We start from the raw sequence: 57671 nt of genomic DNA on the forward strand, positions 1-57671 counted from the left end.
TCATGACCATAGACCGGGCCGGTGAGCTCGGAGAGCGAGTGCCGGATCGGGATCAGCGGCTTTTGCGGTGAGCGCTTCAGCGCGCTCCGGTACGCGGGAGACAGGCGCGCGGGATGAACCGCGTTCGAAGCGAGCGGATAGATCAACGTCATATGCCTTCTCCCGAAACGCTTATTACTCTCGCGCGCGCCTGCGACATCCGAAGAACCTCAGGCCGGCGCCTTGAAATCGTAGGAGATGCGCCCCGCCGGCAGATAGAACAGCGCGATCACCGCGCCGCCGCGCACCTCGGGATAGTGCCGGCTGCCGGGATCCGGCGCGGTCCAGCCCGGACCCTGCCAGCCCTGCAGTCCCTTCAGCTCGGCGCCCTTGTCGAGCGGCACGACGAGGTTGAGCTCGCCATAGGGATGGCCGTGATACTGCCCGCGCAGCACGTCGTGATCGTCCTCGTCCTTGAAGCGGCGCGGATCAGTGCTGTTCATGTATACGGCGGTGATGCTGAACTGGAACGTTTCGGCGACCGGCTCCAGGATACGGCTGCGCCGATAGTTCGGGCCCTCGACTTCCTGGTTCGCCGCCCAGCCCTCCTCGACCCCGGCTTTGATGAGGCGGGCGAGATCCTGATAGAGCGCGCTGTCTTCGCCGTAGGTCTGGTTGAGCCAACGCTCCATCGCCGCGCCCGGCGTCATGTCCTTGACCTCGCGCAGAAACGGAATGCTGCGTTCGATCAGTTGTTCCCGGCTTCCCATGGCTTTCTCCTTGTCCTTGTGCACCCGGCGGCGCGCCTAGTCTTCGAAACCCTTGAAGGAGGCGAACGCCTCCAGATCCGCGCGCGGCATCAGCCGCGCTTTCGGCTGCTCCCTCGGATGGCCCAGCGAAATCCCGCAGGCCACCATCTGCTCCGCGGGGATCGACAGCAGCGGACGCAGTATCCGGTGATACTTGGCGAAGGTTTCCTGCGGACAGGATTGCAGCCCGCGTCCCACCGCCGCCAGCATCACGTTCTGGATGAACATGCCGAGATCGAGCCAGCTGCCCACCGCGAGGCGACGATCGATGGTGACGATCAAACCGACCGATGCGCCGAAGAACGTGAAATTCTTCGCGGTCTGCCTGCTCCGCGCCGCGGTGTCACTTTGCGCGATGCCGAGCGAGTTGTAGTACAGTCGTCCGAACTCCTGGCGGCGGCCGAGATACGGTTCGGGGAATTCGCTGGCGTAGTACTGATATTCGGAGACGTGCTCGTTCGGCTCGCTCTCGAACGCCCGCAGAATAGCCGCCGACACTTCTGTCTTGGCTGCACCGGCGAGCACGTAGACGTGCCAGGGCTGGATGTTGGCGCCGCTCGGCGCGAACCGCGCCACGCGCAGGATTTGCTCGACGGTCGTACGCGAAACCGGCGTACCGGTGAATTCGCGGCAGGAGAGGCGGCGGGCCATCACCTCGTCGATCGGATTGCGCGTCACGTCGTGCGCTGCGCCGCGGTCGCTCATGACTTCTTCAAGAACGGACATCCGCCATCCTCCATCGGCTTGAAGGCTTCGTCGCCAGGGATCGTCGCGAGCAGCTCGTAATAGTCGAACTGGTATTTGGACTCGGCCGGCGACTTGACGCGGAACAGATACATGTCGCGCACCAGCCGGCCGTCCTGACGGATCTTGCCGTCGCGGGTCATGAAATCGTTCACCGGCAATTCGCGCATCTTGGCGGCGACGGTGGGCCCATCGAGCGTGCCCGCGGCTTCGACCGCCTTGAGATAGTGCATCACCGCGCCATAGGTGCCGGCATGGATCATGGTGGGCACCTTCTTGGTCTTCTCGATGAAACGCTTCGACCAGGCGCGCGTCTCATCGTTGAGGTCCCAGTAGAAGGCGGAGCTCAGCATCAGGCCCTGCGCACTCTGCAGACCGAGGCTGTGGATGTCGGCAATGAAGACGATCAGGCCGGCAAGCTTCTGCCCGCGCGTCACGCCGAACTCGCCTGCCTGCTTGACCGCGTTGATGAAGTCGCCGCCGGCATCGGCGAGCGCGATCACGTCCGCCTTGGAGGCTTGCGCCTGCAGCAGGAAGGACGAGAAATCGGGTGTGTTGATCGGGTGCTTCACCGCACCGACCACCTTGCCGCCGGTGGCGTCGATCACCTTGCGGCTGTCGGCCTCGAGCTGCAGCCCGAGCGAATAATCCGCCGACAGGAAGAACCACGACTTGGCGCCGAGCCGCGAGATCGCCTTGGTGGTCCCCTGCGCCAGCGCGTAGGTGTCGTAGGTCCAGTGGATGCCGGTCGGCGAGCACTCGTCTCCGGTCAGCCGCGAGGTCGCCGCGCCGGTGGCGAGGAAGAGCTTCTTCTTGTCCCGCGCGATGCCCTGTACGGCCAGCGCGACGGCCGAGTTCGGCACGTCGAGGATCGCCTCGACGTTCTCGTTCTCCAGCCAGCGCCGCGCGATCACCGAGCCGATGTCGGCCTTGTTCTGATGATCGCCCGCTACGATCTCGATGTTGCGCCCGAGCACCTTGCCCTTGAAATCGTCCACTGCCATCTGCGCGGCGACGACCGAGCCCTGGCCGCCATTGTCGGCATAGAGCGACGACATGTCGGTCAGCACCCCGAGCCGGACCGGCCCGTTCTGCGCCATCGCCGACGTTGCGGCCATCGCGACCGTCATCGCCAGTCCGAGCGATCTTCCCACGCCACTCTGTACCGACTTCACCCAGGCTTTCATGGTCTGTCTCCTCCCGACCAGGCTGCGGCAATCATGGCCGGAAAGTCGGGATACGGAAGTGAAACTATTGCAGAGTGATCCTGAAGCGGCTTCAGATTGCCGCCGGCGGGATACGGCGGCGCCGTCCGGACCATCCGGTCGGTTGCGTCCGCCAGCCGCCTGGCTTTAACTGCTCGTGATCGCAAGCCTCGGTCGAGGCGTGCGATCCGCCACTGACGGGACTTGCATCGTGTCGGTTTCCTTCAAGACATTGGATCTGAACCTGCTCAAGGTGTTCGACGCCGTGATGGAGGAGCGCAGTGTGCTGCGCGCCAGCCAAAAGGTGGCGCTGAGCCAGTCCGCCGTCAGCCATTCGCTGGCGCGGCTGCGCGAGATGCTTGATGACGAGTTGTTCGTGCGCACCGCGACCGGCATGCAGCCCACGGCGCGCGCCCTGACGATGGCGCCGCAGGTTCGCCAGGCGCTGCGCGCGCTGGAAGCCGCAGTCGAGCTGCCGACCTTCGCGCCTGCTGTCTCCACCAAGCCGTTCACACTCGCCGCAAACGACTTCACAACCATGGTGCTGGCGCCGCCGCTGCTGAAGATCCTGGGCCGCGAGGCGCCGTCGATCGATCTCACCATCAAGCCTGTGACGCGGATCGATCTCGCCGAGCAGATCGATCTCGGCCGTATCGACGTCGCCATCGGCGTGTTCTCGACCCCGCCGAGCCGCTTCCGCACCGCGCTGCTGTTCGAATATGACGACGTGCTGATCGTCGGCGGCAAACGCAAGCTCGGCCGGCTCGACAAGGCGAAGCTCGCGACCCTGCCGCTGGTCGTGGTGTCCTTCGGCGGCGAGCAGGAAGGAGCGATCGGCGGCTTCATCTCCGAGCGCGGGCTGGCCCGGCGTTCGGAGATGTACGACCGCCCCGCGCTCGAACGGGCGCTGTCCGAGAGCGACCATCCGCCGCGGATCGCGGTATCGCTGCCGCATTTCCTCGCGCTGCCCGCATTGCTGCTCGAGTCCGAGCTGGCGGCAATCGTCCCTCGGCCGCTGGCGCGCGCCTTCGAGCAGGCGCATGCGATCACGACCTATGAGCTGCCCTACACCACGACGCCCGTGGAGGTGCGGATGCTCTGGCACGAGCGGATCGAGGACGAGCCGTCGCATGAATGGCTGCACGAGGTGCTGCGCCGCGCCACCGAACAACTGAGGCGCGGGCGTTAGAGCATGGTCCGGAAAAGTGCGAAGCGGTTTTCCGAGGAAACCATGCTCCAGGAAAGGCCTGAAGCCCGGTGATGATTCGCGTCACCGCGCAGCCATCGTGCCGGACATCGGCACCCAGCGTTCGCCATCGAACCGTTGCGGCCGCAGCGAGGTGATCAGGCGATAATCATCCGGGCTGGTGTTGACGGTGATGCCCGGGATCAGGCCCGGAAGCGCGAGGTTCTTCAGCGCGGTGGCATGCTTCATGATGTTTTGCCGCGACAGATCATCACCGCAGGCCTCGAGCACCTTGGTCATCAGCACCGCGATGTTCCAGCCGGTGAAGTTGAGCTGGTCCTCGATGTCGCCGTCGGGATAGTACTTCTTCATGAACGCCAGCCATTCCAGATAGGCGGGATCGCTGGCCCATTCCGGATCGCCCACCGACTTGGTCGGCGTCGCCGAGATCGCGCCCCTGGCATTCTCGAGCCCGGCCGGCTTGAGGATCGTCGGCACGAAGTTGCTGCCGATCGGCAGGAACTGTTGCGCTTTCCAGCCGAGCTCACCCACCTTGCGGATCGCCTGCGAGGTGAACTTGCCGGTCGATGCATTGAGAAAGACGTTGGCGTTGGTGCTGGCCAGCGAGACGACCTGCGAATCCACCGTCGGCGAGGTCACCTCGTAAGGCGCGGCCGAGACGATCTCCGCCTTGGGATCGCGCCGCGCCAGCTCGGCCTTGAAGCTGCGGAGATATTCGCGGCCGTAATCATCGTTCTGGTACAGCACCGCGACGCGCGATCCCGGGGTATTCTCGGCAACCAGCCGGGCGTAGATTTCAGCCTCGGTGCTGAACAGCGTCATGCCCGCGATGGTGTATGGGCTGGTCTTCGGATCGGCGAAGCGGTCGCTGGCCGCGAAGACGAACAGCTGCGGGATCTTCTTGGCGTTGAGATATTTCTGGACCGCGGCGTTCTGCGCGGTTCCCATGCTGCCGAAGATCGCGACCGCCTCGTCACTCTCGATCAGCTTGCGCGTCTGCTCCACGGCCTTCGGCGGGCTGTAGCCGTCGTCGAGCGAGATCAGCTTGACCTTGCGGCCGTTGATGCCGCCGCGATCGTTGATCATCTGGAAATAGCGGGTCTGCACCTTGCCGACCGCGCTCAGCGCCGACGCCGGCCCGCTATACGGCATGGTCTGTCCGAGAACCAGTTCAGCGTCGGCCGCCCGGGCCGAACCGCAGGCCGCCAGTGCAGCCGCCAACACCAATGTCGCGCGAAGTCCGCGCATGCGCTCCTCCTCCATCTTTCTTACGTGGAATATTCTTCCTAGGAAGATATTTGTCAACCGTGCGCGTGGCGGCAATTGGCCGCTGTGCCGGGCGATGCACAGGCCTGGAGCGATACCAGGAACTTGCGGGGCGACACCTGAATCCGGCGGTGCTAGATTGCTGCGACGCATGATGCCGGCGCAATTGGCGGCGGCCAAGGGGACTGGACGGGAATGAAGAAGAGCAGCGTGTCTCGCCGCGCCGAGCCTGCGACCAGGCAGCCGCCACCGCCCGACAGCACCCTTTACGACGACATCGAGGCCGCCTGGCTCGCGCAGCGTCCCGACCTCGACCTTGCAGCCGCCTGCACATTGCTGCGGCTGGAGCGGGTCAACCAGCTTCACGAAATGCGCCTGCAGGAGATCTCGAAAGCGGTCGGCCTGCAGACCGGCGAGTTGTATGTGCTGCTGGCGCTGCGGCGCTCGGGCAAACCCTACGAGCTGCGTCCGACCGACCTGTTCCGCGCGCTGCTCGTCACCTCGGGCGCGATGACCAAGCGCGTGGCGCGGCTGCAGGAAGGCGGCTTCGTGCTGCGCGTCTCGGCCAGCGATGACGGCCGCTCCGAGCTGGTCCGCCTCACCGCCAAGGGTCTCGCGGCCGCCGACCGCGGCATAGCCGAGGTGGCAAAGGTCGTCGAGCGCACGATCGAAGCAAGCGGGCTGACCAAGGCGGAGATCGCCATGCTCGACCGCGGCCTGCGCAAGCTGCTGGCGGTGCGACCCGTGAAGGCAGCGAAGAAGTCCGGCCGCCTTGCAGCGGCGGATTAGCTGCGGCGCCTGCAAATCTACGCGACCGCCTTGTCACCCGCCTTCAGCAGCGCTCTGAGATCGCATGAGCTGTCCTCGACCTCTCCCGGTGCCGGCGAAATGCCCGCTGCGATCAGGCGCCGCGCCACCAGCTGGTCTCCCGGATTGTTGATGCTGTCGACGCCGACCAGCCTGCCCCGCCAGTAGCTGAACGCGGAGAACTTGCCGGCCTCGATCGAGCCACGGACCACGATCCGGTCGCTGCGCGCGGCGGGTCCGACGATCTGAAGCTTCAGATCATGCTGATCCGACCAGAATCGCGGCACACTGTCGTAAGGCTGATGGCGGCCGGCGATCGCAAGCCCGACGGCCTGTCCCTGGTCCTGGGCATGCTGAACCGACTCCAGCCTGATCCAGCCGCCGGCGAACCGGCTGAAGTGTGTGGTGCAGTCGCCGGCGGAGTAGACGCCCTCGCGTGCGGTTCGGCCGTGCTGATCCACCACGATGCCATTGGCGCATCCGAGACCGGCAGCGGCGGCAAGCTCATGGTTCGGGATGCCGCCGATGCCGACGACGACAAGGTCCGCGCCGAGACGGACGCCGCCGTCGAGTTCGACCGCCACCACGCGACTGCCATCACCGACGATGGCCGAAACAGATGCACCGAGCCGCACCGCGACGCCCGCTTGGGTGTGGATGTCGAGCAGGAAGCGTGACACCACCGGAGACACTGCCCGCTCCAGCAGCCGGGAGGCGGCCTCGATCACCGTCACACGTTTGCCGAGTTTGGCTGCCGAGGAAGCAACTTCGAGCCCTATGAAACCGCCGCCGATGATCACGATCTCGCCGGCCTCGCCGAGCCGCGCCTTGAGATCGGCCGCTTCGTCGAGCGATCGCAGATAGCAGACGCCGCCGAGTTCTGCGCCGCGAACCGCGATCGTCCGCGCGCGCGAGCCGGTGGCGATGACGAGGCGATCGAAGCCGAGTAGGGCGCCGTCTGCCAGCGCGAGCCGGCCGGCATGGCGATCAATCGCGACGACGCGGTGGCCCGCAAGCAGCTCGATCTGCTTGCTTGCGAACAAGGACTCGTCGTGCATGACGAGGCCTTGTGCGCCCATTTCGCCGAGCAGGAAGTCCTTTGAGAGCGGCGGCCTTTGGTATGGCAGCGACGTCTCGTCGGTGACCACGGTCACCGGTTCGGCATAGCCGGCGTCACGCGCGGTGAGTGCCGCCTGAATGCCGGCATAGGATGCGCCGATGACGACAAGGCCGCTCACGGCTTGACATCCACGCCGCCGTCACCGGCAGTTTGCAGGGCGGCGTCGCCGTCGAGCTCGACATGGACATCACCATCGCGGATCTCGACCTTGAACGCCTTGATGTCCCTGTAGGCGCTTGATTGGCATTTGCCGCTGCGAACATCGAACATCGCCCCGTGCAGCGGACATTCGATCACATGGCCTTCGAGAAACCCGGTCGACAGCAGCGCGAATGCATGCGAGCAGACGTCATCGGTTGCGAAGACGTCGTCGCCCACCTTGTAGAGCGCGACGCGCCGGTCGCCCACCTTGAAGCCCAACGGCTCTTCGTCCGACAGTTTCGCGACGGCGCACAGGCGGTGCCAGGTCATGGGACGTCTCCTCGATCAGAGCTGGGACATCGGCGCGGACAGGACGTCCGCGCCGTTCGCGTTCGATCCGGTCAGCGCGGAATCTGCCGCCAATCCTCGGCCGCGGAGCCGAGCCGGCCGCCGACGGCGCGGATGTCCTTGTAGGACATCGTCTCGCTCTGGCCGCTCTTCGGCGGCTTGCCGGCCATGAAGCCGCGCACCTCGTCGAGCAGCTGGCGGCGCACCCGGACGATCGCCTGGTCGGCCGAGCAGAGATATTCCTGCGAGCGATCGACGATCGGGCCCATCGAGACCATCACCACGAAATCCTCGATGACGATCTCGTGGAAACCGGTGCTGTTGCCGGCGTCCATGATCTGACGGTTCTGCCCCCAATTGTTGGTCTCATCGCCCGGCAGGCCGCCCGCCATCGGCCATTGATTGGCGCGCTGTACCTTGCGCCAGGAATCCACCGGCTTCTCGGGATTGTAGAAGATGTACCACTGGATCAGGTTCTCGTCGTCGATCGGCACCGCGATGATCGCAGTGCGATCCTGCTGCGGACCGGAGAAGATCGGCGCGATCAAGCCGTAATACGGCATCACGAACTCGGTGACGCGGGCGAGGCACGATCCGTCCGGCGCGGTGCGCAACGCGGCGGCACGGAAGCCGTAAGGCTTCTTCTCGAATTCATAGCCGACTTCGGTGTTGACCCGCGTCGCGCCGAAATCGGTCGACGAGGTCGCGGTCCAGCTCTGGTGCAGCAGCGCGACATGCGAGGAATCGATGGTCGCCTCGACGCCCTGCAGCCAGTTCGCCTTGAGCTCGATGCCGGCGGCGTAGACCTGGTCCGGCGGCAGATCCATCCATTCGAAGTCGGGCGCGGGCGGCGCTTCGCCCTCGCCGAGCCAGACCCAGATCAGCCCGGCGCCTTCCCGCGTCGGATAGGCTTTCGCCCGCACCGTCTTGGCGAACTCCTTCGGATTGTTCGGCTCGTTCGGAACATCAAGCACCGCACCATCGGTGCGGATCTTCCAGCCATGGAACAGGCAGGTCAGCGAACAGTCATCGACGCGCGCCAGCGCCAGCGAGGCGCCGCGGTGTGGACAGGCCTCGTCGAGGAAGCCCACGGTGCCGTCCTTGCCGCGGAACGCCACGAAGTTGCGGCCGAACAGCTTGACCCGCACCGGCGCCTCGCCCTTGCGCACGCGCACCGAGAGCACTGCCGGCAGCCAGTAATGCTGGCGCAGCATCCGTCCCATCGGCGCATCACCCGTGACGCGGCACAGCAATTCGTTCTCTTCCCTCGTGACCATCGCGAACCTCCCTGGTTGACGCCTCCGGCGTTCTCGGCCTAATATCTTCCTAGGAAGATTATTGTCAAGATATCTTCCAAAGAAGTCATATCGGGGAATCGCATGACCAAGGGACGGCTCGGGGACTGCATCGCATTGGTGACGGGAGGAAGCCGAGGGGTCGGCAAGGGCGTGGCCATCGGCCTCGCCGAAGCCGGCGCGACCGTGATCGTCACGGCGCGCACGCGAAACAGCGGTGGATCGGAATGGCCGGGCTCGCTCGACGAGACCATCGCCGAGATCGACGCGGCCGGCGGCCGCGGCATCGGCTTGCTGTGCGATCATTCCGACGATGCGTCGGTGCGCGAGGTGTTCGACCTCGTGCGGCGCGACCACGGCCGCCTCGACGTGCTCGTCAACAACGTGTTCGCGGCGCCGAACGTGATGCCGGTCAACGTGCCGTTCTGGCAGGTGCCGGCTTCGCTGTGGGACACCATGCACCGCGTCGGCTTGCGCTCGCATTTCGTCGCCAGCCAGTTCGCCGTGCCGCTGATGCTGCCGCAAGGGCGCGGCCTGATCGTCAACACATCCTCCGGCGGCGGCGTCCGCTACACGTTCAACGTTCCGTTCGGCGTGCAGAAATCGGGCGTCGACCGGATGGCGCGCGACATGGCGCATGAGCTGAAGCCGTTCGGCATCGCCGCGGTCTCGATCTGGCCCGGCTACATCAAGAGCGAGAAGCTTGCGGCGCAGCCGGACCGCGTGCCGCCGGCGCTCGCCAAGCTGATTGCCGAGCGCGGCGAGACGCCGCTGTTCGCCGGACGCGCGGTCGCCGCGCTCGCCGCCGATCCCGGCGTGATGGCCAAGAGCGGCCAGATCCTGCTCGCCTCGGAGCTGGCCGCCGAATACGGCTTCACCGATGTCGACGGCAAGGTGCCGCCGCCGCCGAGCCGCGATCCCGCGCCGCTGTCCGTGTTCAAGCCAAGCGTCACGACCTGAGAGAGGAGAAACCCATGAGGATCGCAATCCGAACCCTGACGCCGTTCGCCCAGCAGGACTGGCACCGGTTGTCGCTGGCCGTCGTCACCGGCTTCGCCTGCGCGGTCGGGATCGCAAAAACCCTCACCCTGGCGATGAGCGCGACGGCGGCATTCCCAGCGCCGCTGTGCGCGGAAATGTCGTCATCGGGCACGTCGCTCAACAAGGTCGAGGTGATCTCCTCGCACGCGCTGCCGAATGTGCCGGGCAAGCGCGTCACGGTGGTGCGCGTCAGCTACGGACCGGGTGGCTTCACGCCGCCGCACCGGCACGGCGGCTCGGTGACCGCCTACATCACGAAAGGTGAGGTCCGCTCGCAGCTGAGCGGCGGCCCGCTCGAGACGTTCGTGGTCGGACAGTCGTTCTTCGAGCCGCCCGGCGCGACGCATCTCGTGTCTGCCAATGCAAGCAACACCGAGCCGGCCGAACTGATCGCGGTCTTCGTCGCCGACGAGGGGGCGGAATTGACCACCCTCCTCAGCAAGTAGACCGGCCGACCGCTACGCGTCAGACGTCGAAGAACACGGTTTCGTCGTCGCCCTGCAGGCGGATGTCGAGCGTGTAGACGTTGCCCGCGCCCTTGTTCGCGATCAGCGTCGCGCGGCGATCGGCCGGCACTTGCGCCAGCACCGGATCTCCGGCGTTGCCGGCTTCGTCGTCGAAATAGATCCGCGTGTAGAGATGCAAGAGCATGCCGCGCGCGAATACCGCGAGCAGGATGTGCGGCGCCTGCGGCTTGCCGTCGGGATCGGGCACCGGGCCCGGCTTGATGGTGTCGAAGGCGAAGCCGCCGGTCCTGTCGGTGCCGCAGCGGCCAAAACCCTTGAAGGACGAGTTCGGCAGCGCCCGCTTGTCCTGCGGATCGGAGAAGCGGCCTTGGCTATCGGCCTGCCAGATCTCCAGCATGCAGTCCACGACGACAGCACCATCGCCGTCATAGACCTTGCCCTCGACGCGGATGCGCTCGCCTGAGACATCAGGTGTCAGCAAATTGCCGGTGAAGGCGTCGTTCCATTCGTACTCGCCGTTCGGCGTCAGGCCGTACTTGAAGTAAGGACCGACGGTTTGCGATGGGGTGACCCCATCAGGACGCTGGTTCGACACTTACTTTGTCTCCATCGGCGTGGCGTTGCGGCCGCGCAGCACGATATCGAAGCGATAGCACAGCGCCCATTCCGGCTGTGTGTTCTCGAGATCGAACGAGGACACCATCCGCATCCGCGCCTTCTCATCCGTCACCGCGTTGAAGATCGGGTCGAACGGGAACAGCGGGTCACCAGGGAAATACATCTGCGTGACCAGACGCGAGATGAAGGAGTGCCCGAACACCGAGAAGTGGATGTGTGCGGGACGCCAGGCGTTCTGATGATTGCCCCACGGATAGGCGCCCGGCTTGATGGTGATGAACTTGTAGTAGCCGGCTGCATCCGATTGCGTACGGCCGGCGCCCGTAAAGTTCGGATCGAGCGGCGCGGGATGCTGGTCGACGACGTGGACGTAGCGGCCGCAGGCATTGGCTTGCCACAGTTCGACCAGCGTGTTCGGCACGCCGCGGCCGTCCTCGTCGCGCACATGGCCGTGCACGATGATGCGCTCGCCGAGCGGCTCGCCCTTGGCCTGGATGGTGAGGTCGTTGTCGTGCTCGCGCACGGTCTCATGACCATAGACCGGGCCGGTGAGCTCGGAGAGCGAGTGCCGGATCGGGATCAGCGGCTTTTGCGGTGAGCGCTTGAGGGTTGAGCGGTAGTTCGGCGACAAACGCGCCGGATGCGCCGCGAGCGATTGCAGCGGGTACAGCAGGGTCATGGCGAATTTCCTCCGCGACCCACACGCCGGTAGGCCGACCACTGACCATTATAGGACATAACCAATCCGGGGAAGGGCTGTTTTCAGCCCTTCCAAGCCATTGGCTTAGCTCAACTTTTCGATCGCGACCGCAACGCCCTGGCCGACCCCGACGCACATGGTTGCCAAGGCAAGCTTCCCGCCTCGCTTCTCCATGCCGTGCACGGCGGTCAGCACCAACCGCGCGCCGCTCATGCCGAGCGGATGACCGAGCGCAATCGCGCCGCCATGCGGATTGACGAAATCGGAGTCTTCCTTGACGCCGAGCTGACGCAGGCAGGCGATGCCCTGCGAGGCGAAAGCCTCGTTAAGCTCGATCAGATCGAAGTCCGACACCTTGATGCCGAGCCGCTCGACCAGTTTCTTCGTCGCCGGCACCGGACCGATGCCCATGATGCGCGGCGGCACCGCGGCCGAGGCGAGGCCGAGAATCTTCGCGCGCGGCGTCAGGCCGTGCTTCTTCACCGCGGCTTCGGAAGCGAGGATCATCGCCGCGGCACCGTCATTGACGCCGGACGCGTTGCCCGCGGTCACCGTGCCGGGATTGCGTACGATCGGCTTCAGTTTCGCCAATCCTTCCAGCGTGGTCTCCGGACGCGGATGCTCGTCCTTGTCGACGGTGATCGGGCCCGCCTTGCCGCCGGGCACCTGAACCGGAACGATCTCCTCGGCGAAATAACCCGATGCGATCGCCGCGCCCGCGCGCTGCTGCGAGCGGATCGCCATCGCGTCCTGATCGGCGCGCGAGACCTGGAATTCCTCGGCGACGTTCTCGCCGGTCTCCGGCATCGCGTCGACTCCGTACTGCGCCTTCATCAGCGGATTGATGAAGCGCCAGCCGATCGTGGTGTCGAAGATGTCAGCCGAGCGCGCGAAGGCTTCCGGCGCCTTGCCCATCACGAACGGCGCGCGCGTCATCGATTCGACGCCGCCCGCGATCGCGAAATCGATCTCGCCGGCGCGGATGGCGCGGCCTGCGGCGCCGACCGCATCGAGGCCGGAGGCGCAGAGACGGTTCAGCGTCTGGCCGGGAACCGACTCGGGCATGCCGGCGAGCAGCAGCGCCATGCGCGCGACGTTGCGATTGTCTTCGCCGGCCTGGTTGGCGCAGCCGAAATAGACCTCGTCGACCTGCGACCAGTCGAGGCCGGGGTGCTTGGCCATCAGCGCCTTGATCGGGGCGGCGGCGAGGTCGTCGGCGCGCACCTTGGCGAGCGAGCCACCAAAACGGCCGATCGGAGTCCGGACGGCATCGCAAATATAGACATCACGCATTGAATCTCTCCCTGAATGCCGTGGTTTAGGCGCTGGATAGGCTGGAACTTGAGGGCAGTTTTAGGAGCGTGCCCGCGGCAGGTCAATTGACGCCGCTGCGGGCCATCAGCGCATTCCCGTGAGGGCTGTCATATTGTACGGCCGTGGAGAGGGTGGAAAACCCCGTCTTCTCGGATAGGACCGCACGGCGAAATTCGCTAGTTTCCGCTCCCTCATGACAGTTCAACAGCCCATCCCCGTTCCGCCCGAGCCTGCGCCCGCTGAAGTGTCGTCGCGCGTCACGCCGATGATGGAACAGTATCTGGAGATCAAGTCCGCGCATCCGGGCCTGTTGCTGTTCTACCGGATGGGCGATTTCTACGAGCTGTTCTTCGAGGACGCCGAGATCGCCTCCAAGACGCTCGGCATCGTGCTGACAAAACGCGGCAAGCATCAGGGCATGGATATCCCGATGTGCGGCGTGCCGGTCGAACGCTCCGAGGATTATCTTCACCGTCTGATCGGCGCCGGCCACCGCGTCGCGGTGTGCGAGCAGACCGAAAATCCCGCCGAGGCCAAGGCGCGCGGCAACAAGAGCGTGGTCCGCCGCGGTGTGGTGCGGCTGGTGACGCCGGGCACGCTGACCGAAGACACGCTGCTCGATGCCCGCACCAACAATTACCTGATCGCGATCGCCCGCGCGCGCGGCTCGGCCGGCGCCGACCGGCTCGGGCTCGCATGGATCGACATCTCGACCTCCGAATTCATGGTGACGGAATGCGCCACCGCGGAGCTTGCCGCGACGCTGGCGCGCATCAATCCGAACGAGGCGATCGTCACCGATGCGCTGTACAGCGACAGCGAGCTCGCACCGACCTTACGCGAATTGCCGTCGGTGACGCCGCTGACGCGCGACGTGTTCGACGGCGCCACCGCCGAGCGGCGGCTGTGCGACTATTTCGCGGTCGCGACGATGGACGGCCTCTCCGCGATGTCGCGGCTGGAGGCAACGGCGGCGGCCGCGGCCGTCACCTATATCGACCGCACCCAGGTCGGCAAGCGTCCGCCGCTGTCGCCGCCGGCGCGCGAAGCTGCCGGCACCACGATGGCGATCGATCCGGCGACCCGCGCCAACCTCGAACTGACGCGCACGCTCGCGGGCGAACGCCGCGGCTCGCTGCTCGATGCGATCGACTGCACCGTCACCGCGGCCGGCTCGCGCCTGCTGGCGCAGCGCCTTGCCGCGCCGCTCACCGATGTGGCCGTGATCGCGCGGCGGCTCGATGCCGTCTCGGCCTTCGTCGCTGACAGCGCTGCGCGCGAGGATCTGCGCACCGTGCTGCGCGCAGCGCCCGACATGTCGCGCGCGCTGGCGCGGCTGTCGGTCGGCCGCGGCGGTCCGCGCGATCTCGCCAGCCTGCGCGACGGCCTGCTTGCCGCCGACCAGGCGCTGGAGCTACTCGCGCAACTCGACAGCCCACCCGCTGAAGTCGCGGCCGTGATGGCGGCGCTGCGCCGTCCCTCGCGCGACCTTGCGCAGGAATTCTCCCGCGCTTTGGGCGAGCAATTGCCGCTGATCAAGCGCGACGGCGGCTTCATCCGCGAGGGCTATGAGGCCGCGCTCGACGAGAGCCGCAACCTGCGCGACGCCTCGCGCCTCGTCGTCGCCGCGATGCAGGCGCGCTATGCCGAGGACACCGGCATCAAGACGCTGAAGATCCGGCACAACAACGTGCTCGGCTATTTCGTCGAGGTCACCGCGCAGCACGGCGACAAGCTGTTCGCGCCGCCGCTGAATGCGACCTTCATCCATCGCCAGACGCTGGCCGGGCAGGTTCGCTTCACCACGTCGGAGCTCGGCGAGACCGAGGCCAAGATCGCCAATGCCGGCGATCGCGCGCTCAATCTCGAACTCGAGATCTTCGAGCGACTTAGCGCGATGGCGCTCGCCGCCAGCGACGATCTGCGTGGCGCCGCGCATGCATTCGCGATGCTCGACGTCGCGACCGCATTGGCAAAACTTGCGATCGACGACAATTACGTGCGGCCCGAGGTCGACGGCTCGCTCGGCTTTGCGATCGAGGGCGGCCGCCATCCGGTGGTCGAGCAGGCGCTGAAGCGCGACGGTCAGCCGTTCATCGCCAATGCCTGCGATCTCTCTCCGGCCCCAGCACAGAAGTCCGGCCAGCTCTGGCTGATCACCGGTCCGAACATGGCCGGTAAATCGACCTTCCTGCGCCAGAACGCGCTGATCGCACTTCTTGCTCAGATTGGAAGCTACGTGCCGGCGTCGCGAGCGCGGCTCGGCATCGTCGACCGCCTGTTCTCGCGCGTCGGCGCCGCCGATGATCTCGCGCGCGGACGCTCGACTTTCATGGTCGAGATGGTCGAGACCGCAGTGATCCTGAACCAGGCCAGCGAGCGGTCGCTGGTGATCCTCGACGAGATCGGCCGCGGCACCGCGACCTTCGACGGCCTCTCGATCGCCTGGGCCGCGATCGAGCATCTGCACGAGAGCAACCGTTGCCGCACGCTGTTCGCCACGCACTACCATGAACTGACCGCGCTCTCCGCAAAGCTGCCGCGGATGTTCAACGCCACGGTGCGGGTCAAGGAATGGCAGGGCGACGTCGTGTTCCTGCACGAGGTGCTGCCGGGCTCCGCCGATCGTTCCTACGGCATCCAGGTCGCCAAGCTCGCCGGCCTGCCGCCCGCGGTGATCACGCGTGCGAAGTCGGTGCTGGCGAAACTCGAGGCACAGGACCGCGGCCAGACCGCGCGCGCCTTGGTCGACGATTTGCCGCTGTTCGCCGTCCCCTCCCGCGCCGCCACCGAGGACAAGCCGCCGAGCGAAGCGGATCTGCTGGTGGAAGCGGTGAAGGCGCTGCATCCCGACGAGATGTCGCCGCGCGAGGCGCTGGACGCGCTGTATGCATTGAGGGCGAAGCTGCCGAAGCAGTGACAGACCTGTAGCCCGGATGCAGCGAAGCGAAATCCGGGACGGTCTCGCCCGTTGCACAACTGGCCCCGGATTACGCTTCGCTGCATCCGGGCTACGAAGTGACGGCGGCGGTAGGATGGGTGGAGCGCAGCGATACCCATCAATCTTCATATGCCGAAGCATGATGGGTATCGCTTCGCTCCACCCATCCTACGCTTTCCCGCGCTTCCTCCGCCCGAGCTGCCACAGCGCCAGGTTCCAGACGATGCACGTCGCGAGCGCGCAGCTCAGCCCGATCGGTGAGCCGAATTGCAGCACCGCGACGTGCAGCACGGCGATGCCGAGGCCGAAGCCGAGCAGGCCCCAGGCGCTGTTGGCGAGAACGGCGGCGGTGGCGGGGCCGCCGATGCGCGGATGCAGGATCAGCATCATCGAGGAGAACACGATCGGAAACAGCGCCATCACGCCGGTGACGCGCGGACCGACCCAGGTCGATGCCGTGACCACCGTTCCGACCAAGCTCGCGACCAGTGCGGCGCGCAGCGGAATGTCGTACCAGCGCCGCGCGATCAGCGGCATCTTCGCGACGTGCCGATAGGGCTTCAGCAACGGAATGCAGATCGCGAAGGTGATCGCGTTGAGGATCAGCCCGCCGGCGAGCGACCAGGCGAACTGGCGCACGATGGTGGCGAGCACCAGCCAGACCGCGATGGCAGTACCGGCGCTGATCCACATGCTGCGGCGCTGCGCCAGCACGGCGTAGGTGAGGCCCATGAAGATCGTGGCCGCATTGACCGGCAGGCTCGACAGCGCGCCCTCGGCAATGAAGGCGGCGTCATGGTCGAGCGCGAGGAAGGTGTAGGACGGCCCCGCCGAGATCGGCAGAGTCGCGATCAGCGCGCCGATCACCGGTCCCGAACGTTCCGTGATGATCGACGCCGACACCACGAAGGCCGCCGCGACGGCCATCCGCAGCACGAGGATCAGGAGGAAATGAAGTTCGGGGGACATCCTGCGTCGTCCCGGCGAAGGCCGGGACCCATAACCACGACTATTCGTGGGGAGTGAAAGCCGTCGAGCAGCGCGGCTTGAAGCGATGGGACTCGGCGTATGGGTCCCGGCCTTCGCCGGGACGACATCCAACTAGATCCGCGCCATCGTCACCGACACCTTCGGGCCATTCTTGATGGTCTGATACACCACGCAATACCGCTCGGTGAGCTTCAGCAACAGATCCAGCTTGTCCTGCGGCGCGTCGGTGCCGATCTCGAAGCGGAGGCGGATTTCGCGGAAGCCGACCGGAGTCTCCTTGTCGACGCCGAGCGTGCCGCGGAAATCGAGATCGCCCTCGGCAAGCACGTTGCCGACCTTGAGCGGCACCTCGATCGCGGTCGCGACCGATTTCAGCGTCACGCCGGCGCAGGCGACCAGCGCTTCCAGCAGCATGTCGCCCGAGCACAACTCGAGCCCGGAGCCGCCGGTGGCAGGGTGCAGGCCGGCAATCGCGAGCGCGCGGCCGGTTTCGACCTTGCAGGAGATGCCCTCGCTCTCGGTCGAGCCCTTGGCCTTGAGTGTGATCACGGCGGCCGTGGGGTCGCTCTTGTAGCGTTCCTTGATCGGGGCCTGCATTGCGCGGAGTTCAGCGGCGTCCATGGTTCTTGCTCCCGGCGGTTCTTCTTGTCTGAGCATGATCATTTCGGAAAACCGGCGGCCACTTTTCCGGATCATGCCCTATGCCGATGTAAGACCTTATGGCGCCGATGTCACCACCACATCGCCTCGCCGGCGTTGGATTTGTCGGCGCGGTCGCGCACCGCGCGGTCCAGCGAACGGTCGAGCGCGGTCAGCACGCGGCGCTTGAAGGTGTCGAACAGCTCCGATTTGCGGTCGCGCGGCCGTGCCAAATTGATGGTGATCTCCTGAAACAGCCGGCCCGGCCGCGGCCGCATCACCAGTACCCGGTCGGCCAGCACCACCGCCTCGTCGACGTCGTGGGTGACCAGGATCAGGGTCGGCCGTGTGTCGGCCCAGAGATCGAGCAGATGGTCCTGCAGATCGCGCCGGGTGAAGGCATCGAGCGCCGAGAACGGCTCGTCGAGCAGCAGCACTTCCGGCTGCGGCACCAGCGCCCGCGCGATCGCAACGCGCTGCGCCTGCCCGCCGGACAGCTCGCGCGGCCAGGCATTGGCCTTGTCGGCAAGCCCGACGCGGGCCGACGCCGCCGCGACCTTTTCGCGCCTGACATCGGCGGGCAGATCGGCGAGACCGAAGCCGATATTGTCGGCGACGGAAAGCCACGGCAAAAGCCGCGGCTCCTGGAAGATGATGCCGATCCTGGCGTGTGGCGAGGTGATCACGGCATTGTCGAGCGACACGCTGCCGGTGCTGGCGCGGTCGAGACCCGCGATGGCGCGCAGCAGCGTCGACTTGCCGCAACCGGACCCGCCGATGATGGCGATGATCTCGCCATGCTGGATCTCGGCGGAAAAACGTTCCAGTGCATGGACGCCGTTGGGATAGGTCTTGCCGACGTCCTTGAGTGCCAGCATCAGGCCCCTCCCCGCGCGCCGAATGCATCCTGCCAGCGCAGCAGCGGCGCCGCCGCGATCTCGATCAGCCAGTCGGTGGTCTTGCCGAGGATGGCAAAGATCACGATCGCGGCGAGGATCTGCGCCGGCTTGCCGAGTTGCTGGCCGTCGATCAGGAGATAGCCAAGCCCTTCGGAGGCGCCCATGAATTCGGCGGCGACAACGAACATCCAGCCGAGACCGAGGCCGACCCGCAGCGACACCACATAGGCAGGCAGCACCGCGGGCAGCAGGATGCGGCGGATCATCGCAAAGCCTGATAGCCGGAAGACGCGGCCGACCTCGACGATCTTGCGATCGACCGAGAGGATTGCGCCCATCACGCCGAGATAGACCGGAAAGAACACGCCGACCGCGATCAGCGCGACCTTCGAGGTCTCGAAAATGCCGAGCCACAGGATGAACAGCGGCACCCAGGCAATCGAGGGGATCGCGCGCAGCGCCTGCACCGTTGGATCGAGCAGCCGGCGCGCCAGTCCCCAATAGCCGGAGATCGCGCCGAGGATGGTGCCGGCCACGACGCCGAGCGCGAAACCGGCGCCAACCCGCCACATCGTTGCAAGGATATGGCGCGACAGCTCGCCGCTTCTGGCGAGTTCGACGATGGTCGCGAACACCTTTGACGGCGGCGGAACGAGGCGGCCGTTCGAATAGCCGAGGAAGACGGCAAGTTCCCAGCCCACCGCCAGCGCCACCGGCAGCACCAGTCCGAGCGCCGGCCGCGCATAGCGCGACCACCGCGCCGGCGTGGCAGCCGGCCCGGCCGTCTGTTCCAGCGCGGGCAGGTCAACGGTCATGGCCATAGCAAGAACTATTCTTCTGATAGGATTGCAAGGTCACTGCGTAGCCCGGATGCAGCGAAGCGAAATCCGGGGTGTTTGCGCAAGGTGCGAGAGCGGCCCCGGATTGCGCTTCGCTGCATCCGGGCTACGAACTTGCCTTCTCCCCTTGTGGGAGAGGGTGCAGCGGAGCTAATTCGTCGGCAGCGGGACCTGATCGTCGATCAGCGAATCCAGCGCCGCCTTGACGTCGGTCTTGGCGTCGATCACGCCGGCCTGCTGCAGAGCGAGGCCGGCGGCGAGGATCGACTCGCGTTGCGGGGCGCCGATGCGGCTGTGGGTCAGCTCGGTGCGTTCCTTGAGCTGCTTGTCGACCACGGAGTCGGGCAGCTTGGTGACCGCGATGAAGGTCTTCTTCAGCTCGTCGTAATTCGCCAGCGAATATTTCCGCGCCTCCTCATAGGTCGCGAGCACGCGGCGGACGATGTCCGGGTAATCCTTCAAGAACTGCTCGCGCACATTGAGGATGCCCCAGGTGTTGGCGTCGGCCTTGCGGTAGAACAGCTTTGCGCCGTCCTCGACTTCGGCTTGCGCCATCATCGGGTCAAGACCGGCCCAGGCGTCGACGTCGCCGCGGATCAGCGCGGTCTTGCCGTCGGCGTGCTGTAGCAGCACCGGCGTAATGTCCTTCTCGGTGAGGCCGGCGCCGAGCAGCGCGCGGACCAGGAAGATGTGCGGATCGGTGCCGCGCGTCACCGCGACGCGCTTGCCCTTGAGATCGGCGACCGAGGTGATCTTGGAATCCTTGCCCGTCACGAGCGCGGTCCATTCGGGGCGCGAATAGACGTAGATCGACTTGATCGGGTTGCCGTTGATCTTGGCGACCAGCGCGGCCGAGCCCGCCGTCGAGCCGAGATCGATCGAGCCGGCGTTGAGGAACTCGAGCGCCTTGTTGGAGCCGGCCGACTGCACCCAGACGATGCTGATGCCGTCCTTGGCGAACTCCTTCTCCAGCAGGCCCTTCTGCTTGAGCACCATCGAGACCGGATTGTAGGTCGCCCAGTCGATCCGGATCTCCTTCAGCGCGTCGGCGGCAAACGCCGCGCCGGGAAACAAGGCCGAGACCGCAATGAGCGCGGCAGCCGCGCGCCGGGACAATTTAGGCATTGGTCGACCTCCCTGATCGAATTAAGAAACACTCTTTTCATTCAATGAGTTATCCTTGCGGTCAACGAGAAAATCTCTACCTTTTGCCAACCGGCGCAAGAACAGCCTTGCCCAAAGCGCCCAACAAACAGCATGGAGCTGCTGTCCTTATACTTTGGTCAGTGACAGCAACCGCTCCGTCCGATATCGGATGGATACATGGACAGCATCGTAGCCGAGGTCCGCGCCGACGCGGATAATCGTTTTGAGACCGCGCGGATCACCGCCGCGATCGATGCGCTCGCCGAGAAGCATGCCGGCCGCGAGGACCAGTTCCGCGCGGCCATGGCGCAATTGCTCAAGGCAGAGCTGATCGCGGCGCGCACCAAGGCGCAGGCGCTGCTGCTCAAGGACCGCCACGGCCGCCGCTGCGCCGAGCGGCTCTGCTTCGTGCAGGACGAGATCATCCGCATCCTCTATGCGGCCGCGACCAGGCACCTCTATCACTCGCCGATCCCCTCGGGCGCCGAGCGCATGGCCGTGGTTGCAACCGGCGGCTATGGCCGCGGGCTGATGGCGCCGGAGTCCGACATCGACCTGCTGTTCATCCTGCCCTACAAGCAGACCGCCTGGGGCGAGCAGGTTGCCGAGGCCATTCTCTATTGCCTGTGGGACATGGGGCTGAAGGTCGGCCACGCCACCCGCTCGGTCGACGAATCGATCCGTCAGGCGCGCGGCGACATGACGATCCGCACCGCGATCCTGGAGACGCGCTTTTTGACCGGCGACCAGCCGCTCTATGACGAGTTGGTCGAGCGCTTCGACAAGGAGGTGGTGCAGGGCACCGCGTCGGAATTCGTCACCGCCAAGCTCGCCGAGCGCGAGGAGCGGCACCGCCGCGCCGGCCAGTCGCGCTATCTGGTTGAGCCGAACGTCAAGGACGGCAAGGGCGGGCTGCGCGACCTGCACACGCTGTTCTGGATCGCCAAATACGTCTACCGCGTGCGCGAGACCGACGAGCTGCTGGAGCGCGGCGTGTTCGACGCGCAGGAATACCGCACCTTCCGCCGCTGCGCCGATTTCCTGTGGTCGGTGCGCTGCAACCTGCACTTCTTCGCCGGCCGCGCCGAGGAGCGGTTGTCGTTCGACATGCAGCGCGAGATCGCGGTTCGTCTCGGCTACACCTCGCATCCCGGCATGCAGGACGTCGAGCGCTTCATGAAGCACTACTTCCTGATCGCGAAAGACGTCGGCGATCTCACCGCGATCCTGTGCGCCAAGCTCGAGGACGAGCAGAAGAAGCCGGCACCGGTGCTGAGCCGCATGGTGGCGCGGTTCCGTCCCGCCACCAAGCGGCGGCGGGTGCCTGAGAGCGACGACTTCATCGTCGACAACAACCGCATCAACCTCGCCGCGCCCGATGTCTTCAAGCAGGATCCGGTCAATCTGATCCGGATCTTCCGGCTGGCGCAGAAGAATAGCCTCGCCTTCCATCCGGACGCGATGCGGACGGTGACGCGCTCGCTGAAGCTGATCAACACCGCGCTCCGCGAGGACGAGGAAGCCAACCGCCTGTTCATCGAGATCCTGACCTCCGACAATGCAGAAACGGTGCTGCGGCGGATGAACGAGACCGGCGTGCTCGGCCATTTCATCCGCGCCTTCGGCAAGATCGTGTCGATGATGCAGTTCAACATGTACCACCACTACACGGTGGACGAGCATTTGATCCGCTGCATCGGCTTCCTGCAGGACATCGAGCGCGGCGGCAACGACGAGTTCACGGTCGCCAGCGACCTGTTCCGCAAGATCCGGCCCGAGCACCGCGCGGTGCTCTACATCGCAACGCTGCTGCACGACGTCGCCAAGGGCCGGCCCGAAGACCATTCGATCGCCGGCGCCAAGGTGGCGCGGCGGCTGTGTCCGCGGCTCGGCTTCTCCACCGCCGACACCGAGCTGGTGGCCTGGCTGATCGAGGAGCACCTGACGATGTCGACGGTGGCGCAGTCGCGCGACCTGTCGGACCGCAAGACGATCGAGAACTTTGCCGCCGTGGTGCAATCGGTCGAGCAAATGAAGCTGCTGACCATCCTGACCACCGCCGATATCCGCGGCGTCGGCCCCGGCGTCTGGAACGGCTGGAAGGCGCAGCTTATCCGCACGCTGTACTACGAGACCGAGCCGGTGCTGACCGGCGGCTTCTCGGAGGTCAATCGCGCCCAGCGCATCGCGGTGGCGCAGGCCGAATTCCGCGCCGCCTTCACCGAGTGGCCGGAAGCCGAGCTCAACGCCTATATCGGCCGGCATTACCCGGCCTACTGGCTCAAGGTCGAGCTGGCGCGCAAGATCCGCCAGGCGCGCTTCATCCGCGCCAGCGAGCAGGCCGGCCACAAGCTCGCGATCAATGTCGGCTTCGACGAATTGCGCAGCGTCACCGAGCTGACCATCCTGGCGACCGACCATCCCTGGCTGCTGTCGATCATTGCCGGTGCCTGTGCGTCGGCCGGCGCCAACATCGTCGACGCCCAGATCTACACCACGACCGACGGCCGCGCGCTCGACACCATCTCGATCTCGAGGGAATACGACCGCGACGAAGATGAAGGCCGCCGCGCGACGCGGATCGGCGAGATGATCGAGCAGGTGCTGGAGGGCAAGCTGCGGCTGCCGGAGGCGGTGGCGAAGCGCGCCGTCCGCAGCAAGGCGCGGCCGTTCATCGTCGAGCCGGAGGTCACCATCAACAACCAGTGGTCCGACCGCTACACCGTGATCGAGGTGTCCGGCCTCGACCGGCCCGGCCTGCTCTACCAGCTCACCACGGCGATCTCGAAGCTCAACCTCAACATCGCCTCGGCGCATGTCGCGACCTTCGGCGAGCGCGCCCGCGACGTGTTCTACGTCACCGACCTGCTCGGCGCCCAGATCACCGCCCCGACCCGGCAGGCCGCGATCAAGAGCGCGCTGCTGCATCTACTCGCGAGCGAGGACCAGGCGGCGCAGCCGGCGGCGTAGCAAGTCACCCGCCCCGCCTGCGGCAGGGCGAGCTGCCAAAATATCGAAAAACAACCCCATGCAAAGTAGCCGGCGGCGGCGGGGCGCTCGAACGGGCGACTTGACACGTCGGGCAACTCATCGCTATTATTCCAATATTCCGAAATCGTGCGAAGAGCCGCCCTCGCCCCAGGGCTAGGTGGCAGCTCACTCTTCCGCCCTACCCGAACAACCGCATCAGCAGCGCCTTGCCGACCGGCGCAGCGCGCACGGCTTGGAAGGCGCTGACATACTCGCCGGCATAGAACGCACGCACGACATTGACCCGCGTTGCGACCGCGTCCTCGAAGCGGACACCGAAGCCGTTGCCGGTGTGCCGCACCACGATCGCGGCAACGCTCTGGCCATACACATTGCACCTGATCGGCGTTCCGACCGCAGGCGGGCTCGGGTCGATGAAGCGTGCGCCCGTGATCGAGATATCGGCCATCCGGACCAGCCGCGGCTCGGCGCCGTGGTAGATCAAAACCGGCTCGTCGCGCTCGAAACGCTCGGCCTTGCGGCGCCGCGGCTGCTCGATGCAGATGAAGCAGACGATCGCCAGCACCACGCAATTGTACAGGCTCCAGGCCAGCGCCAGCCCGCCATAGGCGATGCTTTCCCCGCGCAGGTTCAGGATGAACGCATAGGCAATCGACACCAGCGTGATCAGCAGCGCCCCGCCATAGATCCGCAGCAGCGGCCACTCGACGAAGCGGCGGTTGCGGTCACCACCCTTGGCCGTCACCTTGAACTTCTGTCCCTGCGGCCGGGTGAGCCCGGTGACGACCGCCTTCAGCACCGCGGGCGCCGCGATGTATTGCGAGACGTCGGTCATGATGGCGAGCGAGCGGCCGTGCGAGATCCAGGCCATCGTGAAGGCGTGCCAGACGTAGAACGGCAGGAAGTATTTCAAGAGCTCGAGCAGATCGGCATGCACCGCCTTGATCCCGAACAGGAGGAACAGCCAGGGCACGATCAAGCCGAGCACCTTGGTGCCGTAGACCGCCGTCCAGCTCATGAAGGCATCGATCAGCGACAACCGGTCCATGAAATCGAGCTTCGACTGCCCCGAGAACGGCCCGCTGCGGCCGCGGACGATCTGCATGAAGCCGAGGCACCAGCGTCCGCGCTGCGTGATGTACTCCTTCAGCCCCTCGGGCGCGAGGCCGAGCGTCAGCCGCTCGTTCAGATACACCGTGCGCAGCCCCTGCTCCTTCAGGCGCAGCGTGACGAGGTAATCCTCGGTCACCGAATCCGTCGGGAAGCCGCCGATCCGCATCAGGCCGGCATAGCGGATCAGCGAAGAGGTGCCGCAGCAGAACGCGGTGCCCCAGGCGTCCTTGGCCGGCATCAGGATATCGAAGAAGAAGCGCTGCTCGTCGGGCCAGACGTCCGTGGCGGCAAGGTTGGACTGGATCGGATCCGGATTGATGAAGTGCTGCGGCGTCTGCACGACGCCGACGCCGTCGTCCTGCATCAGGCTCATGGCCCGGGTCAGGAAATCCGGCAGTGGAACGAAGTCGGCATCGAGGATCGAGATGAACTCCGGCTTGTCGTCGAGGCCCGCGACATGCGCGAGCGCGTGATTGATGTTGCCGGCCTTGGCGTGGCGATTGTCGGGGCGCGTCAGATAGTGGCAGCCGAGCTCCTCGGCGAGACGGCGCAGCCAGAGCCGGCGGCCGTCGTCGAGCACCCAGACGCGATAATTCGGATAGTTGATTCCGGTCGCGCCGATGATGGTGCGCTCCAGGATCGCCTTCTCCTCATTGTAGGTGCAGATGAAGACGTCGACGAGCGGCGCAGGCGCGGATGGGCGCGAGCGGCGCAGGATGGCGTTGACCTCGGGCGTACGATCGATGGTCCGGCTGAGGAACAGCAAGGACAGACACACCGCGATCAGCGAGGCCGCCTCTGCCAGCATGAACGGATAGCCAACGATCGCGTCGGCGTTAAGTCCCGGCGGCGGCAGGGTATGGGTCACGCGCCAGATGAAATAGCGCAGCAGGAGCGCAACCGACATGGTGGCCATCGCGGCGCGCGCCAGCGAGCTGTCGCGCTTGAGCAATGGCATGAGCGCAAGGCAGGCGCCAAAGGCGACCAGCCCCGGCGAGAGCGCCGCCATCATGACTTGGCCGCGCCGTCGTTGAACACCACCCGCCCGGTGCGGCCCACCGCACAATCCCTACCCGTGGTGTCGAGCGCCGGCATCGAGACCGTGACCCGGTACGGCTCCTTGTTGAGGACGTCGGGATTGATCGCAAGATTGGCCGGCGCGCCCGACGCGCCGGTGAGATTGACGATCTCGCCCTGAAGCGCGGCACTGCCGTCGTTCGGCTCGAAGCTCGCCTGCTCCCCGAGCCTCAACCGGTTGTAGACGTTTTCGGTGACGTTGGCGGTGACCACCGCACCGGTGCAGTCGAGCAATTTGAGCAGCGGTTGTCCGGCCCTGACATCCTCGCCGGGCGACGTCATCATCTCCCAGATCCGGCCCTTGACCGGCGCCCTGATGTCGGCCTCCGACCGATTGACGTAGTGGATCTGCTCGACCGCGATCTCGTGGGTGAGCCAGGCGATCTCCGCGTCGGCATGCGCCAGATCGGCGCGCAGGTCGCTGACGCGCTGGCGCATCTCCTCCTCGCGCTGCACCGAGCTCGGACGGTCATTGTAGCTGTCGCCGAGATAGGTGCCGCTCTTGACGGCGGTGAGCTCGACCTTCGCAGCATCGAGCCGACGGCGGGCGCCGATCTCGGTCTGCTGCGCGATCGCCTGTTCCCGTGTCAGCCGCGCCAGTTCAACCGTCGACACTGTGCCCGACCTGACCAGCGACGAGGCCCGTTCGACCGCCGCGGTCGCTTCTTCGCGTCGCGCTGCCGCCGCCTCGATCGCCGACTGGATTTCGGCGATCCGCGCCTCGAGCTGCAAGGTGCGGCCGTCACGGAATTGGGAGGACTGGCGGGCAAGATCCTGCTGCGCGGTCTCGGCGGCCGCGAGCTTGGCAGCAAAGCTGGGGCGCTCATTGTCCAGCCGCGACATCTGGCGCCTGAGATCGTCGAGCCGGATGCGATCGCCGCGCGCGTTGACGACGTGAAGGATCAGATCGCCCTCGCTGAGGGCACTGAGATGCGTCGGATTGTTCGGCTTCGCAGTCACCGTGCCGTCGATCGGCGAGCGCAAGGTGACGATCCTGGCGTTGACGACCGCCTCGACGCTCGAGGTCTGCAGCAGCGCCTTCAGCGGCATCCAGCCGAACACGGCGACGATGGCAAGGCCGAGGGCGACCCTGAGCGTGCGGCGGACCCATCGCCCCGACGACCCGCCGGACGGCTCGGGACTGGCCGCACCATCGGCGATCGCCTCATCCGCGGGCGGCTGCAACCGATCCTGCAAGTCGCGCTGCAATCCTCGCGCGCCGCTGTCGCCGTCGAAGGAACGGGTGCTCGCCTCGCCTGCCGCGTCGGGAGCATTCGTTCGGGCGAATGACTTTGCTTGTTCCATATTGACCGGCCCCTGATCTGTCAGTGGTCGAACTAACGCACCGCTCCCTCGGAGCGATGCCGGTACCGGTCAAGCAGGATGCACAAGTGCTTAAGAACAGCCTAAGGCGGGCCAATATCTTTCAGAAAAAGCTTGCCGAAATTTACCGTGGCCATACGTGGGACGACGGCAAACCTGCGGTGCGATTGCGATAAATCGGACTGGCGCCCGGCTCTCCCTTATTAAGCATGATTCCGGAAAGCCGCCTTACGCTCGTAAGACTCTTGGCTCCAGAACCTCCACGCCCTCATGGCGCAGTAGCCAGCGCTTGCGTTCCAGCCCGCCGCCATATTTCACCAGCGAGCCGTTGGCACCGATCAGGCGATGACAGGGCACGACGACGCTGATCGGATTCGAGCCGTTGGCATGGCCGACCGCGCGCATCGCGTTCGGCGCCTTCAGCTTCGCCGCCAGCGCGCCGTAGCTCATGGTGGTGCCGGCCAGGATTTTCGGCAGCGCGTGCCAGACCTTTTGCTGGAACGGCGTGCCGGCCACACGCCATTGGATATCGTCGAGGCGACCGAGATCGCCCTTGAAGTAATCGCCGAGCGCTTTTCGCAACGCCGCCGGCGCGCGGCCGTCCTGCAATGTGACCTGGCCGTAGTGCAGCCGCAGCAGGTCGAGCATGCGTCCCTCGTAATCATCCCAATCCAGTGCGCGCAGCACGCCGTCATCGTCGGTCACCAGCAGCGCGGTGCCGATCGGCGTCGTCAGGCGGTCGAGATTGAAGGTGCAAGGTGTCTTGGCAGCGGCCATCGTCGTCACTCGGAAAGTGGATCAGCTCCACATACAATCCATCGCCCTCATGGTAGCGTCCACCCGAATTCCGGTTAGGGGGACCGCTTCATGCTCTTGCTCGCCAATGTGCTGGTCGCGATCGTGGCCGCGCTGCACGTCTATTTCCTCGTGCTCGAGATGTTTCTATGGACCAAGCCGCTCGGGCTGAAAACCTTCCGCAACTCGATCGAGAAAGCCACTGACTCGGCCGTGCTGGCCGCCAATCAGGGCCTCTATAATGGCTTCCTCGCCGCGGGACTGATCTGGGGCCTGGTGCACGGCAATCCGCCCTTCGCATTCCAGATCAAGACATTCTTCCTGCTCTGCGTGATCGTTGCCGGCGCCTATGGCGCGGCGACCGTGAGCCGGCGCATCCTCTATGTGCAGGCCGCACCCGCGGCACTCGCGCTGATCCTGCTCTGGCTGGCCTGAGAAGTACGCACGGCATTGCTTCACCTCGCCCCGCTTGCGGGGAGAGGTCGGATCGCATCGCAGATGCGATCCGGGTGAGGGGGAGCCTCCGCAAATCCAACTGTGACCGTTTGCGCGGAAACAGCCCTCACCCCGACCCTCTCCCCGTAAGAACGGGGAGAGGGAGTAACGTTCTGACGCGACATCGCGCGCGGCGGCATTGCCTTGCAATGCCCCGACCGTTCCTCCATCATTCCTGCAACGGTGACATCCGCGGCAAAAGCATAGCGGACAAGATCATCGGCAACATGGGAGGTCACGACATGAGAAGCGTGCAACTGCTCGCTGCGACTGCGCTTGCCATCGCGTTGTCAGTCACTTCAGCCGCCGCGCAAAAGAAATACGACATCGGCGCCACCGATACCGAGATCAAGATCGGCCAGACCGTGCCGTTCTCGGGCCCCGCGTCGGCCTATGCCGGCATCGGCAAGACCCAGGCCGCCTATCTCAGGATGATCAACGATCAAGGCGGCATCAACGGCCGCAAGCTGAACCTGATCCAGTATGACGATGCCTATTCGCCGCCGAAGGCGGTCGAGCAGGTGCGCAAGCTGGTCGAGGGCGACGAGGTGCTGTTCACCTTCCAGATCATCGGCACGCCGTCAAATGCCGCCGTGCAGAAATATCTGAATACCAAGAAGGTGCCGCAGCTCCTCGCCTCGACGGGCGCCTCGCGCTTCTCCGATCCGCAGAATGCGCCGTGGACGATCGCCTTCAACCCGAACTACCAGTCCGAGGGACGCATCTACGCCAAATACATCCTGGCCAATCATCCGAACGCCAAGATCGGCATCTTCTACCAGAACGACGATCTCGGTCGCGATTACATCACCGGGCTGAAGAGCGGGCTCGGCGACAAGGCGGCGAGCATGATCGTCGCCGAAGCGTCCTATGAGCTGACCGACCCGACCGTCGATTCCCAGATCGTCAAGTTAAAAGCCGCCGGCGTCGACCTTGTCTATGACGCCTCAACGCCGAAGTTCGCCGCGCAGGCAATCCGCAAGATCGCGGACCTCGCGTGGAATCCGGTGCACATTCTCGACATCAATGCGAGCCCGGTGTCTGCCACGCTCAAGCCCGCCGGCCTCGACATCTCCAAGGGCATCATCTCGACCAATTACGGCAAGGATCCCGCCGACCCGCAGTGGAAGGACGATCCGGGCCTGAAGGCCTACTTCGCCTTCATGGACAAATATTATCCCGAGGGCGACAAGCTCAACACCGTCAACACCTACGGCTACTCGACGGCCGAGCTGCTGATCCAGGTGCTCAAGCAGTGCGGTGACGACCTCACCCGCGAGAACCTGATGAAGCAGGTGACCAGCCTGAAGAAGTTCGTGCCGAGCCTCGCGCTGCCCGGCATGTCGATCACGACGGGACCGAACGACTACCGCATCAACAAGCAGATGCAGATGATGCGGTTCAACGGCGAGCGCTGGGAACTGTTCGGCCCGATCATCGAGGACACCGGACCGGCGGGTTAGTTCACGCCGCGACGAGAAGAAGCTGCTCCCCCTCTCCCGTTCTTACGGGAAGAGGGTCGGGGTGAGGGGCTGCTTCCACATAAACGGAGTTAGCTGAGCCCGCGGAGGCTCCCCCTCACCCGCATCGCATCTTCGATGCGATACGACCTCTCGCCGCAAAGCGGGGAGAGGTGAGATCCCCGTGCCGCTCGGCGCGACTTTTTGCACCGCCCCCTACTTTCGTTGACTGAAATTGCTCGCCTTTTCGGCAGAGCTCGTCTTGCGTTGCAACAATGCTTCCTCCAGTATCCCGGCCCAGCGATGGCAACCCACGGGCGTTTGGACCCGGGGAAAGATCATCGACCAACCAGTCACGTGAGGAAGCAACATTATGAAAAATGGGATTTTCCATCTGGTCACGGCAACGGCGCTGACGATCGCGCTGTCGGCGACCTCGGCCCTGGCGCAGAAGAAGTACGATCCCGGCGCGACCGATACCGAGATCAAGATCGGCCAGACCGTCCCGTTCTCCGGACCGGCCTCCGCCTATGCCTCGATCGGCAAGACCCAGGCGGCCTATTTCAAGATGATCAACGACCAGGGCGGCATCAACGGCCGCAAGATCAACCTGATCCAGTATGACGACGCCTATTCGCCGCCGAAGGCCGTCGAGCAGGTGCGCAAGCTGGTCGAGAGCGACGAGGTGCTGCTGACCTTCCAGATCGTCGGCACGCCGTCAAACGCCGCCGTGCAGAAATATCTCAACGGCAAGAAGGTGCCGCAGCTGTTCGCCGCGACCGGCGCCTCGAAGTTCACCGATCCGAAGAACTTCCCCTGGACACTCGGCTTCAACCCGAACTACTTCGTCGAAGGCCGCATCTACGGCCAGTACATCCTGAAGGAGCACCCGAACGCCAAGATCGGCGTGCTGTATCAGAACGACGACCTCGGCAAGGACTATCTGAATGGCATCAAGGCCGGCCTCGGCGACAAGGCCGCCAAGATGATCGTGGCCGAAGCCTCCTATGAGGTCTCCGATCCGACCATCGACTCGCAGGTGATCAAGATCAAGGACGCCGGCGCCGACCTGTTCTTCTCGGCCTCGACGCCGAAGCAGGCCGCGCAGGCGATCAAGAAGATCGCCGAACTCGGCTGGAAGCCGATCCACATCGTCGACATCAACGCGACCTCGGTCGGCGCCGTGCTGCAGCCGGCGGGCCTGGAGAATTCCAGGGGCCTGATCAGCACCAATTACGGCAAGGATCCGGCCGACCCGCAGTGGAAGGACGATCCGGGCATGAAGCGCTATTTCGACTTCATGGCCAAGTACTATCCGGACGGCGACAAGAACTCGAACTTCAACACCTATGGCTACTCGACCGCGCAGCTGATGGTGCATGTGCTGAAGCAGTGCGGCGACGATCTCACCCGCGAGAACGTGCTGAAGCAGGCCACCAACCTGAAGAACGTCGAGCTCGACATGGCGCTGCCCGGCATCAAGGGCAACACCGCGCCGAACGACTACCGCGTCAACAAGCAGCTGCAGATGATGCGCTTCAACGGCGAGCGCTGGGAGCTGTTCGGCCCGATCCTCGAGGACGCCGGCCCGGCGGGCTAGTGGTTTTCGCAAGGTTTGAAACGCGATCGGCGGCCTTCGGGCCGCCGATTTTGTTTTCCGGCGCACGCAATCACTCCAACCCCGTCACCCTGAGGAGCGCGCAGCGCGTCTCGAAGGGTCGTCGGCCACCAGCCGGGCCGTGCATCCTTCGAGACGCGCTGCGCGCTCCTCAGGATGACGGGAATGGCAGATTGCGCCGCCTTGTGTGCCCTACCTCGGAATCTCTCCGAACGTCTTCCCCACCGGCAGCACGGCATGCCGGACCAGCCGCGAATCCTCGACCGCGGCCTGGCGGTGCTTCACCGCCTCGCGATACACGGGATCGCGGATCATCTCGACGAACGCGGCGACGCTCGGGTACTCCGCGATGAAGCAGTGGTCCCAGCGCTCCTCCTGCGGGCCGATCAGCATCAGTTCGAAGCGGCCCTGCCAGACGATGCGCCCGCCGAGCCGTTCGAACACCGGACCGCTCTCGCGGCCATAGGACGCGTAGGCCTCCGCGCCGCTGACCTTGCGGCCGTCGGGATAGGCGGCCCATTCGCGCAGGCGAACCAGATTGAGCATGTGAATCGGGCCCGGCCGATCGCTCTCCCGAAATTGTGCGAAGACCTCCTTGGTCGGATCGATGTGGCCCATATGCGGTGCTCCCTGTTTGTTCCAGCGATATGTAGCACGCGCCGCCTCACGTCCTAATCCCGCGTTAAGCTTTGCGTAACCGCCCCTTAAACCGGGAACGCTAGCTTGCCGCACAAGAATTTGTGTGAGCGTTGCGGATGGCGTGGGGACGGAAAAAAGGCGGTGCGCGCAAGGAGCCGCTGTTCGGGCTTCCGGCCGCGCTCGCAGATCTGCGGCTGTCGCCCTCCGACCGCATTCCGGGCGGTAGTGACGACAAGCCGGCCAAATCCAAGCCAAAAAGCAGCGATTCCGATGCCGAGAGGCCGCGTCCCGCGCGCAGCAGCGGCAACAAGCGCCGCAAGTCGCGCGGCCTCGGGATCGGCCGCCTGTTCTACTGGACGGCGGTGCTCGGACTGTGGGCCGGCATCGCGGTGATCGGTGTCGTGGTGTGGGTCGGTGCGCATCTGCCGCCGATCCAGTCGCTCGAGATTCCAAAGCGTCCGCCGACCATCCAGATCGTCGGCCTGGACGGCAGCGTGCTGGCACAGCGCGGCGAAATGGCCGGCGCCAATATCGCGCTGAAGGACCTGCCGCCCTATCTGCCGAAGGCATTCATCGCCATCGAAGACCGCCGCTTCTATTCGCATTTCGGCGTCGACCCGCTCGGCATCGCGCGCGCGGCGGTGACCAACGTCCTGCATCGCGGTGTCTCGCAGGGCGGTTCGACGTTGACGCAACAGCTGGCCAAGAACCTGTTCCTGACGCAAGAGCGCACCATGATGCGCAAGCTGCAGGAGGCCGAGCTCGCGCTGTGGCTGGAGCGCAAGCATTCCAAGAACGAGATCCTCGAACTTTACCTCAACCGCGTCTATTTCGGCTCCGGCGCCTATGGCGTCGAGGCGGCGGCGCAGCGCTATTTCGGCAAGTCGGCGAAGAACGTGACGGTGGCGGAGGCTGCGATGCTCGCCGGCCTCGTCAAGTCTCCGTCGCGGCTGGCGCCGAACCGCAACCCCGAAGGCGCCGAGCAGCGTGCGCGGGTGGTGCTTGCGGCGATGGCGGATGCCGGGTTCATCACCGAGGCGCAGGCCAAATCCTCGATCGGCCAGGCCTCGATTGCCGTGAAGCCGGCCGGCGCCGGCACCGTGAACTATGTCGCCGACTGGATCGGCGAAGTGCTCGACGATCTCGTCGGCCAGATCGACCAGGACATCGTGGTGCAGACCACAATCGATCCGAAGCTGCAGAACGCCGCCGAGGCCGCCATCATCGACGAGCTCGCTGCCAAGAGCGTGAAGTTCAATGTCAGCCAGGGCGCGCTGGTCGCGATGACGCCGGGCGGCGCGGTGCGCGCCATGGTTGGCGGCCGGAACTATTCCGAGAGCCAGTACAACCGCGCGGTGACCGCGAAGCGCCAGCCCGGTTCGGCGTTCAAGCCGTTCGTCTATCTCACCGCGGTCGAATCCGGCCTGACGCCGGACACCATCCGCACCGACGCGCCGCTCGACATCAAGGGCTGGAAGCCGGAGAACTACACCCATGAATATTTCGGCTCGGTCACGCTGACCCAGGCGCTGGCGATGTCGCTGAACACGGTCGCGGTGCGGCTCGGCCTCGAGGTCGGCGCGAAGAACGTGGTGCGCACCGCGCACCGGCTCGGCATCTCCTCGAAGCTCGAACCCAACGTCTCGATCGCGCTCGGCACCTCGGAAGTATCCGTGATCGAACTGGTCGGCGCCTACGCGCCGTTCGCCAATGGCGGGCTCGGTGTCTCGCCGCATGTGATCACCAGGATCAAGACCAGCTCGGGCAAGCTGCTCTACGACCGTCCGACCGATCCGCCCAGCCAGGTGATCGAGCCGCGCTATGATGCGATGATGAACAGCATGATGCGCGAGACGCTGATCTCGGGCACCGCGCGCAAGGCCGAGATCCCGGGCTGGACCGCGGCCGGCAAGACCGGCACCAGCCAGGATTATCGCGACGCCTGGTTCATCGGCTACACCGCCCATCTCGTCACCGGCGTCTGGCTCGGCAATGACGACAATACGCCGACCAAGAAGGCGACCGGCGGCGGCCTACCGGTGGAAGTGTGGACCCGCTTCATGAAGGCGGCGCATCAGGGCGTGCCGGTGGCGAGCGTTCCGAATTCGCAGGGTAATTGGGGGCCGGCCAACCTGGTGCAGATCTCGTCGCAGATCACGCCGCCGTCGGCACCGCCGGTGCAGCTGCAGCCGCAACTGCGAGAGCCGCCACCGCCGGCGCCGATGCCACCCAGTGGCGGCTATTATCGCCAGCCGCCACCGGTGCGGGCGTCGGCACCGCCGAATCCGAACGCGCGGCCCGAGGCGGCGGCCGGATTGGACGGCTGGCTGGTCGACCGCGTATTCAGCAGAAGTCGGTAAGCGCGGTCACTTCGTAGCCCGGATGCAGCGAAGCGAAATCCGGGACGCCTTGTGCCGCTGGTGAGACCTGCCCCGGATTGCGCTCCGCTTTATCCGGGCTACGGGTCTCGCAGTTCACCCACCGCCGTCATCGCCCGGCTTGACCGGGCGATCCAGTATTCCAGAGACAGCGACTGTCGAGCCGATAAGCCGCGGCGTACTGGATCGCCCGGTCCATGTGCGCAATTGCGCACAGGCCGGGCGATGACAGCGTGATGTGGGGTGAGGACGGCCGCCCTACTCCTGAATGCCGTAGCGGTGCAGGTCGTTGCCGTGGGTGTCGAGCCAGGTCTTGGCGCGCTCGACCGAGCCGCAGACCTTGCCGACCACCCGCCAGAACCGCGGCGAGTGATTCATCTCGACGAGATGGGCGACCTCATGCGCGGCGAGGTAGTCGAGCACGAAGGGCGGCGCGAGGATCAGCCGCCAGGAGAATGACAGCGAGCCGGCCGAGGTGCAGGAGCCCCAACGGCTGGATTGATCGCGGATCGAAATCCGCCGCACCCGCACGCCGAGTTCCGCGGCGTAGAGCTGTGCGGCCTTTTGCAGATCCTTGCGCGCCTCGCGCTTGAGGAAGTCGTGAACGCGGCGGTCCATATGCTCGACGCCGCCGGCGGCGCAGAGAATCTTCTCGCCGCTGTCGCGCGTCTCGATCCAGACCGTGCCGCGCTCGCCGGCGCGATGCACCAGGCGATGCGGCACGCCGCGCAGCGGCACCACCGTGCCGGGCTGAAACGGCGCGGCCTTCGGCAAACGGCCGAGACGCGCGGCGATCCAGCCACCATGGAGCTGCGCGAACTCCTTTGCCTCCGCGATCGTGCCGCGCGGCGGCATGGTCAGGATCGCTTCACGGTCGGTCGGATGGATTCGCAGCGTATAGCGGCGCGCGCGCCTGTGCCGCCTCAGCCTGATGGCGAAGAATTGGGAGCCGTGTCTGATCAAAACGGTCGAGGGTTCGGCAGGCCGCCGATAAAGAAGCGCGCGAGTAGCCATTTCTGAGAGTCCGGGGAGCAGGAGTTCACCCGGACTCTGCCATATCCGCCGCCAGGGAAAGCGCTCGGCGCAAAAACAAATCATTTGCCCAATATACAGGGGCTCGCGGTTTATGGACCTCTACCGGCAGGGGTCGGAACCGGAATTTTTTGAGTGAATCAGGGTCGCGAACAAGACCCAAAAGGTGAAAACAAATTCACCCCTTGAGCCGTGCGCGATTTGGGATTCTTTTAGCTAAATCAGCAACTTGCCCGGCGGCCGAAATCCCGGCCGGAACGACACCTATTCGGCCGCAGCGACCAGCGAAAGCCGCGTATTCGCCGCCGAAACCATGAAATCGGAGATTCGCGGCACGATTTCGGACCGGAACCGCGAGCCGTTGAACACGCCGTAATGGCCGACGCCCTTCTGCACGTAGTGCACGCGGCGATGGTTGGGAATCGCGGTGCAAAGCCCGTGCGTCGCCTCAGTCTGACCGAGGCCGGAGATGTCGTCCTTCTCGCCTTCCACCGTCATCAGCGCGACGCGGCGAATCTTGGAGGGATCGACCGGCCTCCCGCGATGGGTCATCTCGCCCTTCGGCAGCGCGTGCTTGACGAACACGGTGTCGACGGTCTGCAGGTAATACTCCGCGGTGAGGTCCATCACCGCAAGATATTCGTCGTAGAACTCACGATGCTTGTCGACGAGGTCGCCGTCGCCCTTCACCAGATTGGCGAACAGCGCCTTGTGCGCGTCCATGTGCCGGTCGAGATTCATGCTGATGAAGCCGTTGAGCTGCAGGAATCCCGGATAGACGTCGCGCATCACGCCCGGATGCGGGAACGGCACCTTGGTGATGACGTTGTTGCGGAACCAGTCGATGCCGCGCTCGGCGGCGAGGTCGTTGACCGCGGTCGGATTGCGCCGCGTATCGATCGGGCCGCCCATCAGCGTCATCGACAGCGGCACGAACGGATCGTTGTTGGCTTCCATCACCGAAACGGCCGCAACCACCGGCACTGAGGGCTGGCACACCGCGATGATGTGCATGTTGCCGCCGAGCGCGTGCAGCATCTCGATCAGGTAATCGACGTAGTCATCGAGATCGAAACGGCCTGCGGCGAGCGGCACCATGCGCGCGTCGGCCCAGTCGGTGATGTAGACCTCATGCGTCGGCAGGAAGGCCTCGACGGTGCCGCGCAGCAGCGTCGCGTAATGGCCGGACATCGGCGCCACGATCAGCACCCGCGGCTGCGGGCTGCGCAGCGGACGGGTCAGTTTGCGATCGAAATGCAGCAGGCGGCAGAACGGCTTCTCCCAGATCGAACGCACTTCGACCGGGGTACGGATGCCGTTGACCTCGGTCGTCGGCAGGTTCCATTCCGGCTTGCCGTAACGGCGGGTGGTGCGCTCGAACAGCTCGCAGGCCGCGGCGACCGATTTGCCGAACTCGGTGTGGGTCCACGGATTGAGCGGGTTCTGAAACAGGATCTTGGTGGCGTCGGTCACCGCGCGCGCCGGGTTGAGCGAGGCTTGCGCCATCTCATACATCCAGTACAGCGGCGTCGTGAGTGCCGGGCTGCCGTCTGTCGCGAGTGGCGGGGCTCCGCCAAATTCACCGATGGGCATAAGTTTTTCAAACCCCTGTTTTGCGCCGCAGCATCCTGACGAATGCAAAATAATGCGTCAATGCACCGCACAGCACATTTAGGGGTGTAAATAGGCTAAAACACCGAGAATCCACGGGAAAGTGACATTTATTCACCACCCGACAGCAGCGATCCGTTGCGCTTGGCGCTCTGCAAAAGGGCAAGGAAGATCGCGAAAGAGGCAGCAAACAGCACCGCATTGAGGGCCAAAGACCAGATCATCAGGTCGGCGCGGAAGACGTGGTCGATCAGCAGCGCGCGCATGCCCTCGAACACGTAGGTCGGCGGCAGGGTCCAGGCGACATATTGCAGCCAGACCGGCAGCACCTCGACCGGGTAATAGATGCAGGCGAGCGGCATCACCGCGAACATCAGCGTCCAGACGATGCTCTCGGCACCAAGCCCGTTGCGCAGCACGAGACCGGAGGCGAACACGCCGACCGACCAGCTGGTGAAGATCAGATTGCAGAAGAAGACGATCAGCGGCAGGCCGATGGCGTAGAAATTGAAGCCGAAAAAGAACAGCGCCATCAGCGTCATCGGGATCACGCCGATGGCGAGGCGGATGATGCTCATGATCATCAGCGAGAGGAGAAACTCGATCGGCTTCAGCGGGCTCATCATCAGGTTGCCGAGATTGCGCGCCCACATCTCTTCCAGAAACGAGATCGAGAAGCCGAGCTGGCCGCGGAACAGGATGTCCCACAGGATGACGGCGCCGATCAGCGTGCCGCCGGCCTTGGCGAAGAAGCCCGATGCCTGCGAGATATAATTCTGCAGGAAGCCCCAGGTGATGATCTGCAGCGCCGGCCAGTACACCAGCTCCAGCAGCCGCGGCCACGACGACATCAGCAGATACCAGTAGCGCAGCACCATCGCATTGATGCGGTGCAGGGAAAGGCCGCGAGGCTGATGGCTGACGATCTCGCTCATGGCGCCTCCTCCCGCACCCGGCCGCGCGCGACATCGAGGAACACCTCCTCCAGCGTATCGCGGTTGTAGCGCGCCATGATCCGCTCCGGACTGTCGTCGTCCTCGATCTTGCCGCGCTTCATGATGATGACGCGGTCGCAGAGACGCTCGACCTCCAGCATGTTGTGCGAGGCCAGCAGGATGGTGGCGTTGCGGGCCTTGCGATAGGTCTCCAGGTGCTGCCGCACCCAGTCCGCGGTATCGGGATCGAGTGAGGCCGTCGGCTCGTCCAGCAGCAACAGGTCCGGCTCGTTGATCAGCGCCTTGGCCAGCGCGACCCGGGTCTTCTGCCCGGCAGAGAGCTTGCCGTTGGCGCGGTCGAGGAAATCCGTCAGGTCGAGATCGGCGGCGAGTTGATCGATCCGGTCACGCAAATGCTTCACCGCGTAGAGGCGGCCGAAGATGGTCAGGTTCTGCCGCACCGTGAGCCGCATCGGCATGTCGACATAGGGGCTCTCGAAATTCATCCGGCCGAGCACGTCGTAGCGCTGGTCGGGGATTTTCGCGCCCAGCACCTCGACGGTCCCCGAGGTCGGCAGCACCAGGCCCATGATCATCGCGATCGTCGTGGTCTTGCCGGCGCCGTTGCCGCCGAGCAGCCCGGTGATGCTGCCGCGCGCGATGCGGAAGGAGATGCCGTCGACCGCGCGGGTGGTCTTGTAGACCTTGACGAGACGCGCGACGTCGATCGCCGCCGATCCGCCCTGATCGGCCGCCAGCCCTTGGCTGGTTGCGGGCGCCCCCTGATCTGTCTTGCTCTGCTGCATATGGCCGTAGTTGAGCCATCGCGGCATCAAGCGCAAGGCTTGGCGAATTTGTGCGCCGCCCACAGCACCGCTAAAGTCATGCAATGACCGATGTCGCCTCCGATTTCCGCCAGCCACGCCGTTATGTCCGCCTGGATACGATCCTGCGGCTGCGCTGGCTCGCCGCGCTTGGCCAGCTGGTCGCGATCTTCGTGGTCGCCCAGGGGCTCGAATTCGACCTCCCGATCGTGCCTTGCGTCAGCATCGTGGCGCTCTCGGCGCTGATCAATCTGGCGCTGCAGATCGCCTTCAACCCGATGCAGCGGCTGGAGCCCGTCTATGCCGCGGCGCTGCTCGCGGCCAATATCGTCGAGCTTGGCGGACTGCTCTATTTCACCGGCGGCCTGCAGAACCCGTTCTCGTTCCTGTTCCTGGCGCCGGTGCTGATCTCGGCCACGGCGCTGCCGATCCGGCTGACGATGGCGCTCGGCTGCCTCGCGGTCGCCTGCGCCTCGGCATTGTTCTTCTACCATCTGCCGCTGCCCTGGGATGCCGACGACCCGCTGGTGCTGCCGCCGATCTACCTGCTCGGCGTCTGGCTCTCGATCCTGCTCGCGATCGGCGTCACCAGCCTCTATGCCTTCCAGGTGACGGAGGAGTCGCGCCAGCTCTCCGACGCGCTGGCCGCGACCGAACTGGTGCTGACGCGCGAGCAGCACCTGACCCAGCTCGACGGCCTCGCCGCCGCTGCGGCGCATGAGCTCGGCACGCCGCTGTCGACCATCTTCCTGATCTCCCGCGAGCTCGAGAAGACGGTGCACGACCCGAGCATCGCCGGCGACCTGAAGACCGTGCGCGAGCAGGCGCAGCGCTGCCGGGACATCCTGAGCAAGATCGCGCAGCTCTCCTCGAGCGGGGCGCCGTTCGACAACATGAAGCTGTCGACCCTGATCGAGGAGGCGGTGGCGCCGCATCGCGATTTCGGCGTCGACATCAAGGTGCGGCTTGCTGTCGCAGCAACCTCCGAGCCGGTCGTCGCCCGCAACCCGGCGATCCTCTATGGCGTCGGAAACATTTTGGAAAACGCGGTCGATTTCGCGCACCAGACCGTCGAGGTGAATGCGTGGTGGAATGCCGAAACGGTCGAGATCGTGATCTCCGACGACGGCCCCGGCATCGCGCCGGACATGTTGAAACGGATCGGCGAGCCGTATTTATCCCGCCGCCGGGGCGCGGATGACGTCCAAACCGCGCGCGGCGGCCTCGGGCTCGGCGTTTTCATCGCCCGGACGCTGCTGGAACGGACCGGCGCCCGCGTCTCGTTTACCAACCGCGTCTTCCCCGATCACGGCGCCGTGGTCCAGATCGTCTGGCCGCGCGAACGCTTCGAGGAGGACGTGTCCAGCGCCGAGGCGGTCACTTAAGAACGATTCTTAGGCACGCGTCTGGCATTACGGATGCAGCATCCGCGACTTTCGGCTGCCTTGGCAGCGCCCCACGGCCGTCCCATATAATTGGGCGTCTGCCACAGGGAAAACTGGAACGTGAACGCCATCGCTGAACTGAATGACCACCAAGACCGCTCGCTCCTCATCGTGGAGGACGACAAGCCGTTCCTGGAGCGCCTGTCGCGCGCCATGGAGACGCGCGGCTTCACGGTGAAGTCCTGCGATACGGTGTCCGACGGCATTGCCGAGATCGGCCGCGCCGCGCCCGCTTTCGCGGTCGTCGACCTCAGGCTTGGCGACGGCAACGGCCTCGACGTCGTCTCGGCGCTGAAGCGCAAGCGCCCCGAGGCGCGCGCGATCGTGCTGACCGGCTACGGCAACATCGCCACCGCCGTCACCGCGGTGAAGATGGGCGCCGTCGACTATCTGTCGAAGCCGGCCGACGCGGATGACGTGGTCGCCGCGTTGCTCGCGACCGGCACCGAGAAGTCGGAGCTGCCGACCAATCCGATGTCGGCCGACCGCGTGCGCTGGGAGCACATCCAGCGCATCTACGAGATGTGCAACCGCAACGTCTCGGAGACCGCGCGCCGTCTCAACATGCACCGCCGCACGCTGCAGCGCATCCTCGCCAAGCGCGCACCAAGGTAAGCGGCAGTTACAGATTGTCTTGCGATGGCCGGGCTCGTCCCGGCCATTTGCATTTTGGACACTTGTAGCCCGGATGGAGCGAAGCGAAATCCGGGACAGATCATCCGCGGAGAGACTTACCCGGATTGCGCTGCGCTCCATCCGGGCTACAAGGGCGGCCGCTAAAACTCGACATGCCCCTGCGGATCGACCAGGCGATTGATCCGCTGCGCTGCGGCGATCGCAAAGCGCACCGTCATCGCCTTGCGCGTTGCGGCCGGCAGGCGATGCTCCGGCGCCTCGCAATGCAGATGGGCGCCATAGGCATCGGCGATGATCAGCCCGGTATCTTCAGGGAAGATCTCGCACGGCAGGTCCTGCGTGAAGGCGAAGAACAGCCGGTCGCAATGCATCCGGTAGTCCTGCCATTTCTGGTCGGCGCGCAAATCCTCCACCGATGATTTGATCTCGACGATCCAGATCTCGCCGCGCTCGTTCAGCGCAACCAGGTCGGCCCGTCTGCCGGACGGCAGCGGCAACTCGCTGAGGCAGGAAAATCCAAGCGATCTCAGCAGCCTTGCGGTGCCGCGCGCGATCGCAAGGGCAGTCTCCGACTGGCGTCGGTCGAGCGCGGGCACAAGCGCGATCTGGCGGGCGGGCGATTCCATGCTGAGAGACTAACCGATTCCATTCATCAACGGCAGCGCCGGATTAAGCCGCAAATTCGCGAGGAAGCCGCCTTGGTTTCGGCCTCAAGCCACCGTGAAGCCGATGGAACCTTGGTTCCGAGGGACGAAACCACTGGAGGAGAGACCCGTATGTGGTCGCGCATCACACTTCGCTCGTTTGTCTTCGCTCTCGCTGCCCTGCCGCTATCCGCCGGACTGTCCTCGGCCATCGCCAAGCCGACGGTGGAGGTCGCCTTCGTGCTCGACACCACCGGCTCGATGGGCGGACTGATCGAGGGCGCCAAGCGCAAGATCTGGTCGATCGCCACCGCGATCGTCGATTCCAATCCCGACGCCGACATCCGCATGGGCCTCGTCGCCTATCGCGACATCGGCGACGAGTACGTGACCAAGAAGGTCGAGCTCACGCGCGACATCCAGGACCTCTACGCCAGCCTGCTGGAATTGAAGGCGCGCGGCGGCGGCGACTGGCCGGAGAGCGTCAACGAGGCGCTTGATGTCGCCGTCAACAAGATGCAGTGGACCCACGGCCGCGACAGCACCCGCATCGTGTTCCTGGTCGGCGATGCGCCGCCGCACATGGATTACGCACAGGACACCAAATATCCGGTCACGCTTGCGGTGGCCAAGCAGAAGGACATCATCGTCAACGCCGTGCTCGCCGGCGATGCGCGTGACACCGAACGGGTGTGGCACGACATCGCGCAGAACGGCAACGGCGAGTTCATCCCGATCCCGCAGGACGGCGGCCGGATCGTCACGATCGAGACGCCGTATGACGACGAGATCATCATCCTGCAGCGCGAGATCAACGGCACCGTGATTCCCTACGGCCCGCGGGCGCTGCAGAAGCACACCGAATCCAAGACGCAGCAATTGTCGCGCGTCGCCGCGGCCTCGCCGGCGAGCGCCTCGGAGATGGCGAGCTTCATCAACAAGCGCGCCAAGGCGACCTCGGAGGCGGTCACGGGCGACGGCGATCTGGTGGCCGACATCGCCGCCGGCCGCAACGAGATGACGAAGGTGAAGGAAGAGGATCTGCCCGACAATCTGCGCGCCATGAAGCCCGAGGCACGCTCGGCCGAGATCGACAAGCAGATCGGCCAGCGCAAGGCGCTGAACGAGAAGCTCGCCGCCCTCGTCGCCAAGCGCGACAAATACGTCGCCGAGCATCGCAGCAAGGCGCCGAAGGCATCGTCCTTCGATCGCGTGGTCGAGGACACGCTGAAGGCGCAGATCAAGCGCTAGACTGGCTTCGTGGGCTCCCTCGCCCCGCTCTTGCGGGGAGAGGGTTGGGGTGAGGGGCTGCTTCCGCAAAACGGTAGGCGACGGACACGCGGAGACTCCCCCTCACCCGGATCGCATTTCGCTACGCTCCATGCAATCCGATCTCTCCCCGCAAGCGGGGAGAGGCGAAGATACTGCAGACCGAGAGGCGACCGCGGCTTGCGGCCGGCGCTCCCGACAGGAACCCGCCGCCGCCTCGCCGCTTATCCCACCGCCGCCGGACTGGGCGGAGCGACGAGGGCTGCCTGGTGATCGACGACCTCTGGTACAAGAGCGGAGTGATCTATTGCCTCTCCGTCGGCACCTTCATGGATGCCAACGGCGACGGCATTGGTGATTTCAGGGGCCTGCTGCGGCGCCTCGACTATCTCAACGGACTCGGCATCACCACGATCTGGCTGATGCCGTTCCAGCCATCACCCGGCCGCGACAACGGCTACGATATCTCGGATTATTACGGCGTCGATCCGCGCTACGGCACGCTGGGCGATTTCGTCGAGTTCACCCATGGCTGCCATCAGCGCGGCATGCGCGTGATCATCGATCTCGTCGTCAACCATACCTCGGACCAGCACGCCTGGTTTCAATCGGCACGCAGCGCGAAGGATTCGCCACATCGCGAGTGGTATGTCTGGGCCGACAAGCGGCCCGCCGGCGCCGACAAGGGCATGGTGTTTCCGGGCGTGCAGAAGACCACATGGTCGCGCGACAAGCAGGCCGGCGCCTGGTACTTCCATCGCTTCTACGATTTCCAGCCCGATCTCAACACGTCGAACCCGCATGTGCAGGCCGAGATCCTGAAGATCATGGGGTTCTGGATCCAGCTCGGCGTCTCCGGCTTCCGCATGGACGCGGTGCCCTTCGTGATCTCGACCAAGGGCGCCAAGGTTCGCAAGCCGGTCGAGCAATACGACATGCTGCGATCGTTTCGTGAGTTCCTGCAATGGCGCAAGGGCGACGCCATCATCCTTGCCGAAGCCAACGTGCTGCCCGAGACCGACATGGATTATTTCGGCCGCGACGGCGACCGCATGCAGATGATGTTCAATTTCCAGGTCAACCAGAACCTGTTCTACGCGCTGGCCTCCGGCGACTCGCGGCCGCTGGCGAAATCGCTCGCCGCCACCAAGCCGCGACCGGCGACGGCGCAATGGGGCTTGTTCCTGCGCAATCATGACGAGCTCGACCTCGGCCGGCTGACCAAGGCGCAGCGGGAGACCGTGTTCGAGGCATTCGGTCCGGACAAGAGCATGCAGCTCTACGACCGCGGCATCCGCCGGCGCCTCGCGCCGATGCTCGGCGGTGACCGGCGCCGGCTGGAGCTCGCCTACAGCCTGATGTGCACGCTACCCGGCACGCCCGTGATCCGGTACGGCGACGAACTCGGCATGGGCGACGATCTCAATCTGCCCGAACGCAACTGCGCGCGCACGCCGATGCAATGGTCGACCGAGCCGCATGCCGGCTTCACCGAAAGCGACCGTCCCTGCATGCCTGTCATCGACAAGGGGGCGTATGGCTTTGAGCACGTCAACGCCGCCAAGCAGCGGCGCGACCCGAACTCGCTGCTGAACTGGACCGAGCGGATCATCCGCATGCGCAAGGAAGTCCCCGAGGTCGGCTGGGGCGACTTCAAGGTGATCACGGTCCGTGATCCGGCGATGCTGATCATCCGCTACGACTGGCGCAACAACTCGGTGCTGTTCATCCATAACCTGGCCGAACAGCCGCGCGAGATCGCGTTCAGCGTCGGACTTCCCGACGAGGCCGGCAAGCTGCTGGTCAATCTGTTGACCGAAGACCACAGCCGCGCCGACGATCGCGGCCGCCACAAGCTCTTGATCGAAGGCTATGGCTACCGCTGGTACCGGGTCGGCGGGCTGGACTATCTGCTCAAGCGCAGCGACATCGACACCAAGACGCCGCGTCACTCCTCCTGACGCAGCTCAGGAGGCGGACCGAGCACCACGCCCTCATTGGCGCGCAGGTCGAGCATGCCGTCGACCTTCTCGCCCTCGCGGTCCATGAAGGTCGACAGCAGGATCTCGTTGCTGAAGCCGATCGCGCTTGAGGTGATCGCCGCGGGCTGCGCGCTGAAATTCAGAGCGATCACCACGACACCCTCGGCGCCGCGCCTGCGGTAGAGCAGGACGTCGCCATGCGCCCCGACCGGCTCATAGCTGCCGCGAACCAGCTGCGGCAACCGCCGTCGCAGCGCGATCAGCGCCTTGTAGAAATTGAGGATCGAGGCCCGGTTCGCCTCCAGGCCGGCGACGTTGTCGCTGGCAAAATCGTTCGCCAGCGGCAACCACGGCTGCGCCGTCGAGAAGCCGGCATGGGGCTCGGCGCTCCACTGCATCGGCGTGCGGCAGCCGTCGCGGCCGACGCCGATGCCAGGCACGTTCTTCTCGAAGGGATCGCGCACCTGGTCGGGAGCGATCGGGAGCTGGCGCATGCCGATCTCGTCGCCGTAGTAAAGCGTCGGCGTGCCGCGCAGCGTCAGCAGCAGCATCGCCGCGACGCCCGCCTGCGCCGGCCCGACCCGGCTCGCCACCCGCGGCCGGTCGTGGTTGCCGAGCACCCAGTTCGGCCAGGCGCCCGGCGGCAGCGCCTTCTCATAGTCGGCGATGATCTTCTCGACCGAACGAGCGCTCCACAGTGTCGACAGCAGCGCGAAATTGAACGGCATCTGGGCGCCGCGCAGATCGTTGCCGTAATAGGCGACGAGGCGATGCAGCGGCAGATAGACCTCGCCGATCAGCACGCGGTTGTCGAACCCATCGGTGACGCGGCGCATTTCGGTGATGACATCATGCACCTCCGCCTGGTCGGTCGAATATTGCGTGAGGATCTTCTCGTGCGGCGGCCGGCCCTCGAGATAATGCGGGTTCGGCGGGTTGTCGCGGAAGTCGGCATCCTTGATCAGGTGCCAGATCACGTCGACGCGGAAACCGTCGACGCCCTTGCGCAGCCAGAACCGCATCACATCATAGATCGCCTGCCTCACCTCGGGATTGCGCCAGTTCAGGTCGGGCTGCTGGGCGAGGAAGGCGTGGTAGTAATATTGGCCCGAGGCCTCGTCATAGGCCCACGCACTGCCGCCGAACTCGGACAGCCAGTTATTGGGCGGCCCGCCATCCGGCCCCGGATCGCGCCAGATGTACCAGTCGCGCTTAGGATGATCGCGCCCGCTCTTCGCCTCGATGAACCAGGGATGCTGGTCGGAGGTGTGGTTCGGCACCAGATCGAGGATCAGCTTCAGGCCGGAATCGTGCGCGGCAGCGACCAGCGCATCGAAATCCTCCATCGTCCCGAACAGCGGATCGATGCCGGTGTAGTCGGAGATGTCGTAGCCGAAATCGGCCATCGGCGACGGGAAGATCGGCGACAGCCAGACCGCGTCGACGCCGAGCTGCACGAGATAGGGCAGCCGCTCGATGATCCCCTTGAGATCGCCGACGCCGTCGCCATCCGTGTCCTGAAACGAGCGCGGATAGACCTGATAGAAGATGCCGTGCCGCCACCAGTCGCCGTCGTGCTGATCCATCCCTCACCTCGCCGCCACGGCCCAACGCAGAAGGCCGGTAACCGGTTCATGGATGACGCATAATTAGGGACGGAAAAATGGCCGTCGTAGCCGCGTAGCCCGGATGCAGCGCAGCGCAATCCGGGGCCGCTCGACCCGCGGGCACGATTCCCGGATTTCGCTTCGCTGCATCCGGGCTACGGCAGTTCGTATCAGTGCTTCGCCATGGCGAGCTGGTAGATCGTGATCAGCACCTCGAACAGGATCAGGAAGACGATGATCAGCTCCAGGCGCAGCGAACGGCTGGTGTCGATGATGTCGGTCAGGACCTGCGCGGTCTCGGCGACGACCGCGAGCTTGCGGTTCAGCGATTCCGCACGCTCCTTCAATTCGTACTCGTCCTCGAGCCGGGCGTAGAGCCGCTCGAGATGCGGCTTGTCCCAGAGGATGTCGGGCTTCTCCGACACCTCGACCGGGCCGGACACGCGATGCCGCACCGACAGCGCGTTGCCGATGTGCTTGAGGATAGCGGTGCGGCCGCCGCGGAAACGGCCGCCCTTGGCGAGTTCGCGCGCGAACGGTTCGGTCGAGTCGAACACCGCCGCGACCTCGCGCTCGTGCCGCGCCAGCACCACGCTCTTGGCCAGGGCCTCGCCGACCAGGATCAGCCGATCCGGCGACAGGCTCTGCAGATAGATCGGGCCGCCGGGCGGGATCTGGTCGTCCTTCTCCGAGGCGAGCTCGATGATCGCGATCTCCTCCTCGCGTCGGGAGAAGGTGCCGGTCATGCGCGACTGCAGGCTGCGCAGGAATTCATCCTCCTCCAGCGCGTTGAGGCCGATCAGCACCACGACGCCGTAGCGGAACAGAACCGCCACACCATTGTCATTGACGCGGAATGCCAGCGGCGTCGTGGCCAAGACGTCGCCGCGCTCCAGGCCGGACGTGTTGATGCGATCCGCGACGAAGAAGGCGCGGGCGGTGGTCCGGGGTCCGCCGAGCGGCGATTTGGAGGCCTGGGTCATGGAGTTCCGGACGGCGAGGACCTAAATCATGATCGCAAGCAACGGCATACCAAACCGGCTCGCGATCCTGTTCTGCTGACCGCGACCTTATCACGGTCCAAATGAGGATCACACGACGGGGGTAGACGCATTTCCAACCCGTGTTGACGGGACTTACCCAAAGCCTATGGTGCCCGCATGGATGACAAAACCGAAACCAAACCGAAGGCCGGCGCGATCATCGTGCCGGTGACGCTGTTCGAGCAGAACTGCACCATCATCTGGCACGAGCCGACCAAGAAGGCCGTCGTCATCGATCCCGGCGGCGACGTGCCGAAGATCCAGGCCGCGATCAAGCAGACCGGCGTCACGGTGGAGAAGATCTGGCTGACCCACGGCCATATCGACCATGTCGGCGGCGCCGCCGATCTGCGCGACGCGCTGCAGGTCAAGATCGAGGGCCCGCATATCGCGGATAAATACCTGCTCGACAACGTGGTCTCGAGCGGCGAGCGCTTCGGCATGACCGGCGTGCGCAATTTCGGCCCCGACCGCTGGCTCGACGAGGGCGACCAGGTCTCGATCGGTGATCTCACCTTCGACATCCTGCATTGCCCCGGTCATTCACCGGGCAGCGTGGTGTTCTTCTGCAAGGAGCTGAAGTTCGCCCATGTCGGCGACGTCCTGTTCGCCGGCTCGGTCGGACGTACCGACTTGCCCGGCGGCAGTCATCCGACACTGATCCAGTCGATCAAGGAGAAGCTGCTGCCGCTCGGCGACGATGTCGGCTTCATCTGCGGCCACGGCGCGGGATCGAGCATCGGCCAGGAGCGGATGACGAACCCGTTCCTGACCGGCGAGATGTGATCGCGCTAGCGCGCGATCCTTACTATTTCATCAGCCCAGCGGCCGTCAGTGCCCGCGTAATGACCCGGCGGACGTTGACCTGATTGCGTGCCGCGGTCTGCGGCCGCTTGCTGTGGCGCCCAGCTGCGACAACGGTTTCGGGCTGCGGCGCCGGCACCGGGATCGTCATCGAGACCGTATCGGTCCCTTCGCGCGGCACGCCGGTCGGCGCGATCTGCGGCTGGCGCACCTGCCCGGTCAGCCCGAAGAATTCGGCGATGCGATACGACGACGAGATGCCGGCCTCGATCAGGAACGCGCCTTCGACGCCGTAACGCTCGTCATTGTCGGCGAGCCCGAGCGGCGTGCCATGCGCCATGTCGGCGATGCTGTAGGATTCGACCAGCGTCTGGCCGTCGGCATTCCACCAGACCTCGCGGGCGTGGCCGTTGACGTCCGACTTCGACATCGCCGCGGCCGGCAGGCCGTGAAGATCGACCCACTGCCGCACGATCGCATCGGCATTGCCGGGATGCACCGTGCGGTCGGCGCTGCCGTGCCACACCGAGATCTTCGGCCAGGCGCCGTTGTGCTTGGAAGCGTTGTTCTTGGAAGCGTTGCGCACGAGATCGCCGAGTTCGGGCGCGGACAACGCGCTGCCATGCATCATGGCATGCAGCGCCTCGCGCAGATTGGCGGCGACGCCGAACGGAAGGCCGGCGATGATGGCACCGCTGGCAAACACATCAGGATAGGCCGCGAGCATGACTGATGTCATCGCGCCGCCGGCGGACAATCCGGTCACATGGATGCGCCGCGGATCGATCTTGTGCGCAACGGCCATGTGGTTGATCATCTCTCTGATCGAGCAGGCTTCGCCCTGGCCGCGCGCGATGTCTTCCGGATTGAACCAGTTGAAGCAGGTGTTGCCGTTGTTGGCGGCCTGCTGCTCCGGCATCAGCAGCGCAAAACCGTAATGCGCCGCGAGCGTCGACCAGCCGGCGCCGAGATCGTAGGACGCCGCGGTCTGGCCGCAGCCATGCAGCACGACGACCAGCGCCGGCGACGGCGCGAGCTGCGCCGGCACGAACGAGAACATCTTCAGCGCGCCCGGATTTGAGCCGAACTCGACCGTCTCAACCAGCGGCGTCGGCGCAGCGCCCTGCGCATAGGCTCCCAGACCGCTGAACGCATTCAGCGTCGGGAGCCGGCGCAGAAAATCGACGTTGTTGACCAGAGACAACAGCAACTCCTGAAGGGGTGATGGGTCTTGTTGGATTTACCCGAACAGATAGTTGCTGCACTGCAAAATGGAAAGGCCGTATGCTGTCGTTCCCCCGGAAACGTGAGAATCGGCGTTAATGCGTGATCATCTCGTTGTTTAAGCAACGAATATTTCCGACAAGCGGCCGCATATCATGCAGCGGCCCGGCGCATCCATGACAGAAATGCGGCGCAAATCGTGATCGACAGCACAAACAATGCGCATGCTGCGAACAGCGCCATGCGTGCCGACATCGCGGTCTCGACGGCGAAGAACACGGCGCCGATCGCGGCGACACCCGCGGCGTTGCCGATCTGTGTCGTCGTGCCGTACATGCCGGAACCGGCGCCGGCGCTCGCGGGCTTCACGCTCGACAGCACCGCGCTCGACAGCGGCGCCATCACCAGTCCCTGACCGTAACCGAAGACCATCAGCACGAGCGCGAGCAGCAGCGCCGACGGTGTCGTGACCGTTTCGACGGTCGCGACCAGCACGGCGAGACCTGCGATCTGCAGCGCGCAGCCCTCGATCAGCACCAGCGTGCCGCGATGCTTCGCCCGCGCAGCGCTGTGACGCGATGCGATCACGAATGTCAGCGCCAGCGGCACGAACACCAGCCCGGCCTGCAGCGGCGGGATCTGCAGGCCCTTCTGCATGAACATGGTCATGATCAGGTAGAACGACAGGTTGGCGAAGAAGAAGAAGAACACAGCGACCAACCCGCGCATGAAGGCCGCATCCGACAGCAGCGACAACTCGATCAACGGCATGCCGCCGCGCCTTGCGACGGCGCGCTCGAGCCGCACGAACGCCACGATGACGGCGACGCCTGACGCCATCACCAGCCACACCCAGGCCGACCAGTGCACATCATGGCCGAACAGCAACGGCCCGATCAGGCAGAGCAGCCCGATGAACAGCACGATCGCGCCGGGAATATCCAGCCGTGTGCCGGCGCGGCGCGGCACCGTCGGCATGATCCTCAGCGCGGCCGCGATTATGATGACGCCGAACGGCACGTTGACGAAGAACACCGCGCGCCAGCCGAGGCCGGCGAGATCGAGCGTCACCAGCACGCCGCCGAGCATGAATCCCGCCGCACCGGCAAGCCCCAGCACGATGCCGTAGATGGCGAACGCCCGCGCACGGGCCGCGTCGGAGAACAACAGATGCAGCGTCGCCAGCACCTGCGGCACCATCAGCGCCGCGGTCGCGCCCTGCGCCAGCCGCGCCAGGATCAGCTCGGGGCCGGATTGCGCAAGGCCGCACCACAGCGAGGTGATCGAGAAGCCCGCGACACCCGCGATGAACACGCTCCGTGTGCCATGGATATCGCCGAGCCGGCCGCCGGTGACCACCAGCGTGGCATAGGCGATCAGATAGATCGCGATCACGGCCTCGATCTGCGCCGCGCTCGCCCGCAGCTCCACGGCAATGGTCGGGATCGCGACATTGACGATGAAGGCATCGACGCCGAACATGAACTGCGCGGCGACGACGGTCGCCAGCACCCACCAGCGGCGGGATGACTCGACCACCGGGGTCGAAACGATCTGATGCATGCGCAGCGATCCTGCCTGAATTTCCATGGCCGCCATCATCGCCAGATTCCCGTCATCACCTCGATTACCTCGGACGTAAGCGCGCGCTCACGGCTCCGTCATCCGAACCCATCCGCCCACGCGACCCGCGCGCACCGCGCGACTTGCGTTGACGCGCTGGGAAACATTCCGGAGGGCGGCAATCGCCGCCGATTTGCGCAACAACCATGCGGGCGCCGCAATTGCCTTGCCCCGGTCCACCCCGTAGGTTGGCGACAAGCCCCCAATAACGATAATCCGGAGAGAACGACCTATGGCGCGCCTCAAGTTCGGAGCCTTCCTCGCCCCGCATCACCCGATCGGCGAGCATCCGATGCTGCAATTCCGCCGCGACCTCGATTTCGTCGAGCAGCTCGACGACCTCGGTTACGACGAGTTCTGGTGCGGCGAGCATCACTCTTCGGGCTGGGAGACGATCGCCTCGCCGGAAATGTTCCTGGCTGCCGCCGGCGAGCGCACCAAGCGCATCAAGCTCGGCACCGGCGTGGTCTCGCTGCCCTATCACCACCCCTTCAACGTCGCCCAGCGCATGGTGCAGCTCGACCACATGACCGGCGGCCGCGCCATCTTCGGCTCCGGCCCGGGCGCGCTGGCCTCCGATGCGCACACGCTCGGCATCGACCCGATGACCCAGCGCGACCGCCAGGACGAGGCGATCGCGGTGATCCGCCGCCTGTTCAACGGCGAGCGCGTCACGGTGAAGAGCGACTGGTTCGAGATGCACGACGCCGCGCTGCAGATCCTGCCGCTGCAGGAGGAGATGCCGTTCGTCGTCGCCTCGCAGATCTCGCCCTCGGGCATGACGCTGGCCGGCAAATACGGCATCGGCATCATCTCGCTCGGCTCGATGTCGACCCAGGGCCTGATGGCGCTGCCGCAGCAATGGCAGTTCGCCGAGGACGCGGCGAAGAAGGCCGGCACCACGGTGAGCCGCGCCAACTGGCGCGTGCTGCTGTCCTGGCACATCGCCGAGACCCGCGAGCAGGCGCGGCGTGAGGCCGGCGCCGGCCTGATGCGCTGGCACAACGAATATAATGTCGGCACCCTGATGCGGCCGGGCCTGAGCCCGTTCTCCTCGCCCGACGAAGCCGTCGACAAGACCGCGTTCGTCGAGGGCGCGGCCTCGACCATCGGCACGCCGGACGATCTCGTGAAGATGATCAAGAACCTCGTACAGGTGTCCGGCGGCGTCGGCACCATCGTCGGCTTCGCGCACGATTGGGCCAATCCGGAAAACACCCGCCGCAGCTGGGACCTGGTGGCCCGCTACGTGATCCCGGAGATCAACGGCTATATCGACGGCCTGCGCAAGTCGCGCCAGTTCCTGGTCGACAACCGCGCAGTGTTCGAGCGCGCAGGCCAAGCCGTGATGGCCAAGATCATGGAAAACGACAAGGCCGCCGCCGCGCTCCAGCAGACCGGCCCGGGCCGCGTCGCCATCCCCGCCGTCAACGCGCCGGACCTGCAAAAGGCCGCGGCGAAGCAAAAGGCGTAAGGCGGAGCTCGCACCGCATCCTCAGTGTCGTCCCTGCGAAAGCAGGGACGACACTGAGTGTGTTGCGCGATGGCCAGCCAAACAACGTGGCGTCATCACCCGGCTTGACCGGGTGATCCAGTATTCCAGAGGCGGCGGTTATTGAACCGAGAAGCCGCGGCGTACTGGATCGCCCGGTCGAGCCGGGCGATGACAGCGGTGGGTGGGGGCGCCATCAAGCACGGCTCCGGCAAGGGCACCTACTTCCCGTAATAGTCCTGCACGGTGTCCCAGGCGACCTGCTGCAGGAATGCCGCGGTCGGCTCATCGAGCCCGGCACGATAGGAACTGCCGACCGGCGACTTGCCGGTGAGCGCCGCGAACACCACGCAGGACGCGAGATAAGTGCCGGCGACCGACGGGTGACGGCGGTCGATCGCATGCAGCACGAGCTCGGGCTGCTGCTGGTGGGCGCGGGCGAAGGCGAGGCCCGCCGGAATCACCAGCGCGTCGTTGTCATTGCCGGCGACGGTGTAGGCTTCGGCCAGTTGCGCCGTCATCTCCGGCTTGTCGGCATAGGCCCATGACATGAAGAAGATCGGCCTCGCGCCGTGCTTGCGGACGATGTCGGCATCCTTCTTCGCATATTCGGTGAAGACTGACTTGAGCTGCGGATGGATCGGGCACTGGCTGCAATCCATCATGATCGCGGCGTCGAACAACTTGCCGGGCTTGTTGAATACGACGTTGTTGTTGTCGTCGAACGAATACTTGCCGATTGCATCGGGCCGGAAGTAGCTGTCGACATCATGCCAGTCGAAGCCGGAGCCGCCGATCGTCACCGAGGTGGCGCGATAGTCCTGCCGGTGCGCCGGATCGGCGGCGCGCTGCATCGCCAGCACATGGCTGTGCATGCTGTTGTTGAAGTAGAAGAAGCTGTTGCCGATGAAGATTTCGGTCTTGGGGTAATCCGGCCCGAGGCTCGTGACCTTCGGCTTGGTCTGCGCGGCCGCGGACGCGACGGCAACACAGCACAGTGTGAACGCGATCACAAAAGCACGAACCGGCATGACCTTTTCTCCCCTTCCGCCTCATTTTCTGCCAGCCTAGCACGATCCTGCGTCGGCATGCGCGGCCGATGACATGCATCGATGCTATGCAATCGGCCCGCAAAGGGTTATTTACCTGCCACGGCTAAGCGATAGCGTCCCTTATCGGAGCAACGGCCATGTCGATGCAGAGTGTGGCGCCTACGTCCCACGCGTTCACGCCAACGAAGCGCAACTCGCTGACCCATATTCCGGGTGACGAAGGCTGGCCGTTCATCGGCAAGACGCTGGAGGCGCTGGCCGACCCCAAGGGCTATGTCGAGCGGAGCGCCGCGAAATTCGGCCCCGTCTACCGCACCCATTTGTTCGGCGAGACCAGCGTCACGATGCTCGGCCCCGACGCCAACGAGCTGTTGCTGTTCGACCAGGCCAAGCTGTTCTCCTCCGAGCTCGGTTGGGGCCCGATTCTCGGGCTGCTGTTTCCGAAGGGCCTGATGCTGCGCGACTTCGACGAGCACCGCGTGCACCGCCGCGCTCTGTCCGTCGCCTTCAAGTCCGAGCCGATGAAGTCCTATTTCACCGAGCTCGACAAGGGCATCGCGGCCCGCGTCGCGCAGTGGAGGGCAAGGCCCGGCGAGATGCTGATCTATCCGGCGATGAAGCAGCTCACCCTCGACCTCGCCGCGACCTCGTTCCTCGGCGCCGATATCGGGCCGGAGGTCGACGAGATCAACCGCGCCTTCGTCGACATGGTCGCGGCCGCCGTCGCGCCGATCCGCAAGCCGCTGCCGTTCACGCAGATGGCGCGCGGCGTCGCCGGCCGTAAACGCATCATCGCCTATTTCGCCGAGCAGATCCCGATCCGCCGCGCCCGCGGCGGCGGCGACGATCTGTTCTCGCAACTGTGCCAGGCCACCCATGAGGACGGCGCGCTACTCTCCGAGCAGGACATCATCGACCATATGAGCTTCCTGATGATGGCCGCGCACGACACGCTGACCTCATCGCTGACCTCGTTCGTCGGCGAGCTCGCGGCCAATCCCGACTGGCAACACAAGCTGCGCGACGAGGTCGTCGCGCTCGGTGTCGCCGCCGGCCAGCCCACCAGCCTCGATCAGCTCAACGCCCTGCCGCTGTCGGAGATGGCGTTCAAGGAAGCGCTGCGGCTGAAGCCGCCGGTGCCCTCGATGCCGCGGCGCGCGGTGCGCGACTTCTCGTTCAAGGGCTTTGCGATTCCGGCCGGCACCGTGGTCGGCGCCAATCCGCTGTTCACCCACCACATGGCGGAGATCTGGCCAGAGCCCGACAGGTTCGATCCGATGCGCTTCACCGACGAGGCGCAGCGCGGCCGGCATCGCTTCGCCTGGGTGCCGTTCGGCGGCGGCGCGCATATGTGCCTCGGCCTGCATTTTGCGTACATGCAGGCAAAATGCTTCGCCCGGCACTTCCTGCAGAATCTCGAAGTGTCGCTGCCGCAGGGCTACAGGGCCGAGTGGCAGATGTGGCCGATCCCTAAGCCGCGCGATGGGCTGCGGGTGTTGGTGAAGCCGGCGTAGGGCAATTGCGCGAGGCGCCGGTCAGCCTCGCAGCGCAAGGACACGGAGAAGGATTCCGCGGCCGCCACGCGAGAGGCGATCGTGGAACAGTTCGGAAAGCCGGTCTCCCCGCTTCCGCAGCGCAAGCCGCTTCTTGAGCACATGCGCACGAGACAGCGAGCAATAAAGGAAGTCCCGACGCAGCCGGCGCAGGCGGCCGCCATAGCCCTTTACATCACTGCTCGCATACGCCTTCATCAATGTGCTGATCAGGTAGTCATCGCTCGGATCCGGATAGGCCTCGTAGGCAACGCTCGACGATCGCATGGAGACGGGCTCATCGGAGGTCGACAGAAACAGGTTCATGCGGGTCAACCCGTCCGATACGCCGGTCGCCTCCTTGCTGAAATTCCCATAGTTCACGGACGGCAAGGCGGCGAGTTGCACGCGCAGGTTTTCGAGTGTCGCCGCCGGAATCCTGGCGCCGTTGCCGGCGGTGGTGTCGAGCTTGTTGGCGCGCACCGTGGCGTAAAGGTCTCCCCAGAACTTGTCCCACGGAGCCGTGCCATTGCGGTTGGCCGACGGATTCTTTCGAACGGTATAGGTCGTTTGAGTGAGATAGGCGGCCAATTCGCCCATGTGACGCGTAACCTTGCCGTCCGGATCATAGACGTCGATCATGGCGTGGACGCATTCATGCAGCAACAGCGCCCGATCGCCGTCATCTGCCGGCGGCGACTTCTTCTGCGTCAATAGAACATCCGCGGTCTGATCGTAGAAGGCGAGATCCTGGGTACCGCCCTTCACCAAGATGTTTCCGGCGCGAATGTGATCGCGCACCGTGGTCAGATATTCCCCTTTGACATGGATCTTGTCGACGTAGAGCTCGATGCCAAGCGCTACCGGGTCGCTCAGTGTATCCAGGACGTCGCCTTCGGTCAGTGGCATGAACTGCCTCCCTCGCGTGATCGAGACTTGCGCCCAAGGAATAAGTCACGCCAAGCTTGGGGTCGGTTCGATGAACGATCCGCTATCACCACACGTCTGAGAAGTTCCCGGATCGGATCGAGCACGATGACCCACATCGGCACAAGGCGTCGTTCACAACGGCCGTCGGCGAGTGGACGCCTTCCTCTTCAAATATCCTTCCACCAGCGCCGGGTCGCGGCCATGGCCAGCAAACCAAGAGCGGCGGTCAGGGCCGTCGCGTTATGTGCCCCGATGCGATCTGCGAGCCAGCCCAACCAGAGGAAGCCGATCGGTCCCGTGCCGATGCAGACGGTCAGGATGCCGAGTATGCGCGAGCGCATGTCCGGCGGCGCGGCGAGATAGACCAGGGTCGCTTGCATCGTCGCAAAGCCGGCGCCGGCCAATCCGGTCAGCAGCAGGGCCGCACCGGCCAGCGCCGGGCTTTGCACCAGCGCGAAGATCACCACGGCAATCAAGTAGCAGACCACACCGCAAAGATAGGTCCGGCCGTACCATTTCGGGGTCAGCCACAGCGCGGCCAGCAGCGCGCCGGCGAAAGCGCCGATCCCGTCCACGCTCGACAGCAAGCCCACGCCTTCCGGACCCAAATGCAGGCGGTCGAGCCCGATGACCGGAATCATGCTGGTAAAAGGCCAGGCGAAGATATTGTAGATCACGGTCACGACCAGCACGCCGATGAGCCGCTTGTCGGTACGCACCAAGGCGAATCCCTCGGCGATCCTCGCCAGCACGGCGCCGGAGTCCGCCGTGCGAGGAATGCGCGAGCTGACGGCAAAGATTGCCCACAGCGCGGTGCAATACATCAGCACGCTCAGGATAAAGGCACCCTGAATGCCCGCCCCGGCGAGCAGAAATCCGCCGATGGTAGGACCGATCATGCGGCTTGCATTGTTGGCGCCGACGTCCAGCGACATCGCGGTGCCCATCTTTTCGCGACCCACGACCTCGCCGATCATCACGCGGCGCACCGGGTTGTCGGTGCACCAGCCGCACCCGTTGATGAAGCTGGCGACCGCGAGATGCCAGATCTCGAGTTGTCCGGTTCGATCCAGCACTGCGAGCACCACCGAGGTGACGCTCATCAGCAGCACGACGATGAGCAGCGTCCGGCCGCGATCAAAGCGTTCGGCGAGCGCGCCGAGCAGCACCCCGAACAGACCCATGGGAAGCAGACGGAGCATGGTCATCATCGAGACCAGAAACGCCGATTCGGTGCGCTGGTAGACGACGACCCCGACCGCGACGGTCTCGATCCAGCGCACGGTGGCGACGATCAGGCCGACATACCACAAGCGCCAGAAGTCCGGCGCCTCGGTCATCCGCCGGAACGGCGAGTTGGTCACGCGGTCGTATCCTTTTTGGGGGCAGCTTGCCCCATCCCGTTTGCCTTATAGCACGATGAGAATCGTCACCGCGCACGCTCTCCGTATCATCCGGTACCGCTTGCAGGAACAGAGCACCGAAGGGGTGAAGCGCTACGCCGCCGCGCCGATCCCCACCACTGCAATGCCGTCGACGCGTCCGCGGATCGGCAGGGTGCCGAGATCGTGCAGGGGGAACG

The 57671-nt window shown here is 65.2% G+C and carries 49 protein-coding genes and 1 pseudogene (1 of these 50 running past the window's edge); 17 read left to right on the forward strand and 33 right to left on the reverse strand.

Annotated features, from left to right (window positions below; all coding sequences use genetic code 11):
• The 4 genes and pseudogenes from JQ633_RS13665 to JQ633_RS13680 form a co-directional block, all read right to left on the reverse strand.
• Nucleotides 1-152: pseudogene (locus JQ633_RS13665) on the reverse strand (protocatechuate 3,4-dioxygenase subunit beta); the annotation flags it as partial.
• A 57-nt stretch (nt 153-209) separates the two neighbouring features.
• Nucleotides 210-749 (reverse strand): DUF4863 family protein, encoded by a 540-nt coding sequence (locus JQ633_RS13670; RefSeq protein ID WP_211985566.1) that lies wholly within the window; start codon nt 747-749, stop codon nt 210-212.
• A gap of 36 nt (nt 750-785) precedes the next feature.
• Nucleotides 786-1514 (reverse strand): nitroreductase, encoded by a 729-nt coding sequence (locus tag JQ633_RS13675; RefSeq protein WP_211985567.1) that lies wholly within the window; start codon nt 1512-1514, stop codon nt 786-788.
• Nucleotides 1490-2719, reverse strand: a complete 1230-nt coding sequence (locus tag JQ633_RS13680; protein ID WP_211985568.1) for an ABC transporter substrate-binding protein — start codon at nt 2717-2719, stop codon at nt 1490-1492. The genes JQ633_RS13675 and JQ633_RS13680 overlap by 25 nt, the downstream gene beginning before the upstream one ends.
• A gap of 229 nt (nt 2720-2948) precedes the next feature.
• On the opposite strand from JQ633_RS13680, the gene JQ633_RS13685 reads away from it, so the two are divergent.
• Nucleotides 2949-3926 (forward strand): LysR family transcriptional regulator, encoded by a 978-nt coding sequence (locus JQ633_RS13685; RefSeq protein WP_211985569.1) that lies wholly within the window; start codon nt 2949-2951, stop codon nt 3924-3926.
• Nucleotides 3927-4007: 81 nt separating this feature from the next.
• Here the strand turns inward: JQ633_RS13685 and JQ633_RS13690 are convergent, their stop codons facing one another.
• Entirely contained in the window at nt 4008-5192 is a 1185-nt protein-coding gene (locus tag JQ633_RS13690; RefSeq protein WP_211985570.1) for an ABC transporter substrate-binding protein, read from the reverse strand.
• Nucleotides 5193-5405: 213 nt separating this feature from the next.
• Here JQ633_RS13690 and JQ633_RS13695 point away from each other — a divergent pair, with 213 nt between their 5' ends.
• A complete protein-coding gene (locus tag JQ633_RS13695; protein WP_211985571.1) occupies nt 5406-5999 on the forward strand; it encodes a MarR family winged helix-turn-helix transcriptional regulator in 594 nt (197 codons plus the stop codon).
• Between the two features lie 17 nt (nt 6000-6016).
• On the opposite strand, the gene JQ633_RS35200 is transcribed toward JQ633_RS13695, so the two are convergent.
• From JQ633_RS35200 to JQ633_RS13710, 3 genes are all read right to left on the reverse strand, one after another.
• Nucleotides 6017-7255 (reverse strand): NAD(P)/FAD-dependent oxidoreductase, encoded by a 1239-nt coding sequence (locus JQ633_RS35200; protein ID WP_211985572.1) that lies wholly within the window; start codon nt 7253-7255, stop codon nt 6017-6019.
• Nucleotides 7252-7608: a non-heme iron oxygenase ferredoxin subunit gene (locus JQ633_RS13705; RefSeq protein ID WP_211985573.1), complete on the reverse strand. Its 357-nt coding sequence runs from the start codon at nt 7606-7608 to the stop codon at nt 7252-7254. The genes JQ633_RS35200 and JQ633_RS13705 overlap by 4 nt, the downstream gene beginning before the upstream one ends.
• Before the next feature lie 71 nt (nt 7609-7679).
• On the reverse strand, nt 7680-8903 hold the full coding sequence (locus tag JQ633_RS13710; protein WP_211985574.1) for a Rieske 2Fe-2S domain-containing protein: 1224 nt from the start codon (nt 8901-8903) through the stop codon (nt 7680-7682).
• Between the two features lie 102 nt (nt 8904-9005).
• On the opposite strand from JQ633_RS13710, the gene JQ633_RS13715 reads away from it, so the two are divergent.
• Complete coding sequence (locus JQ633_RS13715; RefSeq protein WP_211985575.1) at nt 9006-9881, forward strand: SDR family NAD(P)-dependent oxidoreductase; 876 nt, start codon at nt 9006-9008, stop codon at nt 9879-9881.
• A 14-nt stretch (nt 9882-9895) separates the two neighbouring features.
• Nucleotides 9896-10408 carry a cupin domain-containing protein gene (locus tag JQ633_RS13720; RefSeq protein WP_211985576.1) on the forward strand — a complete coding sequence of 171 codons (513 nt, stop codon included), beginning with the start codon at nt 9896-9898 and terminating at the stop codon, nt 10406-10408.
• A 19-nt stretch (nt 10409-10427) separates the two neighbouring features.
• Here the strand turns inward: JQ633_RS13720 and pcaG are convergent, their stop codons facing one another.
• The 3 genes from pcaG to pcaF form a co-directional block, all read right to left on the reverse strand.
• Entirely contained in the window at nt 10428-11024 is a 597-nt protein-coding gene (gene pcaG / locus JQ633_RS13725; protein WP_211985577.1) for a protocatechuate 3,4-dioxygenase subunit alpha, read from the reverse strand.
• Nucleotides 11025-11726 carry a protocatechuate 3,4-dioxygenase subunit beta gene (gene pcaH, locus JQ633_RS13730; RefSeq protein WP_211985578.1) on the reverse strand — a complete coding sequence of 234 codons (702 nt, stop codon included), beginning with the start codon at nt 11724-11726 and terminating at the stop codon, nt 11025-11027. It lies immediately after the preceding gene.
• 105 nt (nt 11727-11831) lie between these two features.
• Nucleotides 11832-13040 carry a 3-oxoadipyl-CoA thiolase gene (pcaF, locus tag JQ633_RS13735; RefSeq protein ID WP_211985579.1) on the reverse strand — a complete coding sequence of 403 codons (1209 nt, stop codon included), beginning with the start codon at nt 13038-13040 and terminating at the stop codon, nt 11832-11834.
• A 214-nt stretch (nt 13041-13254) separates the two neighbouring features.
• Between pcaF and mutS the strand changes: the two genes are divergently transcribed.
• The gene (mutS, locus tag JQ633_RS13740; protein WP_211985580.1) at nt 13255-15981 is read left to right on the forward strand and encodes a DNA mismatch repair protein MutS; all 2727 of its coding nucleotides are present in this window, start codon (nt 13255-13257) and stop codon (nt 15979-15981) included.
• 189 nt (nt 15982-16170) lie between these two features.
• On the opposite strand, the gene JQ633_RS13745 is transcribed toward mutS, so the two are convergent.
• The 5 genes from JQ633_RS13745 to JQ633_RS13765 form a co-directional block, all read right to left on the reverse strand.
• A complete protein-coding gene (locus tag JQ633_RS13745; protein WP_211985581.1) occupies nt 16171-16971 on the reverse strand; it encodes a hypothetical protein in 801 nt (266 codons plus the stop codon).
• 132 nt (nt 16972-17103) lie between these two features.
• Nucleotides 17104-17613, reverse strand: a complete 510-nt coding sequence (locus JQ633_RS13750) for an OsmC family protein (protein WP_211985582.1) — start codon at nt 17611-17613, stop codon at nt 17104-17106.
• Between the two features lie 110 nt (nt 17614-17723).
• Nucleotides 17724-18509 carry an ABC transporter ATP-binding protein gene (locus JQ633_RS13755; RefSeq protein WP_211985583.1) on the reverse strand — a complete coding sequence of 262 codons (786 nt, stop codon included), beginning with the start codon at nt 18507-18509 and terminating at the stop codon, nt 17724-17726.
• Nucleotides 18509-19345 (reverse strand): ABC transporter permease, encoded by an 837-nt coding sequence (locus JQ633_RS13760; RefSeq protein WP_211986054.1) that lies wholly within the window; start codon nt 19343-19345, stop codon nt 18509-18511. Before JQ633_RS13760 ends, JQ633_RS13755 begins: the two co-directional genes overlap by 1 nt.
• Before the next feature lie 174 nt (nt 19346-19519).
• On the reverse strand, nt 19520-20494 hold the full coding sequence (locus JQ633_RS13765; RefSeq protein ID WP_211985584.1) for an aliphatic sulfonate ABC transporter substrate-binding protein: 975 nt from the start codon (nt 20492-20494) through the stop codon (nt 19520-19522).
• A gap of 198 nt (nt 20495-20692) precedes the next feature.
• Here JQ633_RS13765 and JQ633_RS13770 point away from each other — a divergent pair, with 198 nt between their 5' ends.
• Nucleotides 20693-23485: a [protein-PII] uridylyltransferase gene (locus JQ633_RS13770; protein WP_211985585.1), complete on the forward strand. Its 2793-nt coding sequence runs from the start codon at nt 20693-20695 to the stop codon at nt 23483-23485.
• Nucleotides 23486-23684: 199 nt separating this feature from the next.
• Here JQ633_RS13770 and JQ633_RS13775 read toward each other — a convergent pair whose 3' ends face one another.
• From JQ633_RS13775 to JQ633_RS13785, 3 genes are all read right to left on the reverse strand, one after another.
• The gene (locus JQ633_RS13775; RefSeq protein ID WP_211985586.1) at nt 23685-25631 is read right to left on the reverse strand and encodes a glycosyltransferase; all 1947 of its coding nucleotides are present in this window, start codon (nt 25629-25631) and stop codon (nt 23685-23687) included.
• Nucleotides 25628-27001: an HlyD family secretion protein gene (locus JQ633_RS13780; protein WP_211985587.1), complete on the reverse strand. Its 1374-nt coding sequence runs from the start codon at nt 26999-27001 to the stop codon at nt 25628-25630. The genes JQ633_RS13775 and JQ633_RS13780 overlap by 4 nt, the downstream gene beginning before the upstream one ends.
• 246 nt (nt 27002-27247) lie before the next feature.
• Nucleotides 27248-27796, reverse strand: coding sequence for a methylated-DNA--[protein]-cysteine S-methyltransferase (locus JQ633_RS13785; protein WP_211985588.1), 549 nt, complete (start codon nt 27794-27796; stop codon nt 27248-27250).
• A gap of 90 nt (nt 27797-27886) precedes the next feature.
• Between JQ633_RS13785 and JQ633_RS13790 the strand changes: the two genes are divergently transcribed.
• The 3 genes from JQ633_RS13790 to JQ633_RS13800 all read left to right on the forward strand — a co-directional run bounded on the left by JQ633_RS13790 (nt 27887) and on the right by JQ633_RS13800 (nt 31369).
• Nucleotides 27887-28249, forward strand: coding sequence for a DUF1304 domain-containing protein (locus tag JQ633_RS13790; RefSeq protein WP_211985589.1), 363 nt, complete (start codon nt 27887-27889; stop codon nt 28247-28249).
• A gap of 302 nt (nt 28250-28551) precedes the next feature.
• Nucleotides 28552-29772, forward strand: a complete 1221-nt coding sequence (locus tag JQ633_RS13795) for an ABC transporter substrate-binding protein (protein ID WP_211985590.1) — start codon at nt 28552-28554, stop codon at nt 29770-29772.
• Nucleotides 29773-30142: 370 nt separating this feature from the next.
• The gene (locus JQ633_RS13800; protein ID WP_211985591.1) at nt 30143-31369 is read left to right on the forward strand and encodes an ABC transporter substrate-binding protein; all 1227 of its coding nucleotides are present in this window, start codon (nt 30143-30145) and stop codon (nt 31367-31369) included.
• Between the two features lie 210 nt (nt 31370-31579).
• Here the strand turns inward: JQ633_RS13800 and JQ633_RS13805 are convergent, their stop codons facing one another.
• Entirely contained in the window at nt 31580-32005 is a 426-nt protein-coding gene (locus JQ633_RS13805) for a DUF1330 domain-containing protein (protein WP_211985592.1), read from the reverse strand.
• 137 nt (nt 32006-32142) lie between these two features.
• Here JQ633_RS13805 and JQ633_RS13810 point away from each other — a divergent pair, with 137 nt between their 5' ends.
• Complete coding sequence (locus tag JQ633_RS13810; RefSeq protein ID WP_211985593.1) at nt 32143-34386, forward strand: transglycosylase domain-containing protein; 2244 nt, start codon at nt 32143-32145, stop codon at nt 34384-34386.
• A 276-nt stretch (nt 34387-34662) separates the two neighbouring features.
• Here the strand turns inward: JQ633_RS13810 and JQ633_RS13815 are convergent, their stop codons facing one another.
• The 4 genes from JQ633_RS13815 to JQ633_RS13830 form a co-directional block, all read right to left on the reverse strand.
• Nucleotides 34663-35502: a M48 family metallopeptidase gene (locus tag JQ633_RS13815; protein WP_211985594.1), complete on the reverse strand. Its 840-nt coding sequence runs from the start codon at nt 35500-35502 to the stop codon at nt 34663-34665.
• Between the two features lie 198 nt (nt 35503-35700).
• On the reverse strand, nt 35701-37029 hold the full coding sequence (locus tag JQ633_RS13820; protein WP_211985595.1) for a polyhydroxyalkanoate depolymerase: 1329 nt from the start codon (nt 37027-37029) through the stop codon (nt 35701-35703).
• 128 nt (nt 37030-37157) lie between these two features.
• Nucleotides 37158-37982 (reverse strand): ABC transporter permease, encoded by an 825-nt coding sequence (locus JQ633_RS13825; RefSeq protein WP_211985596.1) that lies wholly within the window; start codon nt 37980-37982, stop codon nt 37158-37160.
• Nucleotides 37979-38788 (reverse strand): ABC transporter ATP-binding protein, encoded by an 810-nt coding sequence (locus JQ633_RS13830; RefSeq protein ID WP_433995656.1) that lies wholly within the window; start codon nt 38786-38788, stop codon nt 37979-37981. Before JQ633_RS13830 ends, JQ633_RS13825 begins: the two co-directional genes overlap by 4 nt.
• Before the next feature lie 83 nt (nt 38789-38871).
• Between JQ633_RS13830 and JQ633_RS13835 the strand changes: the two genes are divergently transcribed.
• Together JQ633_RS13835 and JQ633_RS13840 are read left to right on the forward strand one after the other, a co-directional pair.
• Nucleotides 38872-40191, forward strand: a complete 1320-nt coding sequence (locus JQ633_RS13835; protein WP_211985597.1) for an ActS/PrrB/RegB family redox-sensitive histidine kinase — start codon at nt 38872-38874, stop codon at nt 40189-40191.
• Nucleotides 40192-40311: 120 nt separating this feature from the next.
• Entirely contained in the window at nt 40312-40866 is a 555-nt protein-coding gene (locus JQ633_RS13840) for an ActR/PrrA/RegA family redox response regulator transcription factor (protein ID WP_211985598.1), read from the forward strand.
• A 161-nt stretch (nt 40867-41027) separates the two neighbouring features.
• On the opposite strand, the gene JQ633_RS13845 is transcribed toward JQ633_RS13840, so the two are convergent.
• Nucleotides 41028-41513, reverse strand: a complete 486-nt coding sequence (locus JQ633_RS13845; protein WP_211985599.1) for an MmcB family DNA repair protein — start codon at nt 41511-41513, stop codon at nt 41028-41030.
• 150 nt (nt 41514-41663) lie between these two features.
• Between JQ633_RS13845 and JQ633_RS13850 the strand changes: the two genes are divergently transcribed.
• Entirely contained in the window at nt 41664-42782 is a 1119-nt protein-coding gene (locus JQ633_RS13850; protein ID WP_211985600.1) for a vWA domain-containing protein, read from the forward strand.
• Nucleotides 42783-43069: 287 nt separating this feature from the next.
• The gene (locus tag JQ633_RS13855; RefSeq protein WP_211985601.1) at nt 43070-44761 is read left to right on the forward strand and encodes an alpha-amylase family protein; all 1692 of its coding nucleotides are present in this window, start codon (nt 43070-43072) and stop codon (nt 44759-44761) included.
• Here JQ633_RS13855 and JQ633_RS13860 read toward each other — a convergent pair.
• Nucleotides 44749-46368: an alpha-amylase family glycosyl hydrolase gene (locus tag JQ633_RS13860; RefSeq protein WP_211985602.1), complete on the reverse strand. Its 1620-nt coding sequence runs from the start codon at nt 46366-46368 to the stop codon at nt 44749-44751. The two genes, JQ633_RS13855 and JQ633_RS13860, sit on opposite strands and share 13 nt — an antisense overlap.
• 191 nt (nt 46369-46559) lie before the next feature.
• The gene (locus JQ633_RS13865; protein ID WP_211985603.1) at nt 46560-47372 is read right to left on the reverse strand and encodes an RMD1 family protein; all 813 of its coding nucleotides are present in this window, start codon (nt 47370-47372) and stop codon (nt 46560-46562) included.
• A gap of 177 nt (nt 47373-47549) precedes the next feature.
• Here JQ633_RS13865 and JQ633_RS13870 point away from each other — a divergent pair, with 177 nt between their 5' ends.
• Nucleotides 47550-48218, forward strand: coding sequence for an MBL fold metallo-hydrolase (locus JQ633_RS13870; RefSeq protein WP_211985604.1), 669 nt, complete (start codon nt 47550-47552; stop codon nt 48216-48218).
• Between the two features lie 22 nt (nt 48219-48240).
• On the opposite strand, the gene JQ633_RS13875 is transcribed toward JQ633_RS13870, so the two are convergent.
• Together JQ633_RS13875 and JQ633_RS13880 are read right to left on the reverse strand one after the other, a co-directional pair.
• Complete coding sequence (locus JQ633_RS13875; RefSeq protein ID WP_211985605.1) at nt 48241-49440, reverse strand: extracellular catalytic domain type 1 short-chain-length polyhydroxyalkanoate depolymerase; 1200 nt, start codon at nt 49438-49440, stop codon at nt 48241-48243.
• A 173-nt stretch (nt 49441-49613) separates the two neighbouring features.
• Nucleotides 49614-51023: an MFS transporter gene (locus JQ633_RS13880; protein WP_211985606.1), complete on the reverse strand. Its 1410-nt coding sequence runs from the start codon at nt 51021-51023 to the stop codon at nt 49614-49616.
• A gap of 292 nt (nt 51024-51315) precedes the next feature.
• Between JQ633_RS13880 and JQ633_RS13885 the strand changes: the two genes are divergently transcribed.
• Nucleotides 51316-52557 carry an LLM class flavin-dependent oxidoreductase gene (locus JQ633_RS13885; protein WP_211985607.1) on the forward strand — a complete coding sequence of 414 codons (1242 nt, stop codon included), beginning with the start codon at nt 51316-51318 and terminating at the stop codon, nt 52555-52557.
• Nucleotides 52558-52796: 239 nt separating this feature from the next.
• On the opposite strand, the gene JQ633_RS13890 is transcribed toward JQ633_RS13885, so the two are convergent.
• On the reverse strand, nt 52797-53606 hold the full coding sequence (locus JQ633_RS13890) for a hypothetical protein (protein ID WP_211985608.1): 810 nt from the start codon (nt 53604-53606) through the stop codon (nt 52797-52799).
• A gap of 158 nt (nt 53607-53764) precedes the next feature.
• Between JQ633_RS13890 and JQ633_RS13895 the strand changes: the two genes are divergently transcribed.
• Nucleotides 53765-55141, forward strand: a complete 1377-nt coding sequence (locus JQ633_RS13895; protein ID WP_211985609.1) for a cytochrome P450 — start codon at nt 53765-53767, stop codon at nt 55139-55141.
• A 21-nt stretch (nt 55142-55162) separates the two neighbouring features.
• Here JQ633_RS13895 and JQ633_RS13900 read toward each other — a convergent pair whose 3' ends face one another.
• From JQ633_RS13900 to JQ633_RS13910, 3 genes are all read right to left on the reverse strand, one after another.
• Complete coding sequence (locus tag JQ633_RS13900; protein WP_211985610.1) at nt 55163-56068, reverse strand: hypothetical protein; 906 nt, start codon at nt 56066-56068, stop codon at nt 55163-55165.
• A gap of 188 nt (nt 56069-56256) precedes the next feature.
• On the reverse strand, nt 56257-57453 hold the full coding sequence (locus tag JQ633_RS13905) for an MFS transporter (protein ID WP_211985611.1): 1197 nt from the start codon (nt 57451-57453) through the stop codon (nt 56257-56259).
• Between the two features lie 132 nt (nt 57454-57585).
• On the reverse strand, nt 57586-57671 hold the 3' end of the coding sequence (locus JQ633_RS13910) for an adenylate/guanylate cyclase domain-containing protein (protein WP_211985612.1). The gene runs 928 nt beyond the window's last position; only the last 86 of its 1014 coding nucleotides appear in the window; the start codon falls outside the window, past its right edge — the gene reads right to left on this strand; its stop codon occupies nt 57586-57588.

The sequence above is a fragment of the Bradyrhizobium tropiciagri genome, assembly GCF_018130505.1.
Classification (GTDB): Bacteria; Pseudomonadota; Alphaproteobacteria; order Rhizobiales; family Xanthobacteraceae; genus Bradyrhizobium; species Bradyrhizobium tropiciagri_B.

Bases quoted from the DNA above. Each gene is read 5' to 3' on its own strand.
- JQ633_RS13670 (WP_211985566.1), bottom strand. From the start codon at position 749: ATGGGAAGCCGGGAACAACTGATCGAACGCAGCATTCCGTTTCTGCGC.
- JQ633_RS13675 (WP_211985567.1), bottom strand. From the start codon at position 1,514: ATGTCCGTTCTTGAAGAAGTCATGAGCGACCGCGGCGCAGCGCACGAC.
- JQ633_RS13680 (WP_211985568.1), bottom strand. From the start codon at position 2,719: ATGAAAGCCTGGGTGAAGTCGGTACAGAGTGGCGTGGGAAGATCGCTC.
- JQ633_RS13690 (WP_211985570.1), bottom strand. From the start codon at position 5,192: ATGCGCGGACTTCGCGCGACATTGGTGTTGGCGGCTGCACTGGCGGCC.
- JQ633_RS13695 (WP_211985571.1), top strand. From the start codon at position 5,406: ATGAAGAAGAGCAGCGTGTCTCGCCGCGCCGAGCCTGCGACCAGGCAG.
- JQ633_RS13705 (WP_211985573.1), bottom strand. From the start codon at position 7,608: ATGACCTGGCACCGCCTGTGCGCCGTCGCGAAACTGTCGGACGAAGAG.
- JQ633_RS13710 (WP_211985574.1), bottom strand. From the start codon at position 8,903: ATGGTCACGAGGGAAGAGAACGAATTGCTGTGCCGCGTCACGGGTGAT.
- JQ633_RS13715 (WP_211985575.1), top strand. From the start codon at position 9,006: ATGACCAAGGGACGGCTCGGGGACTGCATCGCATTGGTGACGGGAGGA.
- JQ633_RS13720 (WP_211985576.1), top strand. From the start codon at position 9,896: ATGAGGATCGCAATCCGAACCCTGACGCCGTTCGCCCAGCAGGACTGG.
- pcaH (WP_211985578.1), bottom strand. From the start codon at position 11,726: ATGACCCTGCTGTACCCGCTGCAATCGCTCGCGGCGCATCCGGCGCGT.
- pcaF (WP_211985579.1), bottom strand. From the start codon at position 13,040: ATGCGTGATGTCTATATTTGCGATGCCGTCCGGACTCCGATCGGCCGT.
- mutS (WP_211985580.1), top strand. From the start codon at position 13,255: ATGACAGTTCAACAGCCCATCCCCGTTCCGCCCGAGCCTGCGCCCGCT.
- JQ633_RS13745 (WP_211985581.1), bottom strand. From the start codon at position 16,971: ATGTCCCCCGAACTTCATTTCCTCCTGATCCTCGTGCTGCGGATGGCC.
- JQ633_RS13750 (WP_211985582.1), bottom strand. From the start codon at position 17,613: ATGGACGCCGCTGAACTCCGCGCAATGCAGGCCCCGATCAAGGAACGC.
- JQ633_RS13755 (WP_211985583.1), bottom strand. From the start codon at position 18,509: ATGCTGGCACTCAAGGACGTCGGCAAGACCTATCCCAACGGCGTCCAT.
- JQ633_RS13760 (WP_211986054.1), bottom strand. From the start codon at position 19,345: ATGACCGTTGACCTGCCCGCGCTGGAACAGACGGCCGGGCCGGCTGCC.
- JQ633_RS13765 (WP_211985584.1), bottom strand. From the start codon at position 20,494: ATGCCTAAATTGTCCCGGCGCGCGGCTGCCGCGCTCATTGCGGTCTCG.
- JQ633_RS13770 (WP_211985585.1), top strand. From the start codon at position 20,693: ATGGACAGCATCGTAGCCGAGGTCCGCGCCGACGCGGATAATCGTTTT.
- JQ633_RS13775 (WP_211985586.1), bottom strand. From the start codon at position 25,631: ATGATGGCGGCGCTCTCGCCGGGGCTGGTCGCCTTTGGCGCCTGCCTT.
- JQ633_RS13780 (WP_211985587.1), bottom strand. From the start codon at position 27,001: ATGGAACAAGCAAAGTCATTCGCCCGAACGAATGCTCCCGACGCGGCA.
- JQ633_RS13785 (WP_211985588.1), bottom strand. From the start codon at position 27,796: ATGGCCGCTGCCAAGACACCTTGCACCTTCAATCTCGACCGCCTGACG.
- JQ633_RS13790 (WP_211985589.1), top strand. From the start codon at position 27,887: ATGCTCTTGCTCGCCAATGTGCTGGTCGCGATCGTGGCCGCGCTGCAC.
- JQ633_RS13795 (WP_211985590.1), top strand. From the start codon at position 28,552: ATGAGAAGCGTGCAACTGCTCGCTGCGACTGCGCTTGCCATCGCGTTG.
- JQ633_RS13800 (WP_211985591.1), top strand. From the start codon at position 30,143: ATGAAAAATGGGATTTTCCATCTGGTCACGGCAACGGCGCTGACGATC.
- JQ633_RS13805 (WP_211985592.1), bottom strand. From the start codon at position 32,005: ATGGGCCACATCGATCCGACCAAGGAGGTCTTCGCACAATTTCGGGAG.
- JQ633_RS13810 (WP_211985593.1), top strand. From the start codon at position 32,143: ATGGCGTGGGGACGGAAAAAAGGCGGTGCGCGCAAGGAGCCGCTGTTC.
- JQ633_RS13815 (WP_211985594.1), bottom strand. From the start codon at position 35,502: ATGATTTGTTTTTGCGCCGAGCGCTTTCCCTGGCGGCGGATATGGCAG.
- JQ633_RS13820 (WP_211985595.1), bottom strand. From the start codon at position 37,029: ATGCCCATCGGTGAATTTGGCGGAGCCCCGCCACTCGCGACAGACGGC.
- JQ633_RS13825 (WP_211985596.1), bottom strand. From the start codon at position 37,982: ATGAGCGAGATCGTCAGCCATCAGCCTCGCGGCCTTTCCCTGCACCGC.
- JQ633_RS13830 (WP_433995656.1), bottom strand. From the start codon at position 38,788: ATGCAGCAGAGCAAGACAGATCAGGGGGCGCCCGCAACCAGCCAAGGG.
- JQ633_RS13835 (WP_211985597.1), top strand. From the start codon at position 38,872: ATGACCGATGTCGCCTCCGATTTCCGCCAGCCACGCCGTTATGTCCGC.
- JQ633_RS13845 (WP_211985599.1), bottom strand. From the start codon at position 41,513: ATGGAATCGCCCGCCCGCCAGATCGCGCTTGTGCCCGCGCTCGACCGA.
- JQ633_RS13850 (WP_211985600.1), top strand. From the start codon at position 41,664: ATGTGGTCGCGCATCACACTTCGCTCGTTTGTCTTCGCTCTCGCTGCC.
- JQ633_RS13860 (WP_211985602.1), bottom strand. From the start codon at position 46,368: ATGGATCAGCACGACGGCGACTGGTGGCGGCACGGCATCTTCTATCAG.
- JQ633_RS13865 (WP_211985603.1), bottom strand. From the start codon at position 47,372: ATGACCCAGGCCTCCAAATCGCCGCTCGGCGGACCCCGGACCACCGCC.
- JQ633_RS13870 (WP_211985604.1), top strand. From the start codon at position 47,550: ATGGATGACAAAACCGAAACCAAACCGAAGGCCGGCGCGATCATCGTG.
- JQ633_RS13880 (WP_211985606.1), bottom strand. From the start codon at position 51,023: ATGCATCAGATCGTTTCGACCCCGGTGGTCGAGTCATCCCGCCGCTGG.
- JQ633_RS13885 (WP_211985607.1), top strand. From the start codon at position 51,316: ATGGCGCGCCTCAAGTTCGGAGCCTTCCTCGCCCCGCATCACCCGATC.
- JQ633_RS13890 (WP_211985608.1), bottom strand. From the start codon at position 53,606: ATGCCGGTTCGTGCTTTTGTGATCGCGTTCACACTGTGCTGTGTTGCC.
- JQ633_RS13895 (WP_211985609.1), top strand. From the start codon at position 53,765: ATGTCGATGCAGAGTGTGGCGCCTACGTCCCACGCGTTCACGCCAACG.
- JQ633_RS13900 (WP_211985610.1), bottom strand. From the start codon at position 56,068: ATGCCACTGACCGAAGGCGACGTCCTGGATACACTGAGCGACCCGGTA.